The organism is Mucilaginibacter sp. 22184, assembly GCF_052045695.1.
GTDB lineage: Bacteria > Bacteroidota > Bacteroidia > Sphingobacteriales > Sphingobacteriaceae > Mucilaginibacter.
The window spans coordinates 403701-459172 of sequence record NZ_JBQEPI010000007.1; the positions used below are offsets into that span (position 1 = coordinate 403701).

The window sequence follows — 55472 nt, forward strand, 5'->3', positions numbered from 1 at the left end:
AATATTTACAATTTCACTGGCTGTTGCGGACCTTGTTTTCTACCAGTTGCGACTCCACTATCACGTTGTAATAGGCCTGAACCTCGTCGGATGATTGGTCTTTACGCGCCAGCAGATCCAGTAAAATATCGGCAGCTTTTTGTCCCTGGAGATGGGGGAATTGCTCAACCGAGGCCACCGGTGCATAGTCCATATAATTGATGATGGGTAAATTGGCGTAGCTTACAAATTGCAGGTCCTTATCCAGATCGATACCCAGGTCGCGGGCATGTTTGATGGCGTATAGGGATACATAATCATTAAAGGTAACAATAGCTGTTGGCCGGCGTTTGTGATCCAGCAGGCTGTTCAATGCCTCACGGGTGCCTTCTTCTGTTAAATTACAGCCTACAATTAACGAAGGATCAAACTTTAGCCTGTTTTTGGTCATGGCTTTAATATAGCCTTCCTTGCGCTCGCCGCTGGCAGCCAGGGTAGCGGGCCCGTTAATAAGGCCGATGCTGCGATGACCTTTTTGCAGCAGATAGTTTACGGCTTCAATACTGCCTGTTTCCATATTGCAGGCCACATAGTGTATGTTTTTTATGGGTGGGATGCGGTCAAAAAACACTACAGGGATGTTAAAGCGCTTCAGCATATCAAAATGAGCGAATGACGAGGTCGTTTTGGCTACAGATATCAGCAAGCCATCCACACGGGAGTTTTTCATTTTTTCAACCAGCTGGATCTCCTTTTCCTCGTTGTCATGTGATTGGGCTATCAAAACGGTATAGTTTCTTTTATAGGTAGTATCTTCAATAGCGCTGATAGCCGCAGAAAAAAAGGCTTCGGCCAGTTCGGGAATAATAACACCAATAGTATAGGTTTTGCCTTTTTGGAAAGATATAGCATTCTGGTTAGGTTCATAGCCCAGTTTTTCGGCAAGGGCCTGCACTTTTATTTGGGTAGTAATACCAATGGTTGGGTGTTTATGCAGAGCCCTTGAAACTGTTGATACAGAAACATTAAGAATTTTCGCGATTTCTTTTATGGTGGCTGGTTTTCCGGTCATTATCAGTTTTAGTAATCATTAAAATTAGTAAAATGCTTTTAAACTGGCAATTTAAGCGGGGATTTATTGAAAAAGTTGCCTGCTTCACCAACGTAAAAATACCGTTTATGTCCACGCAAACGTTTGTTTCTGGTTATTGCCTAATTAGTTTTTTTAGCTGCAAATCATAAATAAACAAAGCAAACCCGGCATATAAATACCGGGTTTGCATCAAAATATAGGAACCTGTTAAATACGCTCCTGCAGGTTGATGGATACCGTATCGCCAACGTCTTTACCAATAAGCTTACGCAGATCGGCTTTGATAGGTAATTTGTGCGTACCATCACCCAGGGCCATAAAAGAGCTCTGGAAGGGATGCCCGTCAACCGTGGCCTTAACCTTTACCAGACCGCGGGTGCCAAAAAAACTTACTGAATCTGGCCAGATCAAATAAGTCCAGCCGCCTTTATTTGGGCTTTTCAACAGCGTAGCTGTGAATTGTTTATTTAAAGCGCTCATACTGTATTATTTAAATTGTTCCATACAAAGTTAGGTTGACGCATCATAAAGCGTTAGGGCTAAACACGACATTTAAAGATAGTTTTGCGACATCATTAAATGTTAAAGACATTTAGCGTTTTGAGCGTATAAATACTCATTTTTTGTATTAGGTATTTATACGCTTAGAGGGGTAAATATTAAATGCCAGGTTTGTATAGCGATAGGGACTAAGAAAAACAGCCTGCAAGACTGTGGTCTTTTTCCCTGTTAAGTTAAAAAAAACACCAACATTTTTTAACCTTACCACTGTGGCCATTTATAACGAACTTCTTTCTTCCTCGCAGGAAATAATCAATATCCAGATAGTTATTGATACGGATGCCATTGTTGCCGATTATCCTAATCCAAGTAAAAATCCCACCGATCCAAGTGGTTTACCGCACAATTATATGTATTTGGTGGCTACCAGGAGCGATGTCATTACCGGGTCGGGCACGGCAAATCTGAATATAAAGGCCAATATTGGTGATATCATTCGCTGGCATGCTGTTTCTGAAAACAGCAATTTCGACTCAGCTGTAGTAATTTACAGTTTGGCTCAGTTTGGGGGCACTACGGTATTTAATAACCTAACGTTCAGTGTTTATACCAGGCAGGGAATTTTGCCCGTAGATAGCGCTGCGCTTCCGGTAGATTTTTCGGCGCAGAATTTTTGGTTTAACCAGGCTAATGTGATCAACACCGGAACAGAATACTATACCGTTCAATTCGCGTTATATGTTCGCCAGGCAGATCATGCCGATCCGGTATTGTTTGGCTATTACTACTGGAATCCAACAGTCACGGTACAACATTAATAGTCCAACAGCCCCGCTTCTGTGATATTATTGATGTGTTATGTCTACTCATGGGCTATTATCCTTCCGTGGGGCTACCATATTACACATCACGAAAACAATCAACAGGTAGCTCCTACGGAGCATCGTAACTTGTGTACACACGGTAGGCAGTGGGGAGGGAATTAAAAAAACTTTTGCTTTTATCATAGCCCTGAGAGGCTAAAAGTGGGTTTACATAAAAACACGTTTTATGATGGAAAGGCAAATTTAATAAATTGATTATCAATTAGTTAAATTGAATGTTAACCCTGAAAAGTGTAAACCATGTAAACCCACTTTTAAGGAGATAACCTGCTTTTTTAAGGATTATTGACCTGGAGTTGTTTATGTACGAGCAAAATATATCATCATAAAAAAACGGTAACGCTCAACGGGAAATCTTTACATGTCTTCGGGAATTCTGTCCATTCCGTAGCCTGCCCAAAAACCTCAATTTTGGGTCAACAAAAACGAAATAAAATATAACAACATGAAAACTTTCCCAATCCCAACCAGAGAGCAGGTATCACCAGCAAACCAAACTATATTTGATAACCTTACTAAATTGGTTGGTCATGTACCCAACCTGTTTGCCGCATTTGCCCATTCAGACAATGCTTTGGGTAATTATCTTACCCTGCAAAACGGTAAATCATCTTTACGTGGTAAAGAGCGCGAGGTGGTTAACCTGGTGGTTAGCCAGGTGAATAAATGTTTATACTGTTTAAGCGCCCACACGGCTTTTGGCAAAATGCAGGGCTTTACCGATGAGCAGGTGTTGGAAATACGCAAAGCCGAGATCAGCTTTGATCCGAAACTGGATGCGCTTGCCAAACTGGTAAAAAGTATTGCTGAAAATCAGGGCCATGCCGATCAGCAATTAGTAGAAAACTTTTACGCGGTGGGTTATAATGAAGGCAGTCTTGTTGATGTGGTGATGGCTGTAGGCGATAAAATCATCACCAATTATCTGTTTGCCCTTACCCAGATACCTGTTGACTGGCCTGCTGTACCTGCACTATAATGTGCTGATTAGTTATTTAAGTTATAGAGAAGCCCGGATTTTGTAAATGTCCGGGCATTTTTGTGAATTAGATTTCAGTCAGAAAACCACCATCCATTGAGATGCAGCATATTGGGATTAATTAATAAATTTGGAATTATGGCCGATCGTCCACAGCAACTTACGGAAGCGTTTACACTAATGGTTGACCAACATTTGGATGATCTTATTCATCACCGGGCAACCGAAATGTTGGAAATTGAACAATTTGCCGATTTGTTGCATGTACATCCTATTCATTTAAGTAACACGATAAAGGATGCAACCGGGGTATCGCCTTGCGGCATTTACCAGGCACGGATAGTAAAGATAGCGAGGCAATTATTGGCTGATAAGACCTATACTATTCGGAATATTGCTTTAACACTGGATTTTGAGCCATCTCAATTCACCAAATGGTTTCGGCGTTTTAATGGAGTTTCGCCAAAAGAATACCGGAAAAATCATTTACTTAAATCATGACCATTTTGTAGGTTTCGTTATCTCCAATTTTGTAAAAAGAGTTACGATGGATTTAACAAACGCAGAAGTGCTGATCACTGGAGGAAGTGACGGCATTGGAAAAGGGCTTGCGGCACGTTTGATGGCGGCAGGTTGTAAAGTAATGATTACCGGTAGAAATGCAGCAAAACTGGAAGCTACCGCTATAGAACTGCCAGGTTTGCTTACTTATAGAAGCGATATAGGCAATGCACAGAATAGAGAAGAACTGGCAGAGCATGTTAACCAGGTTTTACCAGGATTAAATATTTTGGTAAACAACGCGGGTATCCAGCGCAGGATTGCTTTGGCCGCCGATACTGCGGGATGGGACGAGAGACAGCAAGAGATTGATATTTTACTTTCCGGTCCCATCCATCTGAACCTCTTGCTTACTCCCTTAATATTAAATAACGGAAAAGATGCGTTGATTGTTAATGTTACTTCGGGCGGGGCATATATACCGCAGGCTTTCGCGCCGGTTTACAGTACCTGTAAAGCGGCTTTACATCATTATACGATTACCTTGCGGCACGCTCTATCTGCTACCAGATGCCGGGTTGCCGAATTGATTCCGCCCGCAGTACATACATCTCTTGCGGGCCCGGGTTTAAATCATGGCGCATCACTTGATGAGTTTTGCAACCATGTGTTTACCTCCTTATTCATAAGTGATGAGGAAAATGTTGGTTTTGGCCCGACAGCAATTCTCAGGGTAGAAATCAATGGGCAGTTGCAATCTGATCTATTTTTAATCAGCACATCAAGATTTCCTGTTGATCTGTATTAAAATAAGCCCCTCTTATACAGGGATAGTTTTAGTTTCTAACTGCAATTTTTGTTCTTTCAAAAAATAATGTTTCATAATCGGGCCCGATATGATCATGGTGCCTACAGTCATTACCACCAGCCCTTCAAATACAGGCTCACTTATGATCTTTGCCTGCAGGGCCAGTAATCCTAAAACAATCTCCTGCGAACCTCTCGCGTTCATTCCAAAGGCAACAGCTATTGATTCGTTTTTGGTCATGCCGCTCATAGCGCTGCCTATTCCGGCGCCTATGAGTTTTGCAAGGCAGGCTATAACCAGGATGATCAGCACAATTTCGAGATTAAAATTGGCTATGAAATTCAATCTTAACCCAACCGAAGCAAAAAACAACGGTGCTAATACATTGATAGTGAATTGATGCAGCACATGTTTGTGTTTCTCTGTAAAATATGCAGAATCATTAATACCCACACCAACCAAAAAGGCTCCAAATATACCGCGTACGCCAAGCCCTTCGGTAATGCAAGCGCTGATCAAGCAAAGGCAAACGGCCATGGTAAGCACCCTGCCGGGCTTTTCTCCTTTGCCCGCAAAAGACATTAGCTTGTGGATAAGCCAGCGCCCACCCGTTAACATGAAAACTGCATAAAGGATAACTATACTCACCGCCCAAAAGGAGGCCTCACCTTTGCCAACATTCATCAGCTGAATAATAACCGAGAATAAGATCCAGCCCAGAAAATCATCAACCATGGCAGCTGTTAATACGATATTGCCTATGCGTGTATTAAGAATGTCGAGGTCAAGTAATATCTTGGTGATCACCGAAAGTGCGGTTATAGAGAGCGCGGTTCCAAAAAATAACGAAGTGACTAATTGATTGTTAAAGCCATTGGCAAAATGACTTTGATACAGAAACCATACGGCTGCAAAACCAATAGCAAAAGGGAATATAATGCCTGTAAGACTTATACTGATGGCTTGTTTACCATTCTGCCTTATCTGTTTCAGATCTACCTCAAAGCCGGCAATAAACATGAGTAAAATAATGCCAATATTGGCAATACCGTCAAATGCCTGAAAAGCATGCGGAGTGGATAGGAAGATGCCTTTAAAAAGATCAGGGAATAATAACCCCAGCAGCGTAGGGCCAACAATAATACCAGCGAAGATCTCACCAATAATAGCTGGCAATTTATACCTGCGGCATAGTTCGCCCAATAATCTTGCCGGTATCAGGATAACTAAAAGAATAAGCAGGTAATGTATTATCTCTGATGAACTGAGTTTAGAAACCATAGTTGAAAAAATTATTACAAGTTTTCCTTTACCTCAATTCTTAATTGGTGGGTATTAAAAACATGTGAAAAGGGTTGAACGCTTTTGGTTAAAAATACACTGCCTCCAATTATACTATGATGACCAATCACGGTACGACCACCTAAAATGGTACTGCGGGCATAAATGACCACATTATCCTCCACGGTAGGATGCCGCTTGGTTTCGGATAGTTCTTTACTTACCTGCGCTGCGCCCAACGTTACCCCTTGATAGATGGTAACGTATTTACCAATAATACTGGTTGCACCTATAACTATGCCGGTACCGTGATCGATACAAAAGGGTACAGCAATTTGAGCTTTAGGATGAATATCCACACCGGTTTTGCCATGCGCGTGCTCAGATAATATTCTTGGTAAAATAGGAATGGCGAGCAGGGTAAGCTGATGTGCTATACGATATACGGCAATAGCATAAAAGCCCGGATAGGAAACAATCACCTCATGTACACTGGTAGCCGCCGGATCTTTTTCATAGATCATGGATGCATCGAGCCGAAGATTCTGATAAATTTCATTCAATGAATCATAGAATGCAATCACAGCTTCTTCAATATTAATATCCTTTGGATCGAGATAGCTTAGCAGTATGTTTTCAAGATCTATCTGGTTCTTTTTCAGATGGCCACCATATATGGATAATTTGTTCGCGTGATTATTGGGAAACAAAAATTCAAAGAGATCAGACAGCCATCCAACGCACTGTCTGATCTTTGGTGTAGCCTCCCATTCGGCTTTATGGGTTTGATAAAGCAATTGTATAAAGCTGTCGAGTTTATCCTCTTTCATACTTGTGCATTACCGTTTAAGATGATGAAGCGTGTTTACCAGTAAATCAATTTCGGCGCAGGTATTATAGAAAGCCAGTGAAGGTCTTACGGTGCTTTCCACACCAAACCGCCTAAGGATAGGCTGGGCACAGTGATGCCCTGATCTTACGGCAATTCCTTGTTGGTTAAGCGCCGCGCCAACCTCTTCGGTTTTATAGCCATCCAGTACAAATGACAGAACGCTGGCTTTATCTGCCGCGGTGCCTATCAGTCGCAAGCCTTTCACCTCTTTTAGTAATTGCGTTGCATAAACAAGCAGGTAATGCTCATATTGAGCAATGGCAGGCATACCCAGTCTGCTTACATAATCAATAGCGGCACCAAGACCAACGGCATCAGCGATGTTACCTGTTCCGGCCTCAAACCGGCTGGGTGCATCATGATATTGGGTATACTCAAAAGTAACATCTTTGATCATGTTACCGCCACCCTGCCAGGGTTGGGTTTGGTTTAACAGATCTTCTTTACCATAAATCACACCGATACCAGTTGGCCCGAATACCTTGTGTCCTGAAAAGACAAACCAATCGGCATTTAATGCTTGTACATTAACCGGCATGTGCGATACCGACTGAGCGCCATCAACCAATACTTTAGCTCCTGCCAAATGCGCCAGATGAACAATTTGCGCTGCCGGAGTAACTGTGCCTAAAGCATTGGATACCTGAGTAAATGAAACCAGTTTTGTTTTAGGCCCGAGTAATTTTACATACTCATCAAGTATGATTTGTCCGTCGTCATCAACAGGTATAACCTTTATTTTTAAACCCTTTTTGGCGGCCAGTTGTTGCCATGGAACAATGTTGGCATGGTGTTCCAGGTGGCTTACGATAATCTCATCACCTGCTGTCAGGTTTTGCTCACCCCAGCTTTTGGCTACCAGGTTAATGGCTTCAGTTGCGCCACGTACAAAAATGATCTCGTTTATGGAAGCAGCATTCAGAAAGGTTTGCACTTTTTGACGTGCCCCTTCATAAGCATCGGTTGCCCTTGCCGCGAGTTCATGTGCTGCACGATGGATATTTGAATTTTCGTGCTCGTAAAAATAGCTAATGCGATCAATTACTTGTTTTGGCTTTTGGGTAGTAGCCGCGTTGTCAAGCCATACAAGGGGTTTGCCATTTACTTGCTCCTGTAATATCGGGAAATCGCGCCGGATGATATTTACATCAAACGGCGGACTAATAATATTACTGATACCGGCCTGTTTAATTTTTTCCTGGTCTGACTTTACTGCAGGCAATCCATGATTATTCGATAGAAAATAAAACGGAATTTCAGTAGCAGCAGGTTCTCCGGTAAATGGTAAAGCGTTTGAAGGGCCAGATGTATGGATATTACTTAATATCTTGTTCAATTCAACTTCAAAAGCCTGATCTTGCTGATAGGGTAAGTGGAGCAGGTTTTCGGGAGCAGATGAAAGTTGCTCAACCTGGAAGTTTTGCTTTAAAACTACATCCGGTATAAGATCAGTTTTCACCAGGTAAGAGTCATAGCCTAAATTAGGTTGTGAAGGTAACTGCCCTCCAAATGCGTTAATCGGGCTATGCTGAGCGGGTGCCGAAGAATTAGAATGTGCGTTCAGATTAGGATCAGCGAAACTGGTTTGCGGATCTTTAAGATTAATTGCATTACCCTGGTTAATGGCCGATGGCGAAACACCGCTACCTCCAATTGTACTTGACGGAATTGAACTGGCCGGGGCATTCACATTCCCAGGATTAAATAAACCTGTATCAGGTATGTTGCCGGGTAACTGAAAAGCTTCAGCAGCTTGTTGAACGGGGAATTGATTTACAATCCCACTAGGTCCGGCTTTAAAGAACTGGTTGGCCAGTTGCTCCAGCTCCTGTAAGTTGGGCAGGTTGTCCGGATTAATATTTGTACTCATAATAGTTGCCTAAATCAACATCTTCCAAAACAGCTATAGCATCATCAACCAAAACAGCTAATGAGCAATAAAGCGATACCAGGTATGAGGCAATAGCTTTATTATTAATGCCCATAAACCGTACAGATAATCCCGGTGATTGTTCACCCGGCAAACCTGGCTGGAACAGGCCTACCACACCCTGGCGACTTTCGCCTGTACGTAAAAGGATGATTTTTGACTTGTTATTAACGATAGGTAGTTTATCAGATGGAATAAGCGGTATGCCTCTCCAGGTAATAAATTGAGATCCAAATAAAGAAACGGTAGGCGGCGGTACACCGCGGCGTGTACATTCACGGCCAAAAGCGGCTATGGCTAATGGATGCAGCAGGAAAAATCCCGGTTCTTTCCAAACTTTGGTTATCAGTTCGTCCAGATCATCAGGAGTAGGAGGGCCTAGTCTTGTCTTGATTTTTTGGGATGGGGCTATGCTGCTTAGTAAACCATATTCTTTGTTGTTGATCAGTTCACTTTCCTGGCGTTCTTTAACAATCTCAATAGTAAGGCGCAATTGCTCACTTATCTGATTATAAGGTTTGCTGTAGAGGTCAGATACCCTGGTGTGCACATCCAATACGGTATTTACCGCGCTCAGGTTGTATTCTCTCGGGTTTTCCTCATAATCAACATAGGTTGATGGAAGCTCACGCTCGTCGCGGTTAGAGCAATCCACTTCCACATTATTGGCGTCAACAACTTTATTTAACCGGTAAACGCCTGATTCAACAGGGATCCAGTTTAATAAATGTGTTAACCAACGCGGGGTGATGGTTGATAATTGCGGAACGGTACGGGTGGCAATGGCCAACTGCCTGGCGGCTACATCGCCAAGGGCTGTTTGTTTTGGTTTTTGATCGGGCATTTTGAATGAATAAATGTTTTTAAAGATTGATTTTGAGGGCTTTTGAATTATTAGCACCTGTATTACAATAATAATGAATAAAGTTTTAAAGAGCGATTTAGTGGGCTTTTCAATTTGTTAGCACCCGCGTTGCAATGATAAGAAATAAAAATATATAAAATCTATAGGAATTATAGATTTTATTGTATGTTTGTGTCATCAGTTCTTTAATACTTATCCAGATAAGACGGAGGGAAAGGCCCCATGAAGTCTTGGCAACCTGTACAACTCTTTATATTGTAAAAGGTGCTAATTCCTGCTCCTGTAAAGGGAGAAAGATAAGATGCTACAGGTTGTTTATACAAATATCTCCACAGCTCTTTCTCGGGTAAGTTTTATTGAATATGAAAAACAATTGAAAAAGATAGAACCTGTTTATATATGAAAACCGACAAAACCTTGGCTACTACGCACTTTGCAGATATGTATTGTTGTCGCTGATTATTTACCTGTTACGCGATCAAATAAAATACATTATCAGTATATAACTCCGAATGAAAAAATTAATACTTACGGCTTTAATCTCCATCATTAGCACAGCATCTTATACCCAGATCCTGACACCTGTAAAATGGTCATACGGGGCAAAGAAAATTGACAACGAACAGGCCATTGTGCTGATAAAAGCAACTATTGATAAGGGCTGGCATATATATTCACAAAACGTTGCTGATGGCGGGCCGATAAAAACCTCGTTCAGGTTTGACAAAAGCGGTGACTACACGCTTGTCGGTAATACCTCAGAACCTAAGTCGGTTAGCAAGTATGAGAAGTCGTTTAGTATGAACGTACAATATTTTGAGCAGTCGGTTGTATTTCAGCAAAAAGTAAAACTTAAAAACGGGCAAGCATTGGTTAATGGTACATTGAATTATATGGTATGCAGCAATAAGCAGTGTTTACCCCCCGAAGATGTTGAATTCAGTATTCCGGTAAAGTAAAAGATTTAATAATATAGTTTAATAGCTCATTAGCCACCAATTGACCTGTTAAACTAATAAAGATGCCGGGTAGATAAGCGCTTGCTTTTACCTCGGCTTATACAAGCAAATACCATGAAATCGAAATTTATCACTAAAATCCACATACAGAATGGTGGCGCCCTTTTCTGTTGTCACCCGTATTGTTAACTCATGTGGTTTATCCCGGAAATTGATCTGATGTAAGATCGACATCCTGGCTGTACTAAGTGCGTTGCTTTGCTATGGTGGTAAAACAGGCGTGTGCTGTACAGACCAGGATGTTGATTGCTTACAAGGTATGAAATTAATGGAAACTACTGTTTATAAAAATATTCTACTAAATCCATAGATTTAATTGTATTTATAATATTTATTGTTACCTTTACAGCATTCTAATTAACCCCACCATTAATTAGTTGATTTATAAAGAATAAGGGAGAGGAAGTCTCTATGATCTTATAGCAACTTTTCATTATTGAAATAAGTGCTAAACTTTTTTCCGAAGCAATAAGGCTCTGGAAATATAAATTAACTAAAAATCATGAACACATTTAAGTACCTGCATTTCCGCACGCAACCGGCAAACATCAAGCGATGTTGTTGTTTGGTTCAGTATGCCTTCTGGTTTTAAAGGAGCAGTTCCCTGAAATTTTGCTGCGGTTTTTTAACTCGTCCCATCCGGGCGGGAGAGAATTACTTGCGCCAAATTTTTAACACGCTATTTATCAATTACTAACAACTAAAACTTATAAAAATGAAAATCACAAACTACCTGACCAAAGCCAGGCTGCTTTCTGCCGGCTTGCTGCTTAGCGGTGTTACCGTGTTGTCAGCTCATGAAAACCCTAAACCGAAATTTATAAAAGAAGGAAAATGGCGCGGTGTATTCACCGTAAGCGAATCCAAGGTGCCTTTTAATTTCGAGCTGAAAGGCAAAGATGCCGAGCATGCTGTTTTTACATTAATCAATGGTTCTCGCAGAGATAATTTCCATGTGAAGTCTATTGGGGTCGATTCGGTTTATATCAAAATGAATACCTACGATGCCGCGCTGGTTGCCAAAATTGAAGACGACGGCTCTTTAAGTGGTGAATACCGCAGCCTGGTACCAGGTTTCAGAGGTAACTCTTTGCCATTCACAGCCGAGTACGGCAAAACATACCGATTTGTTGAGCCAGGAAAAGACGTGGCACCTACGGCCGATCTGACCGGTAAATGGGAAATCAAAACCTATAGTAAAGAGGCCGTCCCTGCATCTATCGCCCTATTAAAACAAAAAGGTAACAAACTCACCGGCGTGGTGATGACTGTAGTTGGTGACACGCGCGAATTGGAAGGAACCGTACAGGGTGATGAGTTTGCCCTAAGCGGTTTTACCGGTCCGAGCCCCTTTATTATTAAAGGTAAGATCAATGCGGATGGCTCTATCAGCGGCGAAGAAGGTTTCGGCATCTATAAAAACCTCAAGTTTGATGCCGCTAAAAAAACTGATGTGGAGCTACCTGACCCATATAAGCTTACTTTTTTAAAAGAAGGTTATAAAAAGCTGGATTTTTCTTTCCCTGGTATTGATGGTAAAGAAGTGTCACTGAGCGATAATAAATACAAAGGTAAGGTGGTGATTGTAGAGATTATCGGTACATGGTGCCCTAACTGTACCGATCAGACTGTTTTCCTGTCGCCCTGGTTCAACAAAAATCATAATCGCGGTGTAGAAGCTATAGCCATTGGATTTGAGCAGAAAGATAGCCTTGATTATGCCAAATACACTTTAGGTAAGCTTCGGGACAAGTATGCCATTAACTATGATATCGCCTTTGGAGGTTTAGCCGATAAAAAACTGGTATCACAAAAACTCCCGGCTCTTAACAAATTCATTGCCTTCCCAACAACAATAATTATCGACAGAAAAGGTGATGTAAGGGAAATATATACTGGCTATACCGGAACTATCACCGGCAAATATCACCAGGATTATGAGAAAAAATTCAACAAGCTGCTAGATGAACTGATAGCCGAACCGGCACCTGAAACAGCGGCTATCGCTGATTCATCCGAAAAACAAGGAAAATAAACTTAATTGATCTATAACTAACTATTTATCAAATGAAAACACTCAATTTAATCACCTCATTCAAATGCCTGACTATAGGCTTGTTGTTTAGTGGTGCCGCATTCGCGGCAGATAAAAACCCGCCGGTGAAATTTATTAAGGAAGGCGTATGGCGTGGTGTATTTACCGTAGCCGAAAGTAAAGTTCCTTTCAATTTTGAATTGAAAGGCAAGGATGCGGAGCATGCTGTATTTACACTACTCAATGGTACGCGTCGTGATGACTTCCATGTTAAACAGATTGGTAAAGATTCGGTATTTATCAAAATGAATACCTATGATGCCGCCCTGGTTGCCAAGGTAGAAGACGACGGAACCTTAAATGGTGAATACCGTAGCCTGGTACCCGGTTTCAGAGGGAATTCATTGCCGTTTACAGCCGAATATGGTAAAAGCTATCGTTTTGTTGAGCCGGGAAAGGACATTGCACCGGCAGCTAATTTAACCGGTAAATGGGAGTTGAAGGTTTATTCAAAAGACCAGGTACCTAATAAAGTAGCTATATTGAAGCAAACAGGTAATAAGCTTACGGGCGTTATTATGCAGGTAACCGGCGATAGCCGCGAACTGGAAGGTACCGTACAGGGAGATGAATTTGAGCTGAGCGGCTTTACCGGCCCCAGCCCTAAAATTTATAAAGGTAAGATCAATGCTGATGGTACCCTGAGTGGCGAAATAGGACAGGGTATTTATGATAATACCAAGTTTGATGCCATAAAGGATGATCGGGCTGAGTTACCAGACCCATACAAATTAACCTATTTAAAAGAAGGCTATAAAAAGCTTGATTTTACATTTCCTGATCTTACCGGAAAACCGGTTTCATTAAGCGATGCCAAATACAAAGGTAAGGTTACCATTATTGAGATAGTTGGTACCTGGTGCCCTAATTGTACCGATCAAACCGTATTCCTTTCGCCCTGGTTCAATAAAAACCATAACCGCGGTGTGGAAGCGATAGCTATAGGCTTTGAACAAAAAGACAGTCTTAAATATGCCCAGTACACCTTAGGCAAGCTTAAGGAAAAATATAATATCAAATATGATATTCTGTTTGGCGGATTGGCCGATAAAAAACTGGTATCGCAAAAATTGCCCGCGCTAAACAAATTCGTGGCTTTCCCAACAACCATTATTATTGACAGGAAGGGTGATGTCAGGGAAATCTACACGGGATATACAGGAACGGTTACCGGTAAATATTACCAGGATTACGAAAAGAAGTTTAACAAACTGCTGGACGAACTGATTGCTGAACCTGCACCTACTAATGAAACTAATGCAGTTGAAAGCAATAACGAAACTTTAAAAGGAAAATAAAAAACACCTGACCGGCAGGGTAACAACCTGGCCGGGTTTAATTTAATTTAACCCCAATGACCACAACCACTATGACAAAATTTTTAGGCGCTGTTCTATTTACAGCATCCGTAGCGTTAACATCGTTCACCCCATCAACTATAAAAACCGTTAAGCTTACAAAAGGCAAGCCTGGTGCAGTTAAAACGATTGATCATAAAAAGAACTTTAAAACCGCCTCTTTTAAAGTCGATAACGAAAACAGCAAGCTTACCTGGGCCGCCAAAAAAGCTACAGGCGACCATAACGGCGAAGTAAAGATCAGTAATGGTAATTTCGCGGTTGAAAACAATAACCTTAAAGGCGGAAGCTTTGATATCGATCTGAATACCATTACCGATGCGGATCTGACCGACCAGGCATCGAACGATAAGTTGGTATCCACATTAAAAAGCGAGACATTTTTTAACACCGGTAAGTTCCCTAAAGCAAGCTTTGTAATAAGTTCTGTTACTAAAACCAGCGGCAATCAATACGATGTTAAAGGTAAGCTAACTATAAAAGGCATCACGAATGACGTCAGTTTTCCGGCTACGATTGCTGTTAATGGTAAAAAGTTAACCGCCAACGCCAAAATAACCGTCGACCGTACTAAATATGACATCAAATTCCGTTCAAAAAACTTTTTTGAAAACTTAGGCGATAAGGTGATCTATGATGATTTCGATCTGAATGTAAACCTTACCGCAAACGCGCAGTAACCAGCAATATTTAATACGTAAGCCACCAAAATAGAGGTGGAGGGCCATTGTTTTGACTAATAAAAGCATTTAAAAACTCATGTAAAGTGGAGTAAGTCTGAAGCCGGGGTGCATTGAATACCCCGGCCGAGGACTGAAAATTTAACCTGCGGCTTAAATGCATACTGATATGAAAAAAGGAAAAATACTTCTGGTTTTAACGGCTATCATAACATGGATAGGATTTATGAGTTTTGTTGGCACCAAAGATGATGTGCAAACCAAAGAGCAACTGGGCGAAAAACTATTTTTTGACCCCATACTATCGGGCGACAATACCATTAGTTGCTCCTCTTGCCACAAACCAGAATTCGCATTTGCCGATACCAGCGCCCTGAGTATTGGCATAAAAGGTAATCTAACCGCCAGGAATTCGCCGGGATTAACCAATCTTTCTGGCAGACCTCATCTTTTTTGGGATGGCCGCGCCGCTTCGCTCGAAGAGCAGGCCTTAGGGCCCATAACATCGGCTACAGAAATGGGACTTCCGATTGAAGATGCCGTAAAAAAACTAAATAACAATAAATACTATGCAGATGCATTTCAAAAAATATTTAAATCAGCACCCACTAAAGATAATTTGTTGAAAGCCATAGCCTCATTTGAGCGTACGCTTGAAACCTCCAACAGTCCTTATGACCGGTATATTAACGGCGATGACCATGCTATATCTGCTGCTGCCGCACGCGGTCGGTTATTATTCATAGGTAAAGCCAACTGTAACAACTGTCATTCGGGCGAGGATTTTACAGCCGATAGGTTTAAAAGCATCGGTTTATATAATGGTAAAGATTTGAACGACCCGGGCCGGTCAGCCATCACAAAAAACAAAACCGAAGAGGGTGAATTTAAGATACCCAGTTTGCGCAATGTGGCAGTTACCGCTCCATATATGCATAACGGTAAATTCAAAACTTTGCGAAGTGTAGTTGAGTATTACAATAACCCCTCGCTGGTAGTTAAAGACGGTATTAACCGCGACCTCGCACTTGAAAAACCACTTAACCTGACTGCGGGCGAAATTGATGACATAGTTGAATTTTTAAAAGCGCTCACCGATGACCGTTTTAAGCAAACGGCTTCAAATTAAAATACTCCCCATAAATAATTAATTGATCACAGTCGGCAGGTATTTGCCGGCAGGATATTTTTTGTTCTGCCGAAGCCACTGCTTTGCCCTTGAACTATTGTAAAATGAAGAAAATTGTACTCTTGCTTATGTTCCTCGCCCTGATTTTTGGGCAAAAGGTATTGGCACAAAAACGAACGGTAACCGGGGTTGTAACCTCCGCCGATGATAAAGCTCCGCTGCCAGGGGTGTCTGTTACTGTTAAAGGATTAAATGAAGGTGCTGTTACCAAAGCCGATGGCAGCTTTAGTATTATTATCCGCAACGGTAAATACCTGGTCTTTTCATTTATAGGTTTTGAAAGCCAGGAAGTTGAAATTGATGGCACCAAACAATTCAGCATCAGTTTAAAGCCAGCTAAAAGTAATGCACTTAATGAGGTGCAGATAGTCGGCTCACGTAATGCCAACCGTACCAAACTAAACTCACCCGTGGCGGTGGATGTTATCGATATAAAACCCCTGCTTGAATCGGCACCGCAGGTAAGTGTAACGCAGATATTGCAATATATTTCGCCATCATTTCATTCGGTTAATGGAAGTAATGCCGGTGATGCCGGCTCTGCGCTTAGCCTCGCCCAGCTCCGTGGCCTGGGCCCCGATCAGGTATTGGTGTTAGTGAATGGTAAACGCCGGCATAAAAGCGCTAACGTGAACTATGGTGGTTTGGGTAATGGTTCAACTGGCTATGATCTCAATGCTATCCCGACAGGTGCAATCGACCGGATCGAGATTCTGAGGGATGGAGCTGCAGCCCAATACGGATCAGATGCTATTGCCGGGGTTATCAACATCGTGCTTAAGAAAAAAACAGATGATTTTGTGGTCAATACATCCGGAAGTGTACGCAGGCGTGGAGATGGAGCTGTTACCCGTACCAGTGCCAATTATGGGGTAGGTTTAGGCAACAATGGAGGATATGTTAATATTACCACAGAATATGCTACCCAGGCAATCTCCCTGCCATCGGGGAAGGGAGATGCTGGTTTATATAATGGGCCGATTTATGGCGGAGGTGCCAATACACGTGGATACGATGCTATTTATACCAAAGAAATTGATGATGCCATTTTAAAAAGCCGTGGTATCGACCGTCATTTTTTTGATCAACGGGCAAGTGGCTCAAATGCCGGTCAGGACGCTTTGTTGTTTTTTAATGCAGGCTTGCCCCTGAAGAACTCGGCAGAACTGTATACCTTTGGTGGTATCAGCAGCCGAAACTCACAATTTACTGCCACTTACCGTTTACCTGGCTGGACATCGCGTAACAACAACTTCATTTATCCCGATGGTTTTTTACCAGCCATGGAAAATAATATTGTAGATGAGTCTATTGCCATCGGTATAAGAGGTAAGGTGGGAGAATGGAATGTGGATTTCTCCAATGTATACGGTAAAAATATATTCGGCAACCGGGTTGATAACTCCCTGAACGCCAGTCTCGGTTTAAAAAGCCCGACCAGTTTTGATGCAGGCAGTTATAATGCAAGTCAAAACACCACAGGACTTGATTTTACCCAGTATTTTGGTAAAATATTAAAAGGCTTGAATGTTGCCTTTGGTGTTCAGCACCGTGTTGAAGGTTTCCAGATTATTGCCGGTGAAGAAGCTTCCTATTCAAAAGCCGACCAACGTACTATTGTTAATGTAGATACTACAACCGGGGGTATTCCTTATCTCTCCAACGCGGGTGTTACTTCGTTAAATGGTTTAGCTGCCGGTTCACAGATCCATTTGGGTTTCAGGCCTGAGAATGCGGTTAACGTGAACCGTTCGGTTACCGCAGGCTATGCGGACTTGGAACTCAATGTAACTAAAGCCTGGCTTGTTTCGGCAGCGGGCCGTGCTGAGTACTTTTCTGACTTTGGCAATGTGTTTACCTGGAAAGCTGCTACCCGATATAGTTTTGCAAGATGGCTCAGTATTCGCGGATCGGCCAATACAGGTTTCAGAGCGCCTGATCTGGCACAATCTTATTATACATCAATATCAACTACTTTTCAACAGGGCAGGGGAGTTGACATTCTTACGGCATCAAATCAAAGTGCAGCCGCGCGAGCACTGGGTATTCCTAAATTATCGCCAGAAAAATCAAAGGGTTATGCACTGGGCCTAACTTCAGCACCGGGCAGTAATGTGGAATTAACGGTTGATTCTTACCTGATCGATATTGATAACCGGGTAGGTAATACCGGCAACTTTACTTCAACAGATGCTAACCTGCCGCAGGATGTGAAAAATCTGTTTCAGCAAACAGGTGCCGCGCAGGCCAACTTTTTCTACAATGAATTTAGTACACGCACCAAAGGCATCGAGTTTACAGGAAGCTATAAGTTGTTGCTTGATAAGGGAAATATAAACTTCCTGCTTGGTGGTAACTTTGAAAAGAACGAAGTAACCCAGGTAAATACCCCAAAAGGGCTCGACAAATACAAGAATGTTATCCTTAGTCCGGGCGAAAGGGCAAGAGTAACTACCAATATTCCGGCGCAGAAGGTTAACCTACAGGGTATCTACAGTATAGATAAATTCACTTTCCTGGCACGTACGGTCTACTTTGGTAAAGTAACCACAGCCACATTGTTAAGCGCCAGTGATCCGCTAAACCCGGTTTACTTTTATCAAAACCTTAAGCCTATTTGGGTTACCGACCTTTCTGTAGGGTACAAGTTTACCGACAAGATACAGGCGACAGCAGGTGTTAACAATGTATTCAATGTTTTGGGTGATTATTCTGACCCATCCATATCCGGTTTGCGCAATCCCACTGTTGTTGGTATCCAGAACGGTAGTGCCGGTATCCAGCCTTTTATTAAACTATCAGCTCATTTATAATAGCTTAAGCATGAAAAGTATATTTAAATCACACCAACAATTCCTGAAAAGAGCATCAATATTAAACTTTAATAAAATAGGGCTACTATTTGGTTTGATAGTAGCTCTTCTATCATCCTGCAAGAAAACTGATTATTTAGACATTAATGCCGCCGACAGACCTGCGCTTGCAGCACATATCAGTTTTGTGAATGCACGGCCCGTAAATGCCAGCATCCAATTTTGGGTATACACTACCCAGGTAACCCAAACCGCTTTACCTATAAATAGTAAAAGCCCTTATTTAGACACCCAGTTTGGTGATGTGCAGATCAATTTTACCGAAGGAACCAACACTTCATATAAAGCTTCACGGCAATTTGGTAACAGCGCCACTTTTACATCGGCAGGAGGCCCTAACGGCCCCATTGCCAATTATTACCATACCGTGTTCGCCGTGAAAAATGTTAAGTCCACTGCTGATTCGCTGATCCTTTTTTATGATGATCTCAGTGCTCCGGCAACGGGAAAGGCTAAGGTGCGGTTTGTAAACCTTGCGCCCGGAAGCCCTGCTGTCGATTTTGGCATAGCCGGCCAAACTGCTCTTTTTACCAATACGGTTTACGGCCGGGCTGGTGGTTCTGTATTATCGGGAGCTGGTTTAAACACATGGTCATTAGGGCCTTTTGTTGCCGTTGATGCGGGGACGGTTAATTTCTCGGTAACAAATACCACAGACCGTTCCTCCGTAAACATTCTGAACGATAAGCTAAATAATGTAACGCTTAACGCAGGGAAGATTTATACCATTTATATCAACGGAACGCCAGGAGCTTCAACCGTAGGGGCAACCATACTTACACATAACTAAATCAAAAATAAAACACAGGATGGTGGAATAAACTGTGTAAAAGAGGTTGTCCCGGCTGATGGGCCGGGCAACCTTATTTAAGTAAATCATCAATAATACATTTTATGAAAACAAACAGCAGAAGACAATTTATTGAAAATACGCTTAAAGTAACAGCCGCGGTGGCTTTAACAGGCCCGCTGATTTTAAACACCGATAAGGCGTTTGCGGCATATAGCAAGGACGAAGCTTTGGTAAACACCGGCGATATTTTAACGTTTAGCCAGGTACCGCTTGGTTTTGATTATAAAGCATTGGAGCCACACATAGATGGGCTAACCAACGAAATTCATTACACCAAACATCACGCCGCCTACATTAAAAATGTGAACGAAGCTATCGTAGCCGAAAAGTTAACATTTAGTACCGAGCAGGAATTCTTTGATCATGCTTCACAACTTTCGCCAAAAGCACGAAACAATGGAGGTGGGGCATGGAATCATAACTTCTTTTGGCAAAGTTTAACGCCCAATTCTACCGGGCCCGATGGCAAGATCAACGATGCTATTGTTACGGCCTTTGGTTCATTTGAGCAATTTAAAGAGCAGTTTACACAAGCGGGGCTTGGTCGTTTTGGATCGGGTTGGGTATGGTTACTGAATGCGAATGGAAAGTTGACTATTGCCTCCACAGCCAACCAGGATAATCCGCTTTTTGATAATGCAGTAGTAAAAGGTACGCCCTTGCTGGCATTGGATGTGTGGGAACATGCTTACTATCTCAAATATCAAAACAGGCGGAATGAATATGTGGCTGGCTGGTGGAACGTGGTGAACTGGGATATCGTAAACAAAAGATTATCCTAAGCTATGACCCGGATAACAGGTAATACAACGCTTAACTGGGGTGTGCTGAAGAAGATTCTTCTAAGAACGTTTACCATATATGCCGTTATAACGATAATACCCCTTTTACCCGCTTTTTATCAACAGGATTTTGACGCTGGCTTTTCGGTTAAAGGTTATCCATGGCGCTGGCTCGATGTGATCAGTCAGAATAATCCATGGTTTTTTAGCAGTCATGGTGGTAAAAATTATGGAGGCTGGCTCATTACTTTGTTGGTTTGTTTTGCACTTGGCGCCGTTTGGGCGCTGACAGAACGATATAAGCGCAAAGAGCAAAATGTACTGGAAGTAAAGGACAACGACAATGGCCTTTACAACTGGTTCTTTATACTGGTTCGTTATCAGATAGCTTTGCGGATGTCGTGGTTTGCTATTGCCAAGGTATTCCCGGTGCAAATGCCTTTCCCAACATTGAGCCAGTTAAATACCAATCTGGGCGATTTTACTCCCGGGAAGCTTTATTGGCTCACTACCGGTGTCTCGCCTTTTTTTGAGGTCTTTGCCGGAATATTTGAGCTCACGGCAACAGTTCTGATCCTTTTTAGGCGTACTGCTACCTTAGGCGCGTTGATGATGATAGCGATACTGTTGCCTATATGGTTTGTAAATATTGGTTACGACGCCGGGGTAGAGCTGGCCAGCCTGCATCTGCTATTGCTTTCATTATTACTTTTAGCAAAGGACGCGGATAAATTTTATACCATCCTAATCAGGCATCAGCAGGCAGCGGTCGAGTATATTCAACCACCTGCTTTTTCAAGGCAATGGAAACGGACTACACGTATCGCGCTTAAATCGGCGTTTATTTTTGTGTTCCTGATTTACCGGGGGTATCAATATGGCAATCTTTACGCATCGGGTAAAACCTTTAAATTACCGCTTGATAGTGGCTTGCAACACTTTACCGGTTTTTATGATGTGAGCGAGTTCAGAATCAATAATAAACTTTTGCCATATGCTCCAGACGATACTTTGCGTTGGCAAAACGTTGTGTTTGAAAAATTCAATACCATCAGTATCCGGGTGGCCAAGCCTTTTAAGTTAAATACTCAAAATAAGATCCGGACTACAGAATATTATGGTAATATAGGTAGATTATTTTATGGGTATCAGGCGGATACGGTTAAACACTTATTCACTTTACGCAATCGTGCCGATACTACCAAAAAAACTGTGCTTTATTATACCGAGTCATCACCAGGCAAGCTTATTCTTAAGGGATTAATACATCAAGGTGATTCTATTGTTGTTGTATTAAACAGGATAGAAAAACAGTATCCGCTTGCTGTAAAAAGAAACGCCAATGTGTTAAGCGATTGAGGAACAAATTAATTGAGGTGCTTTTTGTATCGAAAATGAAATAATTTAAGCGGATAAAGTCCGCTTAAATTATTATTGTAATCTTAAAACCTGAGGATTGTACCCGGGCTTATCTCATAGGGAGGTTTGCCCGGTTTAAATACCCGTGAATCAAGCATACCCTCAGTGGTTATAACATCATTTTTTACCCTGATCCAACTACCTTCACGCAGTCCCACCACCGGAATAGTATTTTGGGTGTGGAATTCCTTAATCCTCGTTTCGCGGGTTTCGCCATTGTGTTTTAGTTGTGGATTGGGGTCGAGGTAGTGGGGATTAAGATTGAAAGGTACCAGCCCCATGGTGCCGAAATCAGGCGGATATACAATAGGCATATCGTTAGTTGTTTGCATATTGACACCGCCTATATTACTACCCGCACTTGTGCCCAGGTACGGGGTGCCTTTTTCTACCGCTTCCTTCAGTGGGTTCATCAGATCCTGTTCATGTAATTGTTTCACGAGCAGGAAAGTATTGCCACCCCCTGTGAAAAATCCACAGGCATCCTTAATTGCGGCTTTGGGATTGCTGAAACTATGCAGCCCTTTTACGGTAATGCCCAGATTTGCAAATGTTTCTGCAACTTGCCGGGTATAATCATCATGTGAGATACCGCCGGGTTGGGCGTAAGGAATAAATATGATTTCTTTTACCCCGGTAAACAGGTCTGCAATAAATGGTTTCAGGTAGGCGAGGTACTCTTCTCCAAACAAAGCAGAAGTACTTGCCAATAGCACATTTTTCATAGCGTAAAAATAATCTTTTTGCTTTTATAATAAGTTGAATAAAATCGGGGCATCTACTTTATTCTTCTTCCTATGGTTGTTATTATCATCATACCACAAAAAACAAAAGCCCTGATACGGGCATGTATCAGGGCTTTGTACTCAGAGCGGGAATCGAACCCGCACTCCGTTTACGGGAACAGGATTTTAAGTCCTGCGTGTCTACCAGTTCCACCATCTGAGCAGGTGTTAACCTTTTAAAAATAAAGCCCATCTTTTTGAAGGAAGGGCTTTGAGCGAAAGACGAGATTCGAACTCGCGACCCCGACCTTGGCAAGGTCGTGCTCTACCAACTGAGCTACTTTCGCGTTGGGAGTGCAAATATAGACAGAAAACCATATTCTGCAAGTACAAAAGTGAATTTGGTGTTTTAGGTATAAGTGCTATTTGAAAATGAAATAAATGTATTCTGCAAATGTAACAGATAATGAATACCTTTATGTAAACCTAAATGTAGTTAACGGGTACTTAAAGACCTGTGAAGTAGTATAAAACAATTCTCTGAATACAAAAGCGTAACTAGTGGCTTCAAATCTGCTGTGGTGATGTTATCAATTGATTTTTTAACTTAAACTCCTATAATTATGAGCGTATTATTTCAAATTTTATTAGGCGGTATTGCCGGTTGGCTCGCAGGGAAAGTGATGAAGGGTGATGGTTATGGAATTATTATTGATATTCTGTTGGGTTTAGTCGGCGGATGGGTCGGTGGCGCTGTTTTAGGATGGCTGGGCATCCATTGGGGTGGGAGCATTGGTTATCTGATTACCGCCTTTTTTGGCGCTGTGCTATTGGTATGGATATCAAGACTTATCAAGGGTAATTCATAATTTTGATATATCAATAGTATTATAAAACAAACAGGCCCGGCATAAAATGCCGGGCCTGTTTGTTAATTTTTTTGGATGATATTGAAAGTCATTTCCTTCCTGATGGAAAAGCCCAACTTTTGATAAAGTCTTATGGCGTTTGCATTATCGATACGTGAATGAAGATAGGGAACCCCTGATGCTGCTATGATTTGGCGTATATGATAATTAATCAGTGCACCCGCATAACCCTTGCCCAGATGATTTGGATGGGTGCATACGGCGCTAATTTCAATATATGGTGATGGTTGGGTACGATATCCGGCCATAGTAGCTAACTCATTATTAATGACAATGCCTTTGTAATTACCAAAATCGATGGTGCGCTCGGAGAATGGCCCGGGATTGGTCATTTGGGTTAATGCAAGCATGGCTGGTATGTGTTGATCTGTTAAACTAACCAATTCTTGATTTAGCGACACCTGTGGTAATGGGCCATCAAACACCAGTTGTAATATTTTCATATTATTCAGCACCTTCCAGTTATCAGGAATGGTAATTTCTTCTGCCGAAACAACGGCCAAAACCCGCTGATCAGGTACAAGATCGTGCAGGATATTAAAGTTAGCCGTTGAATAATCTTCAAAGCCAACAAAAGGGGCTACGTTTTCGGCGTAATATTTAACCTGGCTATTACCCTGAGCCAGGTTATTATTTCCGGATATCAAAGCATTCCAGATAGGATTATCAAGCAAATGTTGCATAGTATTGGTGGTGTGAGCCTGCAAAATTAATAGAAATAGCAGTGCCTGGAGTTATCTTAAGGTAATAACGAACAACTCTGCGTGTACAATTTTTTTATCTGTATTTTGTTAAATATTAAACATGAAAATATATGAGTTGGTCCTCCGCACAATATTCAAAGTTCGAAAATGAACGTAATCGCCCCATCCGGGATCTTCTTTTTAATGTTCCTATAAATCAAGTAAATACAGCAGCTGATATTGGATGCGGCCCAGGTAATTCAACGGAGTTGTTGAGCGCTCAATTTCCAGATGCTAAAATTACGGGTATGGATAGTTCTGAAAATATGATCGAAGCGGCACGTAAACGCCTGCCGGATGTTCATTTTGAGGTCGACGATATTTCAACATGGCGCGACACCGGGCCCTATGATGTTATCCTGGCGAATGCGGCCCTGCAATGGGTTCCTGATCATCAGACGCTGTTCCCCGCGCTGATCGGTAAATTGGCTAAAGGAGGCTGCCTGGCCGTACAAATGCCCGATAATTTTGACGAGCCTGCGCACCGTCTCATGCGTGAAACTGCCGCAAACGGGCCTTGGGCTGCCAAGCTAAACGATGCATCAAAACGAATGACCAGAGAGGGAGCTGAATGGTATTATCGTAACCTACGCGATAAGGTTGCTACGCTGGATATCTGGCGTACGGTTTATCATCATCCGTTGCAAGGTGGCCCCGCGGCAATCGTAGAGTGGTTTAAAGGAACCGGTCTTCGCCCTTTTATTGAGCCGCTTGATGATACCGAACGAAATGCTTTTCTGGCGCAATATGAAGAGGGAATAGCGAAAGCATACCCACAATACGCAGATGGCTCTGTGCTGTTACCATTCCCAAGATTGTTTATTGTTGCAACTGTTTGAGTTTTCTGAAATTATCAAATAACAAAGAGGCTGTATCATAAATCAAATTGACCGCTTTTGGTATTGTGGCGCCTATGAATTAAAAATTAAGCGCATCATATTTATACAAAAAGTGGGTTTACATGTAAACCCACTTTTTGATGATGAAATTTATTTAATTATTTGATTGTCAGCTAAATAATTAAATATAAACCCAAAAAAGTGTAAACCATGTAAACCCACTTTTTTGTTAATTGAGCCAATTTAATCCAAGGGTATAGCTCAATCCGTAATTGGGTATCCGGATAGTTCAAAGAACAAAGATGCAGTATCATGATTGATGATACTGCATCTCTACTATTGATCATCCCATTTAATTTTATAATCGTACTTCCAGTCGGTTGCCCCCAATCCGAATAGTCTGAGAAAAATCGACATCATCGCATCTCTAAACCAGGCCGAGATTGGCGAGTGCACTTTTTTATCGTTGTTATGCTTTTGGGCATCGGCGCGTACCTTCTCCACTCGTGGCTTTCTGATAGATTGAAAATCGGAAAAAGCTTTAGGGTAATCAGCTGTAATGTATTTCCTGAGTAGCTTAGCTAATATCATGGCATCTTCCAGGGCTAAGGAAGCTCCCAGTCCGCTTGTGGGGCTAACTGCATGGGCAGCGTCGCCTATTAAAATAGTTTTGCCTTTGTGCCATTCGGGCAGGCTGGGCATATCATACATGATAGTTTTGATGACATGATCTGAGTTGGCTATTAATTGTGGGACAGGCTGATAAAAATCTTTATAATCAGTAGCTAATTTGTTCTTTAATGCTTCGGCAGGAAGATTCATTAAAGTTTGTTTGGCATCCTGTTCAGGTAGTTCCAAGCTGCACCACCACATCAGCTCATCTTTTGATTGGAAGCTAAAACCAAAAAATCCGCTCAACCCAAATGATAGGTTAAGTGCATCATGACCATATTGACCAAGATGTTGCCAAACGGCCGATCTCTGCGTAAATCCTCCGGAGCCATAAAAGCCAGTATATTCTTCGGGAAAGGCATTGTTGAAAATGATTTTCCGGGTTGCCGAATGAATGCCATCGGCGCCAATGATCAGGGAACCTTCAACCCGACTTTCGTCATCAAAAATGGCGATTATCCCTTCAGTGTGTTCATTGATATCCTTTAATCGCTTTTGAAAGTTTATTCCAATACCCTGTTCAATTGCCTCCTGGTAAAGTATCTGGTGCAATGTGGCCCTGGAGATGGTCACAAATGGTTGTCCAAATTTTTTGATGGCATTGGTTTTTATCCGGGCCAGGAATTTGCCTTTGTAATTCCTGAAGTTATTATAATCGATGGTTTTTCCGGCATTGATCACTTTTTCACTTAAACCCAACTCCTGTAGTATGCTTACGCCATTTGGAGCAAGGCCAATGCCTGCACCAATGCTCTTTACATCGGGATATGCCTCAAAAATTGCTGATGGGATGCCTGCTTTTTTTAAGAACAGAGCTAGGGATAAACCGGCATAGCCGGCTCCTATAATAATTATTGGTTTATTGATAGTTTCCATATTATTTAACGTGTTTAATGATGCCCTCTCCGTATTGTTTTACATTGGTTAATACCGCGTTACCGGCGTAGTGTACATCCCCCTGGCCCCAATGAGCAATACTGATAGATTTGTTAGCATACAGTTCTACATTGCCCTCAGCCATGTTTTTGATACTCAAATAATCCGCGATCATTTCCAGCGCAAATAAATTTCCTTCGCTTTGGTTTTTGATGCTCAGCGTACCACATTTACCTTTAAGGATAACATTGCCTGAGCATTGGCTCAATACTTTTATCGCGGGAGCAAAAATGTTAAGGTTGGTGCTGCCAACACTTTGTATTTTTATTTCCAGCGGATTATCCAATGTGATCGTCTTGCCGCAGTTTACCTCTCCGCCGTCGCAGCGTACATAAAGTGTATCTATCTGGCGTAAATAAACCTTGATCTCGCATCTTGTAAAAGATGGTCTCCTGAATTTTGCCTCGGAGAATATATAGAGGGTGCGGCCCGAATTAACAGCTTCGAAATAGTCAAGCAGGTTCTCGTCGGTTTCTATCACTACCTTTTCTTCATCTGAGGGTATTAATTCTATCTGCCCTTTTGCAGCCAGGTGCAGCCTGATAAATGAGCTTACCGGTATCTCTTTGGAAACTATATTTCCATTTCCTTTTATTTCAATCATTTGTCTTAATTTTTTAAAATTCATTTTTTAGATTATCACTATCTCTTGATAATCAGTAACAAGAAGTGCTTTTTAGTATCTTATTATTGATTGCCAGGATTTGATCAGTTTTTGTATTACAAAGATGCCCTCGATCTGATAGTCGCTTGTTACACTAAAAGGAGTATGATTTATATAATACGGAGTAATGCCATTTGAATTAAAAGATGCTGCCAATAGCAATATCCTGTATAGCCACCCACTTAGCGAGGCTGGGTTTAATACGGACGAACTAAAAACAGACCTGGTTAATTTGAACCTGCCTTTTGGCCATATGCAAACACGTATGTGGATATTTAATGGTATCCGGATGAGTTATTCTGAGTCTGTTTTCAGGGAACAGGGTGTGCTTGATTGGCGGGGCGATATGAAAATGGTGACCATGTACTTTAGCTTACAAGGTAAATTACTTATGGTTAACAAGAATTTAAATAAGCAATTTGAGTTAAAAACTAATCAGCACAATCTTTTTTACGGGAGCGAGGCAGAAGGTAAGATGAAGGTGGAAGAGCTAAAAATGCGATCATTCATGATCCAGTTTACCGAAGATGCTTTCCTGAACATTACGCGTGATGGTAATGATACATTGAAGAGATTTGCCGATAAAATATTAAAAGGGGAGTCGGCGGCGCTATCTGCCGATAACTTAAATATCAACCTGGCTATTCAAAGCTGCATCAATGCAGTGGTTAATTGCAAATTTGTAGGGGCGCTGAAAAAAATGTTCCTGCTTTCCAAGGCCATCGAGATACTGGTTTTACAGGCCGAATCTTATGATCAATTACTCGGCCCAACAAAAATATACGCCAAAACCGACTATGATAAGGAGCGACTGGTATATGCCCGTGATTATCTGATGCAGCATATAGAGGTACCGCCAAGCTTATCACAGCTGGCCCGTGCGGCGGGTATCAATGAGTACAAATTAAAGCGGGGTTTTAAAGAGATGTTTGGCGCTACGGTATTTAACTATCTGGCGGAAAGCCGCCTGGAGCTGGCTAAAATTGATTTGCTTGAGGCGAAGAAATCGGTTACAGAGATAGCATTTGAACTGGGTTATTCATCCGTTCAGCATTTTAGTGCCGCTTTTAAAAAGAAATTCGGTGTATCGCCTACTCAGTTAAAATATTAATAAAGCCTGGTACATATCCTTACCAGGCTTTTATAGTGGTATGCTATTACTAAATAGCGGTTTCGGTATACTTCTTGAAATTATCCAGAATAGCCTGCCAGCCTCCACGTTGCATTTCGATGGGGTTGGTACTTTCCGGATCGAAAGTTTCAATTACTTTAGTACTATTATCAAAATCTTCAAAAACAATAGATACTTTTCGGCCATCACCCATGGTATATTCAATAAGCTGATTTTCTTCTACCGTGGTATAAACACCACCAAAATCAAAGCTAAAACTACCGTCTTTAGCGGCCATGGTAGTTTTAAAAGTTCCGTCGACGCGCAGGTCGTTATCTGCATAAGGCGCGTGCCAGTCGTCAGATGCCTGGCACCATTGGGTTATATGTTCAGGTTCGCTCCATGATTTCCAAACTTTTGCAACAGGAGCGTTTACAATAGTCTCAACTGTAATTGCGGTGTTATTTGCTGTTTCCATTTTAATTGCTGTTTTGTTTTAATAGAATAAAGGTAGGGCAAGATGCTCAATAACGGCGGGTGCAATTACGACAATTATAGGGTGTGGATTTACATGTACAAAAGTAGATAGCAATGGGCTATGGCTGCTCACAAAGCTTTTTCAAAATATCCAGCGTAACCGTCCAGTAAAAATCAAGATGTTTATAGATCACTTTGTTTGGAAAGTTACTTAGGGTTAGTGTTAACGTTGTTCCCCCTTCTGCTGGGTTTAGTACAAAACCAACTATGGTGTAATTCTCAGGCACGTCTGGCAAGCCAGAAAGTGTGCTCCAATAATTATATTGAAATGCTTTAGCAGTTTCAAACTGTAGGATAGTGCCTTTGTTTTCAAAATTTATCCAATGTAAACTCCCTTTAAAAATGATGGGATTTCCCGTTTGCCAATCTGTGACCACCTGTAGTTCCGTATCAATCATCCATTGTTTTATCAATTCCTGATCTGTCAAGGCTGTCCATACTTTTGTAACAGGAGCATGGATTACAGCTGTCTTAATTATTGATTTATTGGCCGGGTAGTCAGTCATTATTATAGCTGATTCAGTAATTGGGAAAAAGAGCGTTAGATTTTGATTATAAGGTTTTTGTAAGAATTGCTTTCATGATAGCTGATTTATAAATCAGGGGTTGCAGGGGGGAGTGGATTACAAATTACGCGTTTATTTTACACCTTGGCTTTCTTTATGAGTAAGGCCCCAATGCTCCAATTGCTGCCATACGGGTATCAGTTGTTCGGCGCTGCTGGTAAGCCTGTATTCAACCCGAGGTGGTACTTCGGCATAAATAGTTCTGATTACTAAACCGCTTTGTTCCAATTCTTTTAAATGCAATGTCAGCATACGGTCTGTAATCCCCGGGATGATTTTTTTTAGTTCGCTAAAACGCAGGGAGCCTTTGCCTAATTTGTAAAGAATTATCAATTTCCACCGCCCGCCCAGTAGATCAACGGCATACATCATCCCACAGAAGTCAATTAGTTTTTCCCGATTGATATTATTAGTGGATGTGATTTTTCTTGTGCTCATAACTTACATTTTTGTGTGCCTCATACAATTGGCCGTACATGCACAAACTTACTGATTAAGGGATAGTTTTGCCTGCGGTTTATTAAAAAACCGATATCAGCACTATGAAAATTCTTATTATATATGCCCATCCCGAACCTCAAAGTATGAACGGCGCTCTACTGAGCATCGCTATGGAAACACTTACCGCTGTAGGCCATGAGGTAAAGATATCTGACTTGTATGCCATGCAGTTTAACCCGGTTTCAGATCGATCTAACTTTACAACGGTAAACGATCCTCTCTTTTTTAAACAACAACAGGAAGAGGCATATGCAAGTCAAACAGAGGGTTTTGCAAACTTTATTGAGCAAGAGCAGCAAAAGGTAGAGTGGTGCGACCTCATGATCTGGCAGTTTCCGTTGTGGTGGTTCAGCGTGCCTGCTATTTTGAAGGGTTGGGTAGACCGTGTGTTTGCCATGGGGCGTTTCTACAAAAATGGCCACATTTATGAAAATGGCATTTTCCAGGGTAAAAAAGCGCTGCTCTCCTTGACTACTGGCGGACCAGAAGCTAACTATATCAGTGAGAGATATGGAGATCTTGATGTAATACTGCATTCATTGCAAAGGGGTATTTTAGAGTTTACCGGATTTTCGGTATTACGGCCCCACGTGATCTATGGAACGGAAAAACAATCAGCAGCAGAGCTTACTCTTAGGATAGAAGAATGGAAAAACAGGCTGCTAAATGTTTTTGAAGAAGATCCCATTGCTGTTGGAAACTATCAAGATTAAGTGGTGTTATGGTCACGTTATCAGAGTCAATTCATTTGCATTGATATTAACTAGGACAGCCAGACACCCAAGAATAACACATCGCAATTATTATGTTGTTGCTAACAGGAAAATTTCTCCGCTCGCTGGTAAAAGGCTATCAGTCCGGTTTGCAAAATAAAGCTGCTCCATATCCTTTGCCGATGTTGTTTTTGCTTGCTTAAATCTCGCTTCCTTGGCCAAGGCTAATATTTCATCAGGCGTAAAAAAGCTTACAAATGGCGTACCGGCTTCGCGGGCGCCTTTCTCTGCTATTTGTTGTAAAAATTTATCTTCTTCATCCAGCAGATCCATTGGCAGGTAAAAAGCCACAGCCAATATGGAACCTGCTGCAAGTGTTGCCAGCTGCCTTAAGGTAGTAATGATAGCCTCTTTGCTAAGATACAAGCTAACGCCGGTGCAAGCCACAACTGCTGGTTTATTAAGGTCAAATCCCGCTTTTAACAATTCATCCCACCAGGAAGAGATCTCAAAATTAACAGAAACAAAATGTAGCCAATTGGGAGCACCAAAGCCCAGTTCAGTCAACCGCTGCTGTTTCAGGGTTTGTGTATCGGGTTGATCAATTTCATATACCTGTAGTTTGGATGCAATGTCTGGCTGTCGTTGGGCAAATGTGTCAAGCCCGGCACCAAGGATAACATACTGATTGATCCCTTGTGCGCTTTCTTTAATAATCAGATCCTCAATAAAACGGGCCCGGGCTACAATGGATGCCCGCAACCGTTTGGTGAACTCCGGATGCATATCGGGTCGCTGTTGCCAGTCGTTATTTGGAGCTACTAGTTTTAACCCTACTTCATCATCAATAATGTGTGGAAGGGCATCAATTTCAACATGCATGGCTCGCCATAAAGCTGTTCGCACGGCTGTATTGTCGGGTTCTATTATTTTTTTGTTGTGTTCCATATAGGCGAAAATGCCGCCAACCTTTATCAGCGTCACTTTTATTAAATTTAAGATTTATTTTAACGAATGCAGGCTAATTAAATACAAAGGTCTAACACAGGTAAAAGTTTCAGAGAAAAAAATAATAAAAAAATTTGCGTAGTTAAATGGCTACATTTATATTTGTAGTCAAATGACTACGCAATGAATTTAAGACGAGACGTATTTCAGGCCATAGCCGACCCAACAAGAAGAGCCATATTGCTTTTAGTTGCTTCACAAGCTTTAACTGCGGGCGCAATTGCCGCCAATTTTGACACCGCCAGACCAACAGTTTCCAAGCACTTACAAATACTCACCGAATGCGAATTATTGGAACAGAAACAAAATGGAAGGGAAATTTACTATCACATAAACGCGCAAAAAATGAAAGATGTAGCCGACTTTATTGAACCATTCCGCCAAATGTGGGATGACAGATTTAACAAACTGGAAGCCATTATGAAAAACTATCAATCCAAAAAATAAACTGATATGGAACAAAAAACAAAGATCCATGCCGAAAATGGCAAACAGGAATTAGTGATTACCAGGGAATTTGATTTGCCATTGGAATTGCTTTTTAAAGCTTACGAAGAACCAGAGATTGTGGAGCAATGGATGGGGACAAAAGTGCTTAAACTGGACAATCAAAAACATGGCGGTTACCAGTTTGAAACATCAGATGCTAAAGGAAACGTAGTTTTTAGGGCAAATGGTACCATTCATGAGTTTGTTCCTAACCAGAAGATCACCCGGACATTTGAAATGGAGAATACTCCATTTGATGTTCAAATGGAGTTTCTGGAATTTGAATCACTCACTAATGATACCAGCAAACTCACCATGCATATCGTATACAGATCAATAGCGCTTCGGGATCAAATATTACAGATGCCTTTTGCCCAGGGTATCAATATGGCGCATAACCGCTTGCAAAACGTCGTAAACCAATTAAAATAATTTAAAATGGAAAAGAAAAAAACGCTTTGGTATTGGATAGTTACGGTAGTATTATCCTTCTTTATTTTTTCTGGAGGATTAGCACAGGCCTTGCGGGTAGAGGGGGTGGTACAAGGTTTTAAACCTTTGGGATATCCTACTTATTTTATTGCGCTAATAGGTATTTGGAAAATGCTGGGCGTAATTGCCATATTAGTTCCCAAATTTAAGTTGCTAAAGGAATGGGCGTATGCAGGCATCTTTTTTGTAATGAGCGGTGCTGTAATTTCACATATTGCCAGCAACGATATCTCAGCGCAAATCATTGCGCCGTTTGTGCTTGCCATTTTTGCGGTTTTATCATGGTACTTGAGGCCGGCTGACAGAAAGATCATTTCGGTTAATTAGCAATTGACCTTATATTTAAATTAACATACCTGCCCCAACAGGGATATTGTATAAACCAAACCATATGAAGAGCAATAAAAAACAATTATCATCAGAACAATCTGAAGAATTACTCCGTACATTGAAAATCCGTTTTGAGAAAAACATGAACCGTCATAAAGGTATAGCCTGGGCTCAGGTAGAAGCAAAGCTGGATGCCGAAAAGCTATGGATACTTGATGAAATGGAAATAACCGGCGGCGAACCGGATGTTGTTGGCTATAATCAAAAGACAGATGAATACATTTTTTATGATTGTTCAGCCGAAAGCCCTAAAGGGCGCCGGAGTATTTGTTACGATCATGAAGCACTGGAAGCCAGGAAGGAACATAAACCAGGAAACAGTGCTGTGGAAATGGCGCGTGAAATGGGTATTGAGCTTTTAACAGAAGAGCAATATCGGGAGCTGCAGAAACTGGGGAAATTTGATATCAAAACATCAAGTTGGGTAAAAACACCTGCCGATATCAGAAAACTGGGTGGAGCGATCTTTTGTGACCGTAGGTACGATACCATATTTGTATATCATAACGGTGCGGAGTCTTACTATGCCGCCAGGGGATTCCGGGGATCATTAAGGGTTTAAATTTTGTACTTAATTAAAATGACAACATGAATCCGAGAGTTGATTTTTATTTTAATAAGGCCCAAAAGTGGCAGGAAGAGCTGGAACAATTAAGAATGATAGTTCTGGACTGCGGGCTTACAGAAGAATTGAAATGGGGTTGCCCCTGTTATACTTTTCAGCAAGGCAACGTCCTATTAATACATGAATTTAAAGAGTATTGCGCACTGTTGTTTTTTAAAGGTGCCTTATTAAATAATGCCCATGGCATCCTGATTCAGCAAACGGAAAATGTGCAGGCGGCCCGCCAGATCCGGTTTACCAATGTGTTGGAAATAGTAGAGCAAAAATCTATCCTGAAAGCCTGTATTTATGAAGCCATAGAGGTGGAAAAAGCCGGTTTAAAGGTGGAATTGAAGCAGACTGATGAATTTCCTATGCCGGATGAATTTCAAAGTAAGTTAGATAGTATTCCGGCCCTGAAAACGGCCTTTGAGGCGCTAACACCTGGACGGCAAAGGGCGTATATCCTCCATTTTGCTAAACCCAAGCAATCCAAAACCCGGGAGGCCCGGGTCGAAAAATATATGCTGCAAATTCTTAGTGGCAAAGGATTGAATGATGAGTAATAATTTTACTATCCCTATTGCAGCGTGAAGTAAACCCCGCTGTTTCTTATATTTGGGCTATTGTTTTCATAAAAACAAATGCATCCGCTTATACAACACATTCAAAAAGTTACTTCAACTCCCGGGATAGAAGGTGATATGATATTATCTTTTTTTGAAACAAAAGTATTTAAGAAAAAGGATATTTTACTGGAAGAAAATAAGCGTTGTTTGTTGTATTTTTTTGTGGTAAAAGGATGCCTGCGTTTGTATTTTACAGATTATAATGGAGTGGAGCAAACACTGCAATTCGCATTAGAAAATTGGTGGATGACGGATATTAATGCTTTTCGAGCGGGCCAGAAATCAGGATACACCATTCAGGCGCTGGAAGCGACGGAGGTTCTGACCATTACTGCACCCAATTATGAATTGATGCTCGCGAAATTCCCGATCATCGAAAACTATTTCCGCTTAGTATATGAGCGGGCATACGCAGCATCATTGCTTCGTGTCCGGATGATCTCCAGGATGCCCAAGGATGAGTTTTATGACCTCTTTCAATCCAAATACCCGGAATTTATTCAGCGCATCCCGCAAAAAGTACTAGCATCTTTTTTAGGCTTTACACCGGAGTACCTGAGCGAATTAAGAAAAAAGAAAGTAAAGAAGAAAACCAATTCATGACCGAACAATTATATCATCATATTCAAAATCTCGTTCCCAATTTTAGGATACAGCAGCAAGATATAGCTCCATTTTTCCAAACCAAATCGGTGAAAAAGGAAGAACTGCTTTTGACAGAAAATGAGATTTGCGATACTATTTACTTTGTTAATAAAGGCTGCCTGTACTTGTTTTATGAAAATAACAATGAAAAACAGGTAATACATTTTGCCTTAGAAAACTGGTGGATAACAGATTATAAAACCTTTTCCGATACTAAACCTGCTGTTTATGCAATTGCTGCAATGGAAGATTCGGAGATTACCTGTATAAGCAGGCAAAATTATGAGGCATTGTTGTTACAATATCCTTTACTGGCTTTGTACTTCAATAAAATTCATGAGCGGGCTTACGGGGCGGCTTTATACAAGCAAAAAACATTTGCTACCGTATCTAAAGAGGAATTCTATCGCTACTTCAGAATTACCTATCCTGAACTGATTCGAAGAATTCCCGATGCTATTTTTGCCAGTTACATGGGTGTTTCCTCAATAACTTTAAAGACCTATCAGGAACTCTACGTTTCTTAAACCAGCTTAAGTTTTCCCGGCACAGCTATCTCCATCTTTGTACTATATAATTAACCTTAAATAGTACAGATCATGAAAATAGTAGTTATCGGCGGTACCGGCCTTATTGGTAGTCAAACAGTAAATCAGTTAAAACTTAGCGGACACGAAGTAATTGCAGCCTCACCCAACAACGGTGTAAATACACTTACCGGCGAAGGTTTAAAAGAAGTGCTGCAAGGGGCCCAGGTAGTGGTGGATTTATCAAACTCACCTTCATTTGCAGATGATGATGTGATGCACTTTTTTAAAACCGCCAACGAAAACCTGTTACCTGCAGAAAAAGCAGCGGGCGTACAGCATCACATTGCCTTATCGGTAGTGGGTACTCAAAAACTACAGGCCAGCGGTTATTTCCGTGCTAAGCAGGTGCAGGAAGATATGATCAAAGCATCGGGCATTCCATATACTATAGTTCATGCTACGCAGTTTTTTGAATTTGCCGGTGGTATTGTTCAAATGAGTACGGTTGATGGCAAGGTGATACTACCGGCAGCCAACATTCAGCCCATAGCCAGTAAAGATGTGGCGGCTTTTATGGCCCAAACAGCATTACAACAGCCTGTTAACAAAACCCTGGAAATAGGAGGCCCCGAAAAATTCGACATGGCTGTATGGGTAAAGCAATATCTGCAGGCAACCCATAAAAGTTACAATGTGGCATCCGATGCAAATGCCCTGTATTCAGGAGCACCGATAGAAGCCGATACTATAGTGCCGGAAGCTGCTGTTTTTCTGGGAAAAACAAAATATGCCGATTGGATCGTGATACCTGAAAATCAGCGGTAAGAATAACAATCAAAGGCTTGGTACAGCTATATATCGGGCCTTTGTATTCACACTATTTGTATCAATTGCTAAAAAGTAAAAGAATGAACAGCGAACAATTAATTGAACTAACCCAAGAGCTCATTTATGAGGCCACGCATTTTAATGTGCCATACGTAAAGCAAATTTATGCAGATAATTTGCTCATAGTTAAAGTTGATAAAAATGGGGTTGTAGATACCATGAACAAAGAGCAGCTTGTTGGCTTTGTTCAGGGGAATAGCGATGTAAACGCAGCACCCTTCTCTACCAAAGCCGAGTTTCATTACGCTGTTTGTGATGATAACATGGGCATGGTGGTGATGACCCGCGATTTGGAACTGAATGGAAAACCAGATCCGAAATTCTTTACCTTGATCTGGGGACACTCATCCGGAAAATGGCAGGTTGTCAAAGAATCATCCGTAGCGCGCAGCTAATGCAAGAGCCCGATACAGCGATGCATCGGGCTCTTGTTATATCCCCAAAATAGGTGAAGTTCTTATTATCTCCGTTTACTTAAATTTATAGCCCTTTCTATTCGTGGGCGATTATATCGCTGAAGAAAAATTGGATAAAGGTTTAGTATAACATTTAGTACAAGCAGCCATAAGGATCTGGAAAAGCCAAATTTGAATGCCACGAAAACATTAAATCCCAGTACGATAAACAAGATAATCAGGTGATCCAATTCGGATTTTTTTGTTTGATAGTGTAAATCCATCAAAGCCTGGGTGTTTTTTTCTATAGGATTTGATTTTCTAACCAACTTTTCCCACCCAATCCAAACCAGTAATTTTCTGAAAAAATTTGTTCCAAAACGTTCGTATATTTTTCCTCCCCGTTCCCAGGCCTTAGTGTTAAAGTACGAAGAAGTGAGTGGGCTTTTTAGTGTTTGGGTAAAAGCAAGTACACATAGCATCAATAAAAAATTTAGAGCCCAGGCGAATGAAAAACTATCCGCCCTGATATAGCAAACTATAGCGTAAACTGAGCCAGTGGTAAGTGTGGCAATTAAAGTTAGAATTAATGTCTTCCTCATTGATTTTGTACGCTTTTATTTAGAAGTTCGATTTTTAATCTCGATATTGATTTTGCTCAAACTAATTATAGCCGGTAAAAAGGCTAAAGCACAGGATATGGGAATTGCAGCCAGAATCTTAGGCGTTTTTAGCTGTAAATGTGAGATAAAGCAAAATTATAAAGGCGGCAAGCATCACCAGCCCCAAACCTAACAATGTACCTTGTATAATCTGCTTTTTTTTATCTAGTTCTTCAATTGATAATTCGGTAAGTGGAATTACTTTTTTCATGATTTTAGTTTGGTTAATGTGGTGTATTATATCTTCGGCAGCGCAAATATACAATATGTCACCAAATGGTGATATAGTATTTAAAAATTGATTGCGTAATTTTCCGCGACAGTCTTTAGCTTACCATATGGAACAGAAAAAAGAACCTCAGTTAACCAGAAATAAAGAAAAGAGCAAGCAGAAATTTTTGGATGCAGTACAAAAAATTCTCCATACCAAAGGTTTTTCCGGATTGAAGGTAAACGATATTGCACATGAAGCGGGGCTCGACAAAAAACTGATGTACAATTACTTCGGGGGGCGCGATCAATTGATAGATGAATACATCCGTTCGCAGGATTTCTGGAGCAATGTAAAAGAAGAATCAGTAGGGCCGACTATATCTGATGGAGGAAAAGCACTCTCTAAAACGATGCTCATATCCCAGTTTGATTATGTTTTCAAGAATAAACAATTTCAGAAAATTCTGCTCTGGGGGTTGATAGAGAACAGGAAATCGTTAAAAAAACTGGCTGATAGCCGCGAAGAAAATGGCGCCATACTATTTGAAAATATTACCGATCCTCATTTCAAAGGAAATGCAAAACGGTATCGGGCTATCATGGCTTTGCTGATATCTGGAATTTATTATCTGGATATTTATGCAAGCACCAACGATTGTACGTTTTGTGGCCTGGACCTTAAAAGCCAGGATGGGAGAACCGAAATTGAAGAAGCCATATCCTTTTTAATTGATAAAACCTATGAGTAATGTTGTAGATAAATAAGGCCTAAAGTAAATGTACCCAATCTCTTATTAAACTAATACAAGGAAATAATTAAATAAAAATGCAAACTTTGTAAATAAAAACTTGACACTATGCATCTTATCCGAAATCTCCTCCCGGGAAAACGCAAGTACATGTTCGGATTGATATTGCTCTCGTTTATCCCAATAATTTGCGTGGCTTTCAGTATGACCGGCAATGACGATTTTGATATCGCCAGGAGGGAGATTTTGCTCCGCAGGATCGGACATGAATTACTCTTACAGTCGGGCGACAGTACGTCAAGAGTGCTTCCGGTAAAAAAGATCGCCGAAAATGAGTATCAGATCAGGTTTGAGCGTGAGCTTACTTTTCAACCAGGCTCCCTGGTGAATACTACCCGGCGTTTGTTAGCCAAAGACCCCCTTGCAGGTGATTATGTTGTCAACGTTTTGAACAGTGACAACGCCAGTGTGGCTTATGGATACGCTATATCAAAAAATAAAAAAGATGATATCGTGGCATGTATAGGAAGAGAGCAGCCCAAAGCACGTTATATGATCAACATCAAATTCAAACCGAAGGGCATAAGTATAGTAAAGAATGAATTTTTGCTGGGCAGTTTGCCATTTTTAGCATTTGTTGGTTTCATTTTTTTGAGATCTGCTAAGCCCCGGAGAGCTCTGGCTGACGATCAGCGTACTAATATATTCACTTTGGGCTCGGTGTTATTCGATGAAAAGAACCGGAAGCTCATCATAAACGGACAAACAATTGACTTGACCGGAACAGAAACACGTTTGCTGTTCATTTTCGCGTTATCTCCTAACGAGACTATAGAGAGAGCCCGGCTGCAAAAAGAGATATGGGAAGACGAAGGTGTTATTGTGGGGCGCAGTTTAGATATGTTCATATCAAAACTTAGAAAAAAACTGGAGCCAGATCCTGATATAAATATTGTTGTTATACGCGGTAAAGGATATAAGCTGGAAATTAGCTCTTAACAACAGCCTCACCCAAGCCTTGTGCTGGCACACGAGCACGCGACATGCGTGCGCCAGCAAAGAGCAAACTTGCATGCCATATTTTGAATATAATGAAAGGATTAAAGAAACTAATAGGACAAATATTTCCACCCTATAAATTTAAGATTCAGCGGCAGGAGTGGACACTTTTAGTAGATACTTTGATTACCAATTTACCGGATGACTATCAAGAATTAAAAGAGCAACGCCAAAGAACCCGGCTCTACGGCTTAAGCGACTGGATTTTATTTCCGGGGTTTATGTTTATAACCATTGGTTATGATGAAAATGGGCATAGAGAATTCAAGAAGCGTAGAACGAGTTATCAACTTTCCGGTCAGCGAATTTTTTCAAAAAAATTGAATGATTACACAAGTGTTGATTTCCTGATTAAAGAAAATCTATTAGCTGGAATAAGGATAGAGAATTCAAATTATGAGATCGAAGAGTTTGATTTAAAAAGAGTTCAGAGTCAACATCTCGAACGTACCCGGATCGAGTTTCCGCCTTCCGATTTGGATCTATTTTATGATGGGCTTGATGATCAAATAAAAAGTAAACTGAACCCTGAAGATATATTTGATATCGATTTTAATAACCGAAAATTTTACGCTTTCTATGACCTGAAAGATGGGAACTATCTTGCCACTGATAAAAAGCTAAATGTGTACTCTCTTGTTCATGATGCGAAACCTATGGCTAAGAAATTGAAGTATTCCCTTTCCGAAATTCTTGATGACATAATAGCAGAAAATTTTGATAAGGGAAAGCACTTAGAAGAAAGATATAGAACGATGGCATAAAGCCCTCGCTTCTCTCTGTTGGCGCACGCGTATGTTGAATAGTTTTACGCTCAAACATCCTTTATGCTTTAATCTTATATTTAAATTATGCTTTACTATTTTTTACCATCATTATCTTATATTTAGATTCTAAACTTTAATATTCAATAATCAATTAGTGGCAACATTTACGCTTATCACAGGCATTTTAATATCAGCAATTGTTTCAGCTCTTTTTAGTGAGTCAATAGTTCAAGGTTTAGGCAAACTTTTATCAAAAATTGATTTGCCACAAAGAGCAGATATAGAAGGATTATGGCATGTGGAATTTACCATGAGCCATAATGGTGAGTTAGTTACATATAGAGAGGCCATAAATGTTGTAAAAAGACTCGGTACAATTTACGGATATAACGTACCTGACGCAGAAAATCATGAGTTACTAAAGCTGGTTGAATTAAACGAACCATTAAGAATAAAAGCTATTATAATAGATAATAGATTTATTACGGGTACATGGTATCATCCGGATAGGAAATCCCGGTTTCACGGCTCATTCCAACTAAAGCTGGGATTGTCTGGTAAAAGTATGAAAGGTGTTTGGACCGGTTACCGGGAATCTACAAATTTAATAGAATCAGGTGATTGGCTTTGGACGCAACGGAATACTAATATATCTTAATCCATAGCCAGTGTTATCATCGAACCATAAAAACAAACCCCGATACGCCAGTATCGGTGGTTTGTACTCGGGACGATACAGATTTCCAAACACTTTATTGAGGATTTAGAAGTCTTAATGCGTTTAACTGTTTATCCAAACGTTTATTGAATATAAAACTGATACCACTAACAGCCCTTTTTATGAGTAGGTATTATAGGACTTGGAATTTTTCAACATCCTTTATTTGGTATGGCATAAATCACGTTGCCTGAAACAGATAAATTGAAGCCTCTATTTTCTACAGATGGAAGTAGCAGTTTCCATGTTTTGCCCATATCTGATGATCGGAATATACCATCTGAGCGACCACATATTAAATAGTTACCCACTTGTTTGATTGATGAAATATTCAATGAATATTGAGGCCCTCCTATTTTTTTCATTAATAAACTACTCCAAGAAGGCTGAAGTTCTTCACCTATGTCATTCCAGGTTTTTCCACTATCCAGTGAAATGTGTATGGTGTTGGTTTGGGTTATCATGTTGTAGGCTATAGCAGCAAATCCTCCATCAATACGTTCCACGGCGACACCAGTACCCCCTTCACTAATCACACGATCCCAGTTTTCACCATCATCGGTCGATCTTAATATTCCCTGTGTGCTGGCAGCCAGGAGTACACCGTTTGACTCTACCATTTTCATTACCCAGCCTACAACATGCACATATTTCCAGGTTTTTCCACTATTGGTGGATTTAAAAAGGGCGTTGTTGGAGCCGATGAAAACTGTGCCTCCCGTAGTTTCAAAAACGCTGGATACTTGTTTCTCTTTATAATTCGTGTACATCCAATCTATCGTTCTGTTAAGACGTACGGCCTGCTCTTGAAAATTTGTGTACATGGGCGACCAATCACTCTTTCCGTTTATCTTTTGTAAAAACTGTCCCCTGAAACTATATACAAATATCCCATTCTTGCCAGGGGCAATCTCACGCTGTTCACCAGGGAAGATCTCTTTTGTCCAAAAAGTAGTTGTGGCATTTGGTTCACTGTGATAAACCCCATTACCGGTACGCAAATAGAGCCCACGGTCATTTGCAAATAAACCATGACTCCACACACCTTCTTTCTGCAATTTTTCAGGCAGCCCTTTGCTAATGTCCTGCCATGTTTGTCCGCCATCAGTAGATCTGAAAACGATGTTTGCAAGCCCTGATTTAGTCCCTGCTGTTGTTTTCTTCCCCGCTTCCTTTTCTTTTAGTACAAAAGAGTTTAGGAGAAATAATACCAGGAGGGTGGCCGGAACAAACACAAATAATTTTTTCAATTTTTTATTTTTCATGTCCTATAAATTTGATGCAACAAATCTACTTTGATGTTTTTCGGCTTAAGTAATCAGGATTGTAAATTAAAATGTAAACTTTGTAAATAAATAGTAAATGGAATGTATTATGGTCGAAAAATGCTCTGTTGTAAAGGCGCTTTCGATGTTAGAGAGCCTATATGAAGATGGAGACATCATATGGCAAAAACCTACAATTTTACTAATGTAAAAAATAACGATATTCAGAAGTGGGTATCGAACCGGTAGAAAACACCCAAGAAGATATCAGAAATTTAGCCCATGGTCAGTCTTATCACCGCACCATAAAAACAAAATCCCCGATACGCCAGTATCGAGGCTTTGTACTCCCGACGATACAGATTTCGAACCGTTTTTTGGAAGATTTGCAAGTTTTATTGCGCTTAAGTGAATGAAACGGATTTTTTGTATCAGGCGACGGGAAACTTATTGAAACGTGGGAATGTCACCAAAAGCCACTACTTGCCCCTTTGTCAAGTTGTACCTAATGGAAAGCGCTTTGCAAAAATGGTTGTTTTTCTGGATGAAATAGCTGCACCAGCGGCCGTTGCCTGTTGAGTATGTCCGCCAGTTGATTGAGCCGCCTGGCACCTCTATGGCTTTCCAATATATGTGTATTATGGAATTTGGAAAACAGTTTGTGAGTTTTCTCCTATTTAAATAATTATTCGCACTTACCGTCTGCCTTGCGAATTAAGCTTATCTAGGCATCTCATCTTTGATCATTAAACCCATGGTCATGAACAAACTACCTACTACAAATGGTCAACAGACCGCTGCTTCCAATAGTAATTATTCTCGTAGAGTCAGACAACTTCGCGAACATCCCCGGCAACAAATCCGCAAATTATTACGGTCGTTCACACCGCTGATCAAAAATCCAAATATTAACGAAAATCGTTAAGCCGAAGGTATTCAAATGCTGGTGGTAAGGTCATTTTCTGCATTCGCCAGAATGCAGCAAGATGGATTTTCGTATACGAAAATCATCTTGCTGCCCTTACGGTCAGGCCGGCGCTCGGAACTCGTGCCGTCTGGAAGAGCATTTAAAAACTATTATCATGCCCAGGAAAAAGTTAGAGAACCCGGAAGAAATACTGAGCCATCCCATCATCGTGCGGGTGACCGAAAAGGTATTTCTAAAGCTGGAGAAGTTGATGAAAGAGAGCGGTTACCAAAGCATTGGCGAAGTAGCGCGGATGATCCTGTCAGATCAGCCCATCAAATGCTTTTACGTCGACGTTTCTATGAACGCGCCAATGGAGCAGCTGGCCCTGATTCGCAAAGAACTGAAGGCCGTCGGCATCAACATCAATCAACAGACCCGGTATTTTCATCAAAGCCGGACTGATGCGCAGAAAGGCTTTTATGCTTTAAAGACCGCGGGGTTATACCAGCAAGTAGGGCAAAAGACCGAAGAGTTATTAAGAATTGTCAATGCTTTAGCCGCGAAATGGTTGCAAGATTCGTGAACGGAAAAAATATCAGGGGGATGCTGCACTACAACGAAAATAAAGTGACTAAGGGTGAAGCACGGCTTTTGTTAGCCAGCGGTTTCGCGGGAGATATCAGTCAGTTCAGTCTTGAGCAAAAGCTGAAGCGATTTGAACAGCTGACCATACTCAACAGCCGCGTAAAGACAAACGCGATACATATCTCACTGAACTTCGACCCTCAGGATAAACTGAACGCGGAAAAACTGCAGCTGATCAGTATGGCTTATATGGAGCGAATCGGTTTCAGCGATCAGCCGTATCTGGTTTACCAGCACACCGATGCTGCTCATACACATGTGCACATCGCTACGGTGAATGTGCAATCGGATGGTCGCCGTATAGACACGCATGGTATCGGCTGGCGCTTATCCGAACCGGCGCGGCAAGCCCTGGAAAAAGAGTATGACCTGGTAGAAGCCAAAGGCAAAACGCTGAGTGACCGGTTCACCATTAAGCCCGCCGCTATTGAAAAAGCTCACTATGGCAAGACGCCGACCAAAAGAGTGATCACGCAGGTGGTGAGTGCGGTGATCCAGGATTATCGCTTTACCTCGCTGGCGGAATTCAACGCGGTATTGCGGCAGTTCAATGTGGTAGCCGACCTTGGAGGCGAGCAGACGGTGATGCGGAAAAAGGGAGGACTGCTGTACAGTCTCATCGACGGGAAGGGCCGGCAGGTCGGTGTACCGATCAAAGCCAGTGCTATTTATAACAAGCCAACGCTCGTTAATCTGCAAAAAGAATTTGAACGCAACCAGGGAAGACGGCGGCAATACCGGGAGCCGCTGAAGAAAGCCATCGAACAGGTATTTAAAAACCATAACGGTCTGACCAAAAATACGTTTGTCCGGGAGCTGCGTGAGCGAAACATCACTGTGCTGTTCCGCAGTAATGCGCAGGGCTTCACTTACGGGGTGACGTTCATCGATAACCGCAACCGAACAGTATTCAATGGCAGCGATCTGGGCAAGGGTTATGGCGCGAACGCTTTGCTGGAACGCTTTGGCTCCGTCGATAAACCACGATGTTTATCGCCATCGCCAATACCGGCTAGCCAATTCAAAGAAGAGGCAGAGCAACAACTCCGCTGGATACCGCGATTATCGGTAGTTTCTAACCAAGCACAAGTGGCGCCAAGCGTCGGTCGAAAGAAGAAGCGACGCAAAGACAAACAACAGGATCAGGGACTAAACCTATAAAGCGATGCAAACGGGAGAAGATAGCCAGGGCCTGCGTAAGATCATTGAGTTCACCCGGCTGATTAGTATTTTTATACTGGCCATTCATTTTTATACAAGCTGTTATAAGGCCTTTGAAAGCTGGCACTGGACGGCTGCCATTACGGATCGTATAGTTGGCAATATCGCCAGGACGGGCTTGTTTATCAACTGGTGGCGGCCTAAGCTTGCCGGCTTGCTTTGCTTGGTCATTTCACTGATCGGTGTGAAAGGCAAAAAAGAGGAAAGGCTGAACTGGAAAAGCTGCATGGCCTGTCTGTTGAGCGGGCTGTTGATCTATTGGATCAGCATACTGGCTTTTTACCTGCCTGCCAGGTTGAATTTGGTTGCCATCTGTTACATGGGATTGACGGCCACTGGCTATTTGCTTTTCATGACCGGTGGGGTCTGGGTGACACGATTGCTGCGGGAAAAGCTGGACAAGGATATTTTTAATAAGGATAATGAAACTTTTCCCCAGGAGGAGCGCAAGCTGGAAAATGAATATTCGGTTAACCTGCCTGCAAAATATAACTTAAAAGGTAAGGTTAGGGAGAGCTGGATCAATGTAATCAATCCCTTTAGAGGGTTACTGGTGGCGGGCACACCGGGTGCGGGGAAAAGCTACTTTATTATACGTCATATCATAGACCAGCACATCAAAAAAGGCTTTTCGATGTTTCTGTATGATTTTAAGTTTGACGATTTAAGCAAGATCGTTTATAATACGTTGCTGAAATATCATCATCATTACCAGGTCCAGCCGCGTTTCTACCTCATCAATTTTGACGACCTGTGCCGTACGCATCGCTGCAACCCACTTGACCCGCTAAGTATGTATGATATCACCGATGCGACCGAAGCCAGTCTAACGATCCTGTTGGGACTAAACCGCGAATGGATCAAGAAACAAGGTGATTTTTTTGTCGAGAGCCCAATCAACTTTTTGACGGCGATCATCTGGTACCTGCGCCGATATGAGGAAGGTAAATACTGCACTTTACCGCATGTGATCGAACTGATGCAAGCGGATTATGATGAATTGTTTCCCATCCTGAACACACAGCCAGAGGTAAGGGCCCTTATTAACCCGTTCATTTCAGCGTATAACCGGAATGCCCTGCCGCAACTGGAAGGTCAGGTAGCCAGCGCTAAAGTGGGGCTGGCACGTTTAGCCTCTCCACAACTATACTATGTATTATCAGGTAATGATTTTACGCTGGATATCAATAATCCCGGGGCTCCCAAAATTGTTTGTATGGGAAATAATCCACAGAAATTGCAAACTTACGGTGCCGTATTGTCCTTATATATATCCCGTATGATTAAGTTGGTAAACCGCAAGGGGCAATTGAAAAGCAGCCTGATCTTTGACGAGTTCCCGACCATTTTCTTTAATAATATAGATGGTCTCATTGCTACGGCCCGCAGCAATAAAGTGGCTACAACGCTTGCCGTGCAGGATTTTAGCCAGCTAAAAAAAGATTATGGGGCTGACCAGGCGGACGTGATTACGGGAATTATCGGCAATGTTATTTCGGGCCAGGTAACCGGTGATACGGCTAAAAAGCTGTCTGAGAATTTTGGTAAGATCGTACAGGATAAGAACAGCATGACCGTCAATAGCACCGATACCTCCATTTCAAAAGCGACTCAACTGGATTATGCGATACCCGCATCAAAAATAGCGACCCTGTCATCAGGTGAATTTGTAGGTATGGTGGCGGATAATCCGGATCAGCCGATGGAGTTGAAAATGTTCCATGCCCGCATCCGGCAGGATCACGCGGCGATGGCCAAAGAAGAAGCGGCTTTTAAACCGATTCCTAAAGTGACTACGGTGACCGAAGAAGATGTGCTGGAAAATTATCTGTCTATTAAAGCGGATATTGGACATCTAATCCGCTCGGAAATGGCGTTAATAGAGGCGAAGCAAACACCGGATGAAGGCGGGGGGAAGACAACTGGTCAGGATGATGATACCGGACATACGCTGTCTATGTAATTCCTATAAGGGGTAAACGTTTATCCAGTTCCATTGTTTTTTCAGCTAAGGTATTAATGCGAAGATATACTAGGGCTCTGGAAAATTGTTAACGTAACAGACCCCTATCAAAAAAGCCTGTTCCGGAAAAGAACAGGCTTTTTTGATGAGATCTCATATCCATTATTGTATCCCGATAATTACCAGATTACTCAATCGCATGCCCAGGGTATTGCAATTGCCGGAAGCCAGCCAGCGTCCTCCTCTTGAACAGCTAGATGGTTATGGACAAGTTATGTTTCTATGAGATCAAATTGTTGAAATGTTGTTTGGATTGTATCCACTTTTCTTCTGGGAGATTTTAACATGTTTGCTGGCCGGCTGAAAGAATAGCGTTTTTGTCATTATGGAGCAGGATAAAATAGACTTCATGGGTGGCTAATATTTTTAGTAATAAGATTGGCGCGACTGATACGGAATAATTATATTCGCCTCCATGAAAAGAATGATTCTTACCGTATTGTTCAGTGTAAGCATTTTGACGCTGATATCTTGGGGCTTTAAAGGGCACCGTGTTGTGGCCGCCATTGCTCAAAAACATTTAACTAGTAATACGGCCTATAATGTTTCCGCTTATTTGCGCGGTGAAAGCATGGCCGAGGTAAGCACCTGGGCAGACGAGAATCGCAGTAATATCACTGCCCCCTGGCATTTTCTCAATCTGCCATTGGGATTGAATCACGACCAATTTGCGAAATTTGTTTCACAAAGCGATGGTAACGTATATACAGCTATCGTAAAAACAGAGGCGCAATTAAAGGATAAAAGCCTGACTGCCGATCAGAAAAACGAGGCCTTGAAATACCTGATCCATCTGATCGGTGATGCTCACCAGCCGATGCATGTCAGTCGTAAGGAGGATAAGGGTGGTAATACGGTCCAGGTCCGTTTTGAGGATAAGGGTACCAATCTGCATAGCCTATGGGATAGCAAGCTTATTGACCATGAAGGTCTGTCATTGCAAGATATGGCTAAACAGTATGATACGGCTACATCAGTGGAAATTAAAAAATGGCAGACAGATAGTCCCATGGAATGGTTATGGGAAAGCTACCGGATCAGCAGTGAGCTATATGCCGGGGTTAAACCAGGGCAGACGATCGATGAGGCTTATTATCAAAAATATATTCCGGTTATTCATCAGCGGATCGAACAGGCTGGCATCCGCCTGGCTGGTGAATTGAACAAGCTTTTCAATGCTGAGGCGGCCCCGTCTGCTCCTGTTTCCCAAGCTTTGCAAGACAGTGCCAAAGGCAATAGTGGGATTATAGGACAGATCGATGCCAAAGACGCGGCAAAGTATGTTGGAAAGACGGTAAGCATGACCGGCAAGATCTATAGTGTTAAAGATATTGGCAGCATGATCTTAGCGAATATGGGCGCGGCTTATCCGAACCAGTCGCTGACACTGGCGATCAAAGGAGCGGCTAAAGCAACAGGAGCGGGCTTGGAGGGTAAAATAGTGACGGTTACCGGCGAAGTAATCGAGTATAAAGGTAAGCCGGAGATGGTCATAACCGATAAGAGCCAGATGAAATTCTGATGAACGAGCCGTTTATCCTCGAGATCAATTACCAGGATCAAATACTGGAATTGCCGGCTGCTTTCCAGCGTTATGGTTATACCTATCGGATTGCGGTATCGATAGCTGATATAGCCTATGTGTTCGAGCCTGATGAGGCGGGAAATTACCAGGCGCTGAAGACAGGTACGTCGCAAACCCTGCCGGATACCGGATTGCTGCAAGCTATTGCGGAAAAATTACAGAAGCTTTGATTGTTGTGAGGCGTATTGAAAAAATAAACCGGATAAAACAGAAAATCGTAAAAGTTCATCAAGGGCAGGTATCCAGCCAATGGTTCTTACTATAGTATGGAGGAGACCATGAACCATATGCAATGGATCAGAAGCATGGTTTGAGCGATGATCACTTTTATTGAGGAACGTATAAGTAAGCCCCACGTGTTTGTGTACTTCAAAGGTGAAGATAAGAGATCAACATGCTCCTGGAGCGAAACCCTCTGATTTCTACTAGCTCATTTTTGTCAAAATCATAAAACACTTCGGCATAATAATCATCGACTTTATACAGGAGTATCCGTTTCCCGCGCTCTTCCCGTACCGCCAGGAACTGTCCCTGCCAGACATATTGTGCCTTTTCGTGCAGCGCCAAGCCGATAAATTGAAATAGGGTCATGTGGTTTTAAAACTGTGTAACAGGGCCGTTTTTACTTTTTGCATATCCTGCTCCAGCATCTGATAGAGCAGCTCATACTGGCCACACAGATCAAATATGGCTAAGTTGTATTGCCCCAGAAGCAATTCCTGCTCTTCTTTCTTCGCCTTGTTCAGTTGATCGGCAATATCGAGTGTTTTGAGGTATAGCGCATGCGTCCGGGTATTGGTGTCGAGAATCTCATCCAGGGAGAGCGAAACTTGAAAATACAGGCTGACGAGGTTGTGTTTCCAGTTTTCCGTATTTAACTGTTCCAGGCGGGCATCCAGCTTTTTTATCTCTTTTTGTAAATAGGCAAAACTGGCATCGCTTCGGTTTCGGTTTGTCCAGTAATTGATGTTTTTTTTTACCTGGGCCATCGTCTCGCCGGTCATGAAATAATAAGCCTCTGCGATCTCGATTTGCTTATTTCTTAACTGATTTTTCAAATCCGTGCCGGATTTTCTTTTATCGCTGATATAGGCGAAAAAGCCCGTTAGGGTCTGGGTAAGTAAAGCACCCGCAAGCCCGGAGAAGGCGCTCACTGCTATTAAGGTATTATTATCAGGCATGATTTCCTATTCTTGGAACTAAATTACTAAATATATTAGTAATAAAGGTGTGTATTTAAAAATATAAAGCTGTTTATTGTGAATGCCGGTCTAAGGTGATGGATGGATGGATGGATGGATGGATGGATGGATTTCAGATTATCGTATAAAAGTTTCATGGCCTGTGGCACTAGAAGCTATAAAGACAGCCAGAGTGGAGAACCGCCCAATTGATCGGTTGGGGTGATATCCGGATCCACCAGGAGTCCATTGACTTCTTTTTGCGTTTTTTTTGTATTAGCTGGCCCCCCCCGGGTAGCGACCTGCGGCCCGTTATAGGCGCGCCAGCAATGGCGGAAAGATAAGTTTTGATCCGATTGTTGGGGTGTGAGCAGGGCGCCATAGCCGACATAGAGTCCTGGCGTGTATCCGGCGGCAGATACGGCTTGGTCATCATAATATCACGCCAGGCTTCTTTTGCCATAGCACCATCAGTCCGCACATTTTTATTGCATATGCTATTACTCTATAACCACCATCTTAAAATGTGCAATACTTCATAATGCTTACACTCTCACCCTGTCATGCAATTTGAGATCGCAAAGTCGTGCATCACGGAACCTTTCTCTGTCTTTAATAGCATTCCGCTACGCTCCATACAATTAAACTCAATCGGGTCTCATGTTAGGCTCACCTGCTTCTCGTAAACCGCTTAGAAAGTGTTACACCGTTTGAGTTCTCTCCCACCAGCCATTTATCAAACATTCCGCCACTTTCTTGTGAAGCATTCTGTGAAGCCGCTTTTTAAGCTCGCCCTTCACAGACGGTTTTGTTCGCAGGCGGCTCGCAGAGAATATTAACAATTGTTTTAAATGAGATGTTAAATATTATTGAAGGCTATTTGTTTGAATTGATAAATAATTATATTTGAAGCACCTGAACAATAGTATATGACTAAATTATCACAGTAAGAAATCTCCAGCCATTAGCCTTCAGAAGGCTTCAATCAAACAGCATTTACTCATTACATAATAGTTTAGCTTCAATCTAATACAGATTGATTTTGCCTATACATTTTTATCAAACTTTTAGCCCTTTTATATCATGAAGAAACTGATCTTTTCACTATTTCTATTTTTAAGCTTTTCATCATTAGTACACGCTCAATGGACCACTAATGGCACTATTACTTCAACAAGCAATTCCATTGGCATCGGCACAACTACACCACAGTCGTTATTGCATATTGTTGGAGCCGGAACCTTTATCAATCAAAGCACACAGTTTGATGCGAAATCATTGATCATCCAGTCTAATAATGGAGGACGAGGTCTTGCCAATGGGGCGCAATTGGAATTTGTTATTCCTGCAAATACCGACGGTTCTAACCCCTGGGGGCAAGCCCGAATTATTACAGTTGCTGGTAATGGTAACACCAGCGATGCTACCGGAAAGATGGTTTTGGGTACCCGGAGAATGTTTAATAAAGTTGGGTCAGGTGCTACCTGGTATTACGGTGATGATATCACTATCGATGGAGGAGGTAACGTTGGTATAGGAACAACGACTCCATCTGCTTCATTAACCGTAGACCCTCAAGGACCCGGAGGAGTGGTGATAGGTAATTCAAACACAGGAGCAGGTGGGTTTACCTCATTGCTGCTAAAAATTTCTGCAAAACAAAACGGTTATTCAACGATTGAAAGCATTCAAAGTTCCGGCTCTACCCTTGGTAACTTGTTTTTAAATCCAAATGGAGGCAATGTGGGCATCGGAATTACTGACACAAAAGGATATAAATTCGCCGTAAATGGAAACGTTATTGCTACATCCGTAACTGTCAAAGCAGCGGGTACCTGGCCTGATTATGTTTTCAAAAAAGATTATCAGTTACGCCCATTAAGCGAAGTAAAAGCATACATCGACCAGAATCAGCATTTACCCGAAATACCATCAGATCAAGTCATAGCTAAAGAAGGATTGAATTTGGGAGAGATGAATAAACTGTTGATGAAGAAAGTGGAGGAGTTGACTTTGTATTTAATTGATAAGGATCAAAAGATAACTGACTTACAAAATCAGATTGACGTGATTAAAAAACAGATTGCAAAATAAAACTGATCAAGAACTTACCATATGAGATTTAAGTCGTATTTTTTGCTCATTCTAAGTTTGGGCTATCTGCAGTGCTTTGGCCAAACTTCAGGGCAACTCACCCCGGCTGATTTTACGAAATTGAATAATATACTTCCCCCTTCTCCGACAGCATTTGAGCTTGGTAAATACGGCGGTATCAATGCGTCCAATATATCTGGTGCGGTTAGTAAGCAGATACCTCTTTTTACCTATACAGCAGGACACTTAAGTGTTCCTATAGCCTTGTCTTATACATCCAACGGTATTAAGGTGGATCAGATAGGAACCCGTGTGGGCATGGGTTGGAATCTGGAAATTGGTGGGATGATCAGCCGGGTAGTTTATGATCAGCCGGATGAACTTGGTCAGCCGCTTTTACCCCCCACAGATCTGGTTACGCCCTCTGACAGCCTTTTAAACTTTTTTTTATCGGCTACAAATCAAAGTGGCTTATTTGATACCCAGCCGGATGTTTATAGTTTTAATTTTGGCGGTTTTACGGGCAAATTTATCATTACTGATGGAACGGTGAGGCTAATAACGCATTCGAACATCAAAATTGAACCAAACATAGAAAATTACAGCTTCCGGGTGACTACATCTAATGGCGATAAATATTATTTCGGGGGCACTAATGCTACGGAAAGTTCACGGAATGACAATAACTGCAATACGCACTCGCCGCAATACATTAAGAACGCCTGGTTCCTCAGTAAGATTGTAGCCTATACTGGAGAGGTGATCAATTTTACATATGGTCAGGGTACTAGTACATATCAGGCAGGTATTAATCAGGTCATGATGCGTAAAATAGCGTCAGGTTGTACCTTATGTGCCGGCTTACCTTCGCAATGTAATGACTTTCCTGATCAAACCTGCCAAAGTTATGTATCCAATCATTTTGTTTACCTAACCAATATTACATCATCCATTACTGGCAATGTCAAATTGGACTATAGTTCCCGGCAGGATGTATACGGTGAATACCTGCTGTCCCGAATTAGATATTTTTCGAGTACAGACAGTTCTACATTGTTAAAAACGTATAATTTCAACTATTTAAAGGCTACACCGGGTAAGGTTAATTCTGCAGATCAACTCGATGTCCGTTATTTCTTAAGTGCCGTTTCCGAGGTTTCTGGAAACGGATCAGAGATGCATCAACATACTTTTGCATATGATGATGTATACGGATTGCCTTCCCGTTGTTCTTATAGCCAGGATTATTATGGGTATTATAACGGTAAAACCAATAACCGTTATATGATTCCAAAACTGCAAAGCTTAGATGGTTTTCCTACTGATCTAGCAGATCGAACACCTGATTGGCAGTTTGCAAAAAAGGGTTTGTTAACACGTATTGTTTATCCTACAGGGGGACGTGATTCTATTAGTTATGAATCGAATACTATTTTTGGCAATCTGGTAACTCCAGCTCCTGTATTCAATGTAAATATTAGTGGTTTAGGTTCGGGTACAAGAACAGGAGTTCCAGTTACATCGTCAACATTTACTCCCCTGCTTTCACAATATGTTCACATTACGAGTACTTGTGAATACAGGGGACAAGATACTCCTGATCCCAATATCTTGCCTTACCTGAAAACACGCACTGAGTTGCTGGACCTGACCAATGGACAGACCATTTCGATCAGAGAATCCACCTATATAGGGGAAAGTTACCTGGATAGTACCCTGGTTACCGGAGGGCATAACTATGCTCTCCGAATTACTCCCTACGGCGGTAATACGTATGGAAGTGCTGCTGCATATTATCGGAATACCAATCCAGTTGACACTCCCGCAAACCTACCTCAAGCCGGGGTTAGGGTTTTGCGGATCATTACTGCTGATAATAGCGGCGTTAATCCTCCGATTGTAAAACGAATATATTATGGCGGGGAAGGTTCGGGCTATCAATTCTCTACGGGTCTTACCTCTTCGGGGCCGGAGTATTACATGCATATTAAAACACAGGATGTTTGCCAGGGCCCAACTGGTCCGGGTGGAAGTCAAGGAGGGAATGGATTTTCTGTTTATAACTGTGAGTATAATGCTTTATATTCCAACTCGGTATTAACAACCTATTTACAGGACAGCCCTGTCCAATATCGGCAGGTGACTGAAAGCAATGGGGAGAACTTTGAAAACGGTGGCATAAGCCACACTTATCTGACGGATCAGGATACACCAGGCCCGGTGATCTGGGGGGAGCGTATAACTTCCGCTCCGTTGAGTAATTTCGGAATCATGAATGGATTGGAAATTCAAACAGCAACACTCGCTAAGAATGGTACACAACTGGTTAAAATAAAAACAAGCGCTACGCACTATAAAACAGCGCCTTCTCCTGCTTTTGAGGTTAAAGGCTATGTGGTTAATAAGAAATATAATGCGGCCCTTATCGGTGCAGGTGAAACCTCGCTTAGATTAGCACAATTTGATGCGTTATCCTATTCAATATTTGGTAAATGGTTTTATGCTGATACCGTAACAACGACTACCTACGATAAGCAAGGATTGAACCCGGTTACGGAGACTGTTATGTACAGTTATGATAATCCGGTACATGCTTTACCGACTGCGATCAAAACAGTTACTTCCGATGGCAAGACCAGTTTATACAGATATCAATATCCGCCAGATGTAAGTTCAATTACTGGACTGGATGGAGGGCAGATTAATATTCTTAATACGCTTAACAGTCTAAACCGGATTGATCAATCTGTTAAAGTTGTTAAAACGCTAAACGATGCTCCTGTTTTTGCTGCAAAAACACATTTCCAAACCTGGCCGTCGAACCTGATCTTGCCGGATTCGGTTACTTTACAAACCCGAACTTATACACCAGAGCAGCGAGTGCAATTTTACAACTATGATCTTCGTGGTAATTTGTTGGAACAATCCAAAACATTAGGTGCCCATGAAGCCTATCAGTGGGGATATAATAATGTTTATCCAGTAGCTCAGGCAACAAATTCCAAATCCAATGATATATTTTATGATGGTTTCGAAGAAGGAAATGGGAACAGTACGCTGAATGATGGTAAGACGGGGCATTACAGTCATCTCAGTATTTATACCAAAGCCATAACCGGGCTAGATGCCGGGAGTTATACCTTAACTTATTGGCAGAAAGTATCAGGGACCTGGTCTTTTGTAAAAACACCTGTTACTGTGAGTGGCGGTACGTACACGATCAACTTGAATGCACAAATCGATGATGTGCGTTTTTATCCATCGGATGCCCAGATGACAACCTATACCTACGATCCCCTGATAGGTATGACAAGCATGACAGATGCCAAAGGCGAGACGACGTATTACGAATATGATGGTTTCCAGCGGCTGATGAATGTAAAGGATAAAGAC

At 41.7% G+C, this 55472-nt stretch carries 56 protein-coding genes, 2 tRNA genes and 2 riboswitches; of the genes, 37 read left to right on the plus strand and 21 right to left on the minus strand.

The features are described 5' to 3' along the window. Nucleotides 1-13: 13 nt before the first annotated feature. Nucleotides 14-1051 (minus strand): LacI family DNA-binding transcriptional regulator, encoded by a 1038-nt coding sequence (locus tag ACTJKG_RS17755; RefSeq protein WP_172337973.1) that lies wholly within the window; start codon nucleotides 1049-1051, stop codon nucleotides 14-16. Between the two features lie 228 nt (nucleotides 1052-1279). Then, the gene (locus tag ACTJKG_RS17760; protein ID WP_172337974.1) at nucleotides 1280-1552 is read right to left on the minus strand and encodes a DUF1905 domain-containing protein; all 273 of its coding nucleotides are present in this window, start codon (nucleotides 1550-1552) and stop codon (nucleotides 1280-1282) included. 290 nt (nucleotides 1553-1842) lie between these two features. On the opposite strand from ACTJKG_RS17760, the gene ACTJKG_RS17765 reads away from it, so the two are divergent. The 4 genes from ACTJKG_RS17765 to ACTJKG_RS17780 all read left to right on the plus strand — a co-directional run bounded on the left by ACTJKG_RS17765 (nucleotide 1843) and on the right by ACTJKG_RS17780 (nucleotide 4745). Then, nucleotides 1843-2391: an inclusion body family protein gene (locus ACTJKG_RS17765; protein WP_172337975.1), complete on the plus strand. Its 549-nt coding sequence runs from the start codon at nucleotides 1843-1845 to the stop codon at nucleotides 2389-2391. Between the two features lie 511 nt (nucleotides 2392-2902). Further along, nucleotides 2903-3436, plus strand: a complete 534-nt coding sequence (locus ACTJKG_RS17770) for a carboxymuconolactone decarboxylase family protein (protein WP_440739965.1) — start codon at nucleotides 2903-2905, stop codon at nucleotides 3434-3436. A 138-nt stretch (nucleotides 3437-3574) separates the two neighbouring features. After that, on the plus strand, nucleotides 3575-3937 hold the full coding sequence (locus ACTJKG_RS17775; protein WP_440739966.1) for a helix-turn-helix transcriptional regulator: 363 nt from the start codon (nucleotides 3575-3577) through the stop codon (nucleotides 3935-3937). Further along, the gene (locus ACTJKG_RS17780) at nucleotides 3849-4745 is read left to right on the plus strand and encodes an SDR family NAD(P)-dependent oxidoreductase (RefSeq protein WP_440739967.1); all 897 of its coding nucleotides are present in this window, start codon (nucleotides 3849-3851) and stop codon (nucleotides 4743-4745) included. The genes ACTJKG_RS17775 and ACTJKG_RS17780 overlap by 89 nt, the downstream gene beginning before the upstream one ends. A gap of 12 nt (nucleotides 4746-4757) precedes the next feature. Here the strand turns inward: ACTJKG_RS17780 and ACTJKG_RS17785 are convergent, their stop codons facing one another. From ACTJKG_RS17785 to ACTJKG_RS17800, 4 genes are read right to left on the minus strand one after another with little or no spacing between them, the layout of a single operon-like run. Further along, entirely contained in the window at nucleotides 4758-6026 is a 1269-nt protein-coding gene (locus ACTJKG_RS17785; RefSeq protein WP_440739968.1) for a cation:proton antiporter, read from the minus strand. A 14-nt stretch (nucleotides 6027-6040) separates the two neighbouring features. Continuing rightward, the gene (locus ACTJKG_RS17790; RefSeq protein WP_172337980.1) at nucleotides 6041-6856 is read right to left on the minus strand and encodes a serine acetyltransferase; all 816 of its coding nucleotides are present in this window, start codon (nucleotides 6854-6856) and stop codon (nucleotides 6041-6043) included. 9 nt (nucleotides 6857-6865) lie between these two features. Next, a complete protein-coding gene (locus ACTJKG_RS17795; RefSeq protein WP_440739969.1) occupies nucleotides 6866-8788 on the minus strand; it encodes a family 2A encapsulin nanocompartment cargo protein cysteine desulfurase in 1923 nt (640 codons plus the stop codon). Beyond that, nucleotides 8772-9692 (minus strand): family 2A encapsulin nanocompartment shell protein, encoded by a 921-nt coding sequence (locus tag ACTJKG_RS17800; protein ID WP_172337982.1) that lies wholly within the window; start codon nucleotides 9690-9692, stop codon nucleotides 8772-8774. Before ACTJKG_RS17800 ends, ACTJKG_RS17795 begins: the two co-directional genes overlap by 17 nt. A 210-nt stretch (nucleotides 9693-9902) precedes the next feature. After that, nucleotides 9903-10016, plus strand: a riboswitch (SAM riboswitch). A gap of 209 nt (nucleotides 10017-10225) precedes the next feature. On the opposite strand from ACTJKG_RS17800, the gene ACTJKG_RS17805 reads away from it, so the two are divergent. The 9 genes from ACTJKG_RS17805 to ACTJKG_RS17845 all read left to right on the plus strand — a co-directional run bounded on the left by ACTJKG_RS17805 (nucleotide 10226) and on the right by ACTJKG_RS17845 (nucleotide 21921). Then, nucleotides 10226-10672 carry a protein-disulfide reductase DsbD domain-containing protein gene (locus ACTJKG_RS17805; protein ID WP_172337983.1) on the plus strand — a complete coding sequence of 149 codons (447 nt, stop codon included), beginning with the start codon at nucleotides 10226-10228 and terminating at the stop codon, nucleotides 10670-10672. Nucleotides 10673-11111: 439 nt separating this feature from the next. Continuing rightward, a riboswitch (SAM riboswitch) is annotated at nucleotides 11112-11223 on the plus strand. 224 nt (nucleotides 11224-11447) lie between these two features. Then, on the plus strand, nucleotides 11448-12767 hold the full coding sequence (locus ACTJKG_RS17810) for a peroxiredoxin family protein (protein ID WP_172337984.1): 1320 nt from the start codon (nucleotides 11448-11450) through the stop codon (nucleotides 12765-12767). A gap of 32 nt (nucleotides 12768-12799) precedes the next feature. After that, a complete protein-coding gene (locus ACTJKG_RS17815) occupies nucleotides 12800-14125 on the plus strand; it encodes a peroxiredoxin family protein (RefSeq protein WP_172337985.1) in 1326 nt (441 codons plus the stop codon). 56 nt (nucleotides 14126-14181) lie between these two features. Beyond that, nucleotides 14182-14865, plus strand: coding sequence for a YceI family protein (locus ACTJKG_RS17820; protein ID WP_216650695.1), 684 nt, complete (start codon nucleotides 14182-14184; stop codon nucleotides 14863-14865). 169 nt (nucleotides 14866-15034) lie between these two features. Next, nucleotides 15035-15994, plus strand: a complete 960-nt coding sequence (locus ACTJKG_RS17825; RefSeq protein WP_172337986.1) for a cytochrome-c peroxidase — start codon at nucleotides 15035-15037, stop codon at nucleotides 15992-15994. A 104-nt stretch (nucleotides 15995-16098) separates the two neighbouring features. Then, entirely contained in the window at nucleotides 16099-18867 is a 2769-nt protein-coding gene (locus ACTJKG_RS17830; RefSeq protein WP_440739970.1) for a TonB-dependent receptor, read from the plus strand. A gap of 10 nt (nucleotides 18868-18877) precedes the next feature. Then, nucleotides 18878-19717: a DUF4397 domain-containing protein gene (locus ACTJKG_RS17835; protein WP_172337988.1), complete on the plus strand. Its 840-nt coding sequence runs from the start codon at nucleotides 18878-18880 to the stop codon at nucleotides 19715-19717. A gap of 104 nt (nucleotides 19718-19821) precedes the next feature. Beyond that, on the plus strand, nucleotides 19822-20562 hold the full coding sequence (locus ACTJKG_RS17840) for a superoxide dismutase (RefSeq protein ID WP_440739971.1): 741 nt from the start codon (nucleotides 19822-19824) through the stop codon (nucleotides 20560-20562). Nucleotides 20563-20565: 3 nt separating this feature from the next. Continuing rightward, nucleotides 20566-21921 carry a hypothetical protein gene (locus tag ACTJKG_RS17845; RefSeq protein WP_172337990.1) on the plus strand — a complete coding sequence of 452 codons (1356 nt, stop codon included), beginning with the start codon at nucleotides 20566-20568 and terminating at the stop codon, nucleotides 21919-21921. A gap of 83 nt (nucleotides 21922-22004) precedes the next feature. Here ACTJKG_RS17845 and pepE read toward each other — a convergent pair whose 3' ends face one another. The 3 genes from pepE to ACTJKG_RS17860 form a co-directional block, all read right to left on the minus strand. Then, entirely contained in the window at nucleotides 22005-22706 is a 702-nt protein-coding gene (gene pepE / locus ACTJKG_RS17850; RefSeq protein ID WP_172337991.1) for a dipeptidase PepE, read from the minus strand. 138 nt (nucleotides 22707-22844) lie between these two features. Beyond that, a tRNA-Leu gene (locus ACTJKG_RS17855) sits at nucleotides 22845-22929 on the minus strand. 51 nt (nucleotides 22930-22980) lie between these two features. Continuing rightward, nucleotides 22981-23053, minus strand: a tRNA-Gly gene (locus ACTJKG_RS17860). Between the two features lie 276 nt (nucleotides 23054-23329). On the opposite strand from ACTJKG_RS17860, the gene ACTJKG_RS17865 reads away from it, so the two are divergent. Beyond that, a complete protein-coding gene (locus ACTJKG_RS17865; RefSeq protein WP_172337992.1) occupies nucleotides 23330-23575 on the plus strand; it encodes a GlsB/YeaQ/YmgE family stress response membrane protein in 246 nt (81 codons plus the stop codon). 62 nt (nucleotides 23576-23637) lie between these two features. Here ACTJKG_RS17865 and ACTJKG_RS17870 read toward each other — a convergent pair whose 3' ends face one another. Next, complete coding sequence (locus ACTJKG_RS17870) at nucleotides 23638-24318, minus strand: GNAT family N-acetyltransferase (RefSeq protein WP_440739972.1); 681 nt, start codon at nucleotides 24316-24318, stop codon at nucleotides 23638-23640. Between the two features lie 131 nt (nucleotides 24319-24449). On the opposite strand from ACTJKG_RS17870, the gene tam reads away from it, so the two are divergent. Then, the gene (tam, locus tag ACTJKG_RS17875; protein ID WP_440739973.1) at nucleotides 24450-25217 is read left to right on the plus strand and encodes a trans-aconitate 2-methyltransferase; all 768 of its coding nucleotides are present in this window, start codon (nucleotides 24450-24452) and stop codon (nucleotides 25215-25217) included. A gap of 336 nt (nucleotides 25218-25553) precedes the next feature. On the opposite strand, the gene ACTJKG_RS17880 is transcribed toward tam, so the two are convergent. Both ACTJKG_RS17880 and ACTJKG_RS17885 read right to left on the minus strand, forming a co-directional pair. Next, on the minus strand, nucleotides 25554-26765 hold the full coding sequence (locus ACTJKG_RS17880) for an FAD-dependent oxidoreductase (RefSeq protein ID WP_440739974.1): 1212 nt from the start codon (nucleotides 26763-26765) through the stop codon (nucleotides 25554-25556). A gap of 1 nt (nucleotide 26766) precedes the next feature. Beyond that, on the minus strand, nucleotides 26767-27453 hold the full coding sequence (locus tag ACTJKG_RS17885; protein WP_440739975.1) for a GIN domain-containing protein: 687 nt from the start codon (nucleotides 27451-27453) through the stop codon (nucleotides 26767-26769). Nucleotides 27454-27616: 163 nt separating this feature from the next. Between ACTJKG_RS17885 and ACTJKG_RS17890 the strand changes: the two genes are divergently transcribed. Then, on the plus strand, nucleotides 27617-28600 hold the full coding sequence (locus tag ACTJKG_RS17890) for a helix-turn-helix domain-containing protein (RefSeq protein ID WP_440739976.1): 984 nt from the start codon (nucleotides 27617-27619) through the stop codon (nucleotides 28598-28600). A gap of 49 nt (nucleotides 28601-28649) precedes the next feature. Here the strand turns inward: ACTJKG_RS17890 and ACTJKG_RS17895 are convergent, their stop codons facing one another. The 3 genes from ACTJKG_RS17895 to ACTJKG_RS17905 form a co-directional block, all read right to left on the minus strand. After that, a complete protein-coding gene (locus ACTJKG_RS17895) occupies nucleotides 28650-29078 on the minus strand; it encodes an SRPBCC family protein (protein WP_172337998.1) in 429 nt (142 codons plus the stop codon). A 118-nt stretch (nucleotides 29079-29196) separates the two neighbouring features. After that, complete coding sequence (locus ACTJKG_RS17900; protein WP_172337999.1) at nucleotides 29197-29643, minus strand: SRPBCC family protein; 447 nt, start codon at nucleotides 29641-29643, stop codon at nucleotides 29197-29199. Nucleotides 29644-29775: 132 nt separating this feature from the next. Beyond that, nucleotides 29776-30141 carry a winged helix-turn-helix transcriptional regulator gene (locus ACTJKG_RS17905; RefSeq protein ID WP_172338000.1) on the minus strand — a complete coding sequence of 122 codons (366 nt, stop codon included), beginning with the start codon at nucleotides 30139-30141 and terminating at the stop codon, nucleotides 29776-29778. Nucleotides 30142-30245: 104 nt separating this feature from the next. Here ACTJKG_RS17905 and ACTJKG_RS17910 point away from each other — a divergent pair, with 104 nt between their 5' ends. Then, nucleotides 30246-30917 carry an NAD(P)H-dependent oxidoreductase gene (locus ACTJKG_RS17910; RefSeq protein WP_440739977.1) on the plus strand — a complete coding sequence of 224 codons (672 nt, stop codon included), beginning with the start codon at nucleotides 30246-30248 and terminating at the stop codon, nucleotides 30915-30917. A 90-nt stretch (nucleotides 30918-31007) separates the two neighbouring features. On the opposite strand, the gene ACTJKG_RS17915 is transcribed toward ACTJKG_RS17910, so the two are convergent. After that, complete coding sequence (locus ACTJKG_RS17915; RefSeq protein WP_440739978.1) at nucleotides 31008-31901, minus strand: class I SAM-dependent methyltransferase; 894 nt, start codon at nucleotides 31899-31901, stop codon at nucleotides 31008-31010. Between the two features lie 147 nt (nucleotides 31902-32048). On the opposite strand from ACTJKG_RS17915, the gene ACTJKG_RS17920 reads away from it, so the two are divergent. The 9 genes from ACTJKG_RS17920 (at nucleotide 32049) to ACTJKG_RS17960 (ending at nucleotide 36987) form a co-directional block, all read left to right on the plus strand. Beyond that, entirely contained in the window at nucleotides 32049-32372 is a 324-nt protein-coding gene (locus ACTJKG_RS17920) for an ArsR/SmtB family transcription factor (RefSeq protein WP_172338003.1), read from the plus strand. 6 nt (nucleotides 32373-32378) lie between these two features. Continuing rightward, complete coding sequence (locus tag ACTJKG_RS17925) at nucleotides 32379-32846, plus strand: SRPBCC family protein (RefSeq protein ID WP_172338004.1); 468 nt, start codon at nucleotides 32379-32381, stop codon at nucleotides 32844-32846. Nucleotides 32847-32852: 6 nt separating this feature from the next. After that, complete coding sequence (locus tag ACTJKG_RS17930) at nucleotides 32853-33233, plus strand: DoxX family protein (RefSeq protein ID WP_172338005.1); 381 nt, start codon at nucleotides 32853-32855, stop codon at nucleotides 33231-33233. 64 nt (nucleotides 33234-33297) lie between these two features. After that, nucleotides 33298-33858 carry a DUF4256 domain-containing protein gene (locus tag ACTJKG_RS17935; RefSeq protein WP_440739979.1) on the plus strand — a complete coding sequence of 187 codons (561 nt, stop codon included), beginning with the start codon at nucleotides 33298-33300 and terminating at the stop codon, nucleotides 33856-33858. 26 nt (nucleotides 33859-33884) lie between these two features. Next, nucleotides 33885-34466: a YdeI/OmpD-associated family protein gene (locus ACTJKG_RS17940; protein WP_172338007.1), complete on the plus strand. Its 582-nt coding sequence runs from the start codon at nucleotides 33885-33887 to the stop codon at nucleotides 34464-34466. A gap of 78 nt (nucleotides 34467-34544) precedes the next feature. Next, nucleotides 34545-35132, plus strand: coding sequence for a Crp/Fnr family transcriptional regulator (locus tag ACTJKG_RS17945; protein ID WP_172338008.1), 588 nt, complete (start codon nucleotides 34545-34547; stop codon nucleotides 35130-35132). After that, nucleotides 35129-35701 (plus strand): Crp/Fnr family transcriptional regulator, encoded by a 573-nt coding sequence (locus ACTJKG_RS17950; RefSeq protein WP_440739980.1) that lies wholly within the window; start codon nucleotides 35129-35131, stop codon nucleotides 35699-35701. Before ACTJKG_RS17945 ends, ACTJKG_RS17950 begins: the two co-directional genes overlap by 4 nt. Nucleotides 35702-35773: 72 nt before the next feature. Continuing rightward, nucleotides 35774-36529 carry an SDR family oxidoreductase gene (locus ACTJKG_RS17955; RefSeq protein WP_440739981.1) on the plus strand — a complete coding sequence of 252 codons (756 nt, stop codon included), beginning with the start codon at nucleotides 35774-35776 and terminating at the stop codon, nucleotides 36527-36529. Nucleotides 36530-36612: 83 nt separating this feature from the next. Continuing rightward, nucleotides 36613-36987, plus strand: a complete 375-nt coding sequence (locus tag ACTJKG_RS17960; protein WP_440739982.1) for a hypothetical protein — start codon at nucleotides 36613-36615, stop codon at nucleotides 36985-36987. A 65-nt stretch (nucleotides 36988-37052) separates the two neighbouring features. Here ACTJKG_RS17960 and ACTJKG_RS17965 read toward each other — a convergent pair whose 3' ends face one another. After that, nucleotides 37053-37589 (minus strand): hypothetical protein, encoded by a 537-nt coding sequence (locus ACTJKG_RS17965; RefSeq protein WP_440739983.1) that lies wholly within the window; start codon nucleotides 37587-37589, stop codon nucleotides 37053-37055. Nucleotides 37590-37707: 118 nt separating this feature from the next. Beyond that, nucleotides 37708-37860, minus strand: a complete 153-nt coding sequence (locus ACTJKG_RS17970; RefSeq protein WP_172338012.1) for a hypothetical protein — start codon at nucleotides 37858-37860, stop codon at nucleotides 37708-37710. A 127-nt stretch (nucleotides 37861-37987) separates the two neighbouring features. Here ACTJKG_RS17970 and ACTJKG_RS17975 point away from each other — a divergent pair, with 127 nt between their 5' ends. The 4 genes from ACTJKG_RS17975 to ACTJKG_RS17990 all read left to right on the plus strand — a co-directional run bounded on the left by ACTJKG_RS17975 (nucleotide 37988) and on the right by ACTJKG_RS17990 (nucleotide 41095). Then, the gene (locus ACTJKG_RS17975; RefSeq protein ID WP_172338013.1) at nucleotides 37988-38611 is read left to right on the plus strand and encodes a TetR/AcrR family transcriptional regulator; all 624 of its coding nucleotides are present in this window, start codon (nucleotides 37988-37990) and stop codon (nucleotides 38609-38611) included. Nucleotides 38612-38719: 108 nt separating this feature from the next. Next, entirely contained in the window at nucleotides 38720-39610 is an 891-nt protein-coding gene (locus tag ACTJKG_RS17980) for a winged helix-turn-helix domain-containing protein (protein WP_172338014.1), read from the plus strand. Between the two features lie 92 nt (nucleotides 39611-39702). Further along, nucleotides 39703-40434, plus strand: a complete 732-nt coding sequence (locus tag ACTJKG_RS17985) for a hypothetical protein (RefSeq protein WP_440739984.1) — start codon at nucleotides 39703-39705, stop codon at nucleotides 40432-40434. Nucleotides 40435-40591: 157 nt separating this feature from the next. Continuing rightward, nucleotides 40592-41095, plus strand: a complete 504-nt coding sequence (locus ACTJKG_RS17990; protein WP_440739985.1) for a hypothetical protein — start codon at nucleotides 40592-40594, stop codon at nucleotides 41093-41095. A 212-nt stretch (nucleotides 41096-41307) separates the two neighbouring features. On the opposite strand, the gene ACTJKG_RS17995 is transcribed toward ACTJKG_RS17990, so the two are convergent. Further along, complete coding sequence (locus ACTJKG_RS17995; RefSeq protein WP_172338017.1) at nucleotides 41308-42420, minus strand: WD40/YVTN/BNR-like repeat-containing protein; 1113 nt, start codon at nucleotides 42418-42420, stop codon at nucleotides 41308-41310. Nucleotides 42421-43502: 1082 nt separating this feature from the next. On the opposite strand from ACTJKG_RS17995, the gene ACTJKG_RS18000 reads away from it, so the two are divergent. From ACTJKG_RS18000 to ACTJKG_RS18020, 5 genes are all read left to right on the plus strand, one after another. Further along, nucleotides 43503-43913, plus strand: coding sequence for a mobilization protein (locus ACTJKG_RS18000; protein WP_440739986.1), 411 nt, complete (start codon nucleotides 43503-43505; stop codon nucleotides 43911-43913). Further along, nucleotides 43895-45136 (plus strand): relaxase/mobilization nuclease domain-containing protein, encoded by a 1242-nt coding sequence (locus tag ACTJKG_RS18005; RefSeq protein ID WP_440739987.1) that lies wholly within the window; start codon nucleotides 43895-43897, stop codon nucleotides 45134-45136. The genes ACTJKG_RS18000 and ACTJKG_RS18005 overlap by 19 nt, the downstream gene beginning before the upstream one ends. Before the next feature lie 4 nt (nucleotides 45137-45140). Continuing rightward, on the plus strand, nucleotides 45141-47159 hold the full coding sequence (mobC, locus tag ACTJKG_RS18010; RefSeq protein WP_440739988.1) for a conjugal transfer protein MobC: 2019 nt from the start codon (nucleotides 45141-45143) through the stop codon (nucleotides 47157-47159). Between the two features lie 475 nt (nucleotides 47160-47634). Further along, entirely contained in the window at nucleotides 47635-48741 is a 1107-nt protein-coding gene (locus ACTJKG_RS18015; RefSeq protein ID WP_172338021.1) for a S1/P1 nuclease, read from the plus strand. Then, nucleotides 48741-48974: a hypothetical protein gene (locus tag ACTJKG_RS18020; RefSeq protein ID WP_172338022.1), complete on the plus strand. Its 234-nt coding sequence runs from the start codon at nucleotides 48741-48743 to the stop codon at nucleotides 48972-48974. The genes ACTJKG_RS18015 and ACTJKG_RS18020 overlap by 1 nt, the downstream gene beginning before the upstream one ends. A gap of 199 nt (nucleotides 48975-49173) precedes the next feature. On the opposite strand, the gene ACTJKG_RS18025 is transcribed toward ACTJKG_RS18020, so the two are convergent. Further along, nucleotides 49174-49395 carry a hypothetical protein gene (locus tag ACTJKG_RS18025; protein WP_172338023.1) on the minus strand — a complete coding sequence of 74 codons (222 nt, stop codon included), beginning with the start codon at nucleotides 49393-49395 and terminating at the stop codon, nucleotides 49174-49176. Next, nucleotides 49392-49985: a hypothetical protein gene (locus ACTJKG_RS18030; RefSeq protein WP_172338024.1), complete on the minus strand. Its 594-nt coding sequence runs from the start codon at nucleotides 49983-49985 to the stop codon at nucleotides 49392-49394. Before ACTJKG_RS18030 ends, ACTJKG_RS18025 begins: the two co-directional genes overlap by 4 nt. Before the next feature lie 1083 nt (nucleotides 49986-51068). On the opposite strand from ACTJKG_RS18030, the gene ACTJKG_RS18035 reads away from it, so the two are divergent. Continuing rightward, entirely contained in the window at nucleotides 51069-52079 is a 1011-nt protein-coding gene (locus ACTJKG_RS18035) for a hypothetical protein (protein WP_440739989.1), read from the plus strand. Between the two features lie 21 nt (nucleotides 52080-52100). Beyond that, nucleotides 52101-55472: hypothetical protein (locus tag ACTJKG_RS18040; RefSeq protein WP_440739990.1), on the plus strand; the 3372-nt coding region annotated here is incomplete at its 3' end.

Excerpts from the sequence above, each read along its gene's own strand:
- ACTJKG_RS17755 (WP_172337973.1), bottom strand. The coding sequence starts at position 1,051 with ATGACCGGAAAACCAGCCACCATAAAAGAAATCGCGAAAATTCTTAAT.
- ACTJKG_RS17760 (WP_172337974.1), bottom strand. The coding sequence starts at position 1,552 with ATGAGCGCTTTAAATAAACAATTCACAGCTACGCTGTTGAAAAGCCCA.
- ACTJKG_RS17770 (WP_440739965.1), top strand. The coding sequence starts at position 2,903 with ATGAAAACTTTCCCAATCCCAACCAGAGAGCAGGTATCACCAGCAAAC.
- ACTJKG_RS17775 (WP_440739966.1), top strand. The coding sequence starts at position 3,575 with ATGGCCGATCGTCCACAGCAACTTACGGAAGCGTTTACACTAATGGTT.
- ACTJKG_RS17785 (WP_440739968.1), bottom strand. The coding sequence starts at position 6,026 with ATGGTTTCTAAACTCAGTTCATCAGAGATAATACATTACCTGCTTATT.
- ACTJKG_RS17790 (WP_172337980.1), bottom strand. The coding sequence starts at position 6,856 with ATGAAAGAGGATAAACTCGACAGCTTTATACAATTGCTTTATCAAACC.
- ACTJKG_RS17795 (WP_440739969.1), bottom strand. The coding sequence starts at position 8,788 with ATGAGTACAAATATTAATCCGGACAACCTGCCCAACTTACAGGAGCTG.
- ACTJKG_RS17800 (WP_172337982.1), bottom strand. The coding sequence starts at position 9,692 with ATGCCCGATCAAAAACCAAAACAAACAGCCCTTGGCGATGTAGCCGCC.
- ACTJKG_RS17805 (WP_172337983.1), top strand. The coding sequence starts at position 10,226 with ATGAAAAAATTAATACTTACGGCTTTAATCTCCATCATTAGCACAGCA.
- ACTJKG_RS17810 (WP_172337984.1), top strand. The coding sequence starts at position 11,448 with ATGAAAATCACAAACTACCTGACCAAAGCCAGGCTGCTTTCTGCCGGC.
- ACTJKG_RS17815 (WP_172337985.1), top strand. The coding sequence starts at position 12,800 with ATGAAAACACTCAATTTAATCACCTCATTCAAATGCCTGACTATAGGC.
- ACTJKG_RS17820 (WP_216650695.1), top strand. The coding sequence starts at position 14,182 with ATGACCACAACCACTATGACAAAATTTTTAGGCGCTGTTCTATTTACA.
- ACTJKG_RS17825 (WP_172337986.1), top strand. The coding sequence starts at position 15,035 with ATGAAAAAAGGAAAAATACTTCTGGTTTTAACGGCTATCATAACATGG.
- ACTJKG_RS17830 (WP_440739970.1), top strand. The coding sequence starts at position 16,099 with ATGAAGAAAATTGTACTCTTGCTTATGTTCCTCGCCCTGATTTTTGGG.
- ACTJKG_RS17835 (WP_172337988.1), top strand. The coding sequence starts at position 18,878 with ATGAAAAGTATATTTAAATCACACCAACAATTCCTGAAAAGAGCATCA.
- ACTJKG_RS17840 (WP_440739971.1), top strand. The coding sequence starts at position 19,822 with ATGAAAACAAACAGCAGAAGACAATTTATTGAAAATACGCTTAAAGTA.
- ACTJKG_RS17845 (WP_172337990.1), top strand. The coding sequence starts at position 20,566 with ATGACCCGGATAACAGGTAATACAACGCTTAACTGGGGTGTGCTGAAG.
- pepE (WP_172337991.1), bottom strand. The coding sequence starts at position 22,706 with ATGAAAAATGTGCTATTGGCAAGTACTTCTGCTTTGTTTGGAGAAGAG.
- ACTJKG_RS17865 (WP_172337992.1), top strand. The coding sequence starts at position 23,330 with ATGAGCGTATTATTTCAAATTTTATTAGGCGGTATTGCCGGTTGGCTC.
- ACTJKG_RS17870 (WP_440739972.1), bottom strand. The coding sequence starts at position 24,318 with ATGCAACATTTGCTTGATAATCCTATCTGGAATGCTTTGATATCCGGA.
- tam (WP_440739973.1), top strand. The coding sequence starts at position 24,450 with ATGAGTTGGTCCTCCGCACAATATTCAAAGTTCGAAAATGAACGTAAT.
- ACTJKG_RS17880 (WP_440739974.1), bottom strand. The coding sequence starts at position 26,765 with ATGGAAACTATCAATAAACCAATAATTATTATAGGAGCCGGCTATGCC.
- ACTJKG_RS17885 (WP_440739975.1), bottom strand. The coding sequence starts at position 27,453 with ATGAATTTTAAAAAATTAAGACAAATGATTGAAATAAAAGGAAATGGA.
- ACTJKG_RS17890 (WP_440739976.1), top strand. The coding sequence starts at position 27,617 with ATGCCATTTGAATTAAAAGATGCTGCCAATAGCAATATCCTGTATAGC.
- ACTJKG_RS17895 (WP_172337998.1), bottom strand. The coding sequence starts at position 29,078 with ATGGAAACAGCAAATAACACCGCAATTACAGTTGAGACTATTGTAAAC.
- ACTJKG_RS17900 (WP_172337999.1), bottom strand. The coding sequence starts at position 29,643 with ATGACTGACTACCCGGCCAATAAATCAATAATTAAGACAGCTGTAATC.
- ACTJKG_RS17905 (WP_172338000.1), bottom strand. The coding sequence starts at position 30,141 with ATGAGCACAAGAAAAATCACATCCACTAATAATATCAATCGGGAAAAA.
- ACTJKG_RS17910 (WP_440739977.1), top strand. The coding sequence starts at position 30,246 with ATGAAAATTCTTATTATATATGCCCATCCCGAACCTCAAAGTATGAAC.
- ACTJKG_RS17920 (WP_172338003.1), top strand. The coding sequence starts at position 32,049 with ATGAATTTAAGACGAGACGTATTTCAGGCCATAGCCGACCCAACAAGA.
- ACTJKG_RS17925 (WP_172338004.1), top strand. The coding sequence starts at position 32,379 with ATGGAACAAAAAACAAAGATCCATGCCGAAAATGGCAAACAGGAATTA.
- ACTJKG_RS17930 (WP_172338005.1), top strand. The coding sequence starts at position 32,853 with ATGGAAAAGAAAAAAACGCTTTGGTATTGGATAGTTACGGTAGTATTA.
- ACTJKG_RS17935 (WP_440739979.1), top strand. The coding sequence starts at position 33,298 with ATGAAGAGCAATAAAAAACAATTATCATCAGAACAATCTGAAGAATTA.
- ACTJKG_RS17940 (WP_172338007.1), top strand. The coding sequence starts at position 33,885 with ATGAATCCGAGAGTTGATTTTTATTTTAATAAGGCCCAAAAGTGGCAG.
- ACTJKG_RS17945 (WP_172338008.1), top strand. The coding sequence starts at position 34,545 with ATGCATCCGCTTATACAACACATTCAAAAAGTTACTTCAACTCCCGGG.
- ACTJKG_RS17950 (WP_440739980.1), top strand. The coding sequence starts at position 35,129 with ATGACCGAACAATTATATCATCATATTCAAAATCTCGTTCCCAATTTT.
- ACTJKG_RS17955 (WP_440739981.1), top strand. The coding sequence starts at position 35,774 with ATGAAAATAGTAGTTATCGGCGGTACCGGCCTTATTGGTAGTCAAACA.
- ACTJKG_RS17960 (WP_440739982.1), top strand. The coding sequence starts at position 36,613 with ATGAACAGCGAACAATTAATTGAACTAACCCAAGAGCTCATTTATGAG.
- ACTJKG_RS17965 (WP_440739983.1), bottom strand. The coding sequence starts at position 37,589 with ATGAGGAAGACATTAATTCTAACTTTAATTGCCACACTTACCACTGGC.
- ACTJKG_RS17970 (WP_172338012.1), bottom strand. The coding sequence starts at position 37,860 with ATGAAAAAAGTAATTCCACTTACCGAATTATCAATTGAAGAACTAGAT.
- ACTJKG_RS17975 (WP_172338013.1), top strand. The coding sequence starts at position 37,988 with ATGGAACAGAAAAAAGAACCTCAGTTAACCAGAAATAAAGAAAAGAGC.
- ACTJKG_RS17980 (WP_172338014.1), top strand. The coding sequence starts at position 38,720 with ATGCATCTTATCCGAAATCTCCTCCCGGGAAAACGCAAGTACATGTTC.
- ACTJKG_RS17985 (WP_440739984.1), top strand. The coding sequence starts at position 39,703 with ATGAAAGGATTAAAGAAACTAATAGGACAAATATTTCCACCCTATAAA.
- ACTJKG_RS17995 (WP_172338017.1), bottom strand. The coding sequence starts at position 42,420 with ATGAAAAATAAAAAATTGAAAAAATTATTTGTGTTTGTTCCGGCCACC.
- ACTJKG_RS18000 (WP_440739986.1), top strand. The coding sequence starts at position 43,503 with ATGCCCAGGAAAAAGTTAGAGAACCCGGAAGAAATACTGAGCCATCCC.
- ACTJKG_RS18005 (WP_440739987.1), top strand. The coding sequence starts at position 43,895 with ATGGTTGCAAGATTCGTGAACGGAAAAAATATCAGGGGGATGCTGCAC.
- mobC (WP_440739988.1), top strand. The coding sequence starts at position 45,141 with ATGCAAACGGGAGAAGATAGCCAGGGCCTGCGTAAGATCATTGAGTTC.
- ACTJKG_RS18015 (WP_172338021.1), top strand. The coding sequence starts at position 47,635 with ATGAAAAGAATGATTCTTACCGTATTGTTCAGTGTAAGCATTTTGACG.
- ACTJKG_RS18020 (WP_172338022.1), top strand. The coding sequence starts at position 48,741 with ATGAACGAGCCGTTTATCCTCGAGATCAATTACCAGGATCAAATACTG.
- ACTJKG_RS18025 (WP_172338023.1), bottom strand. The coding sequence starts at position 49,395 with ATGACCCTATTTCAATTTATCGGCTTGGCGCTGCACGAAAAGGCACAA.
- ACTJKG_RS18030 (WP_172338024.1), bottom strand. The coding sequence starts at position 49,985 with ATGCCTGATAATAATACCTTAATAGCAGTGAGCGCCTTCTCCGGGCTT.
- ACTJKG_RS18035 (WP_440739989.1), top strand. The coding sequence starts at position 51,069 with ATGAAGAAACTGATCTTTTCACTATTTCTATTTTTAAGCTTTTCATCA.